General features: G+C 40.1%; 38 protein-coding genes and 1 pseudogene (1 of these 39 only partly in view). 24 read left to right on the top strand and 15 right to left on the bottom strand.

The window, feature by feature from the left end:
- Nucleotides 1-49: 49 nt before the first annotated feature.
- The 3 genes from MKL35_RS02805 to MKL35_RS02795 all read right to left on the bottom strand — a co-directional run bounded on the left by MKL35_RS02805 (nt 50) and on the right by MKL35_RS02795 (nt 3,773).
- Complete coding sequence (locus MKL35_RS02805; RefSeq protein WP_016805832.1) at nt 50-1,375, bottom strand: ISNCY family transposase; 1,326 nt, start codon at nt 1,373-1,375, stop codon at nt 50-52.
- A gap of 150 nt (nt 1,376-1,525) precedes the next feature.
- The gene (locus MKL35_RS02800; protein WP_106479675.1) at nt 1,526-2,485 is read right to left on the bottom strand and encodes a hypothetical protein; all 960 of its coding nucleotides are present in this window, start codon (nt 2,483-2,485) and stop codon (nt 1,526-1,528) included.
- Nucleotides 2,486-2,909: 424 nt separating this feature from the next.
- Entirely contained in the window at nt 2,910-3,773 is an 864-nt protein-coding gene (locus MKL35_RS02795; RefSeq protein ID WP_106479676.1) for a LysR family transcriptional regulator, read from the bottom strand.
- A 221-nt stretch (nt 3,774-3,994) separates the two neighbouring features.
- On the opposite strand from MKL35_RS02795, the gene MKL35_RS02790 reads away from it, so the two are divergent.
- Nucleotides 3,995-4,888 carry a PhzF family isomerase gene (locus MKL35_RS02790; protein ID WP_106479677.1) on the top strand — a complete coding sequence of 298 codons (894 nt, stop codon included), beginning with the start codon at nt 3,995-3,997 and terminating at the stop codon, nt 4,886-4,888.
- Nucleotides 4,889-5,096: 208 nt separating this feature from the next.
- Here MKL35_RS02790 and MKL35_RS02785 read toward each other — a convergent pair whose 3' ends face one another.
- The 4 genes from MKL35_RS02785 to MKL35_RS02770 all read right to left on the bottom strand — a co-directional run bounded on the left by MKL35_RS02785 (nt 5,097) and on the right by MKL35_RS02770 (nt 13,223).
- Nucleotides 5,097-7,928, bottom strand: a complete 2,832-nt coding sequence (locus MKL35_RS02785) for a beta strand repeat-containing protein (protein ID WP_106479678.1) — start codon at nt 7,926-7,928, stop codon at nt 5,097-5,099.
- Nucleotides 7,929-8,776: 848 nt separating this feature from the next.
- The gene (locus MKL35_RS02780) at nt 8,777-10,060 is read right to left on the bottom strand and encodes a ribonucleotide-diphosphate reductase subunit beta (RefSeq protein WP_004710391.1); all 1,284 of its coding nucleotides are present in this window, start codon (nt 10,058-10,060) and stop codon (nt 8,777-8,779) included.
- A gap of 137 nt (nt 10,061-10,197) precedes the next feature.
- Complete coding sequence (locus tag MKL35_RS02775) at nt 10,198-10,332, bottom strand: hypothetical protein (RefSeq protein ID WP_002050433.1); 135 nt, start codon at nt 10,330-10,332, stop codon at nt 10,198-10,200.
- 56 nt (nt 10,333-10,388) lie between these two features.
- A complete protein-coding gene (locus tag MKL35_RS02770; RefSeq protein WP_106479679.1) occupies nt 10,389-13,223 on the bottom strand; it encodes a ribonucleoside-diphosphate reductase subunit alpha in 2,835 nt (944 codons plus the stop codon).
- 329 nt (nt 13,224-13,552) lie between these two features.
- Here MKL35_RS02770 and MKL35_RS02765 point away from each other — a divergent pair, with 329 nt between their 5' ends.
- Genes MKL35_RS02765 through bfmS form a run of 3 tightly spaced genes read left to right on the top strand, consistent with a single transcriptional unit; the run spans nt 13,553 to nt 16,154 of the window.
- Nucleotides 13,553-13,759 carry a hypothetical protein gene (locus MKL35_RS02765; RefSeq protein WP_270912785.1) on the top strand — a complete coding sequence of 69 codons (207 nt, stop codon included), beginning with the start codon at nt 13,553-13,555 and terminating at the stop codon, nt 13,757-13,759.
- Nucleotides 13,756-14,472, top strand: coding sequence for a response regulator transcription factor BfmR (gene bfmR / locus MKL35_RS02760; protein WP_000076440.1), 717 nt, complete (start codon nt 13,756-13,758; stop codon nt 14,470-14,472). Before MKL35_RS02765 ends, bfmR begins: the two co-directional genes overlap by 4 nt.
- Before the next feature lie 32 nt (nt 14,473-14,504).
- The gene (bfmS, locus tag MKL35_RS02755) at nt 14,505-16,154 is read left to right on the top strand and encodes a sensor histidine kinase BfmS (protein ID WP_004710386.1); all 1,650 of its coding nucleotides are present in this window, start codon (nt 14,505-14,507) and stop codon (nt 16,152-16,154) included.
- 21 nt (nt 16,155-16,175) lie between these two features.
- Here bfmS and MKL35_RS02750 read toward each other — a convergent pair whose 3' ends face one another.
- Both MKL35_RS02750 and MKL35_RS02745 read right to left on the bottom strand, forming a co-directional pair.
- The gene (locus MKL35_RS02750) at nt 16,176-16,529 is read right to left on the bottom strand and encodes a hypothetical protein (RefSeq protein WP_002050462.1); all 354 of its coding nucleotides are present in this window, start codon (nt 16,527-16,529) and stop codon (nt 16,176-16,178) included.
- Nucleotides 16,530-16,621: 92 nt separating this feature from the next.
- On the bottom strand, nt 16,622-18,043 hold the full coding sequence (locus MKL35_RS02745) for a sensor domain-containing diguanylate cyclase (RefSeq protein ID WP_033846719.1): 1,422 nt from the start codon (nt 18,041-18,043) through the stop codon (nt 16,622-16,624).
- A gap of 427 nt (nt 18,044-18,470) precedes the next feature.
- Between MKL35_RS02745 and ndhC the strand changes: the two genes are divergently transcribed.
- The 16 genes and pseudogenes from ndhC to MKL35_RS02665 form a co-directional block, all read left to right on the top strand.
- Nucleotides 18,471-19,022, top strand: a complete 552-nt coding sequence (gene ndhC / locus MKL35_RS02740; protein ID WP_002050273.1) for an NADH-quinone oxidoreductase subunit A — start codon at nt 18,471-18,473, stop codon at nt 19,020-19,022.
- A gap of 6 nt (nt 19,023-19,028) precedes the next feature.
- Complete coding sequence (locus tag MKL35_RS02735) at nt 19,029-19,706, top strand: NuoB/complex I 20 kDa subunit family protein (protein WP_002050353.1); 678 nt, start codon at nt 19,029-19,031, stop codon at nt 19,704-19,706.
- A gap of 84 nt (nt 19,707-19,790) precedes the next feature.
- Nucleotides 19,791-21,578, top strand: coding sequence for an NADH-quinone oxidoreductase subunit C/D (gene nuoC, locus MKL35_RS02730; protein ID WP_002050296.1), 1,788 nt, complete (start codon nt 19,791-19,793; stop codon nt 21,576-21,578).
- 13 nt (nt 21,579-21,591) lie between these two features.
- Entirely contained in the window at nt 21,592-22,101 is a 510-nt protein-coding gene (nuoE, locus tag MKL35_RS02725) for an NADH-quinone oxidoreductase subunit NuoE (protein ID WP_002050341.1), read from the top strand.
- Nucleotides 22,098-23,429 carry an NADH-quinone oxidoreductase subunit NuoF gene (gene nuoF / locus MKL35_RS02720; RefSeq protein WP_017394179.1) on the top strand — a complete coding sequence of 444 codons (1,332 nt, stop codon included), beginning with the start codon at nt 22,098-22,100 and terminating at the stop codon, nt 23,427-23,429. The genes nuoE and nuoF overlap by 4 nt, the downstream gene beginning before the upstream one ends.
- A gap of 11 nt (nt 23,430-23,440) precedes the next feature.
- Nucleotides 23,441-26,125 (top strand): NADH-quinone oxidoreductase subunit NuoG, encoded by a 2,685-nt coding sequence (gene nuoG / locus MKL35_RS02715; protein WP_004710381.1) that lies wholly within the window; start codon nt 23,441-23,443, stop codon nt 26,123-26,125.
- Between the two features lie 3 nt (nt 26,126-26,128).
- A complete protein-coding gene (gene nuoH, locus MKL35_RS02710) occupies nt 26,129-27,145 on the top strand; it encodes an NADH-quinone oxidoreductase subunit NuoH (RefSeq protein ID WP_002050372.1) in 1,017 nt (338 codons plus the stop codon).
- A gap of 18 nt (nt 27,146-27,163) precedes the next feature.
- Entirely contained in the window at nt 27,164-27,706 is a 543-nt protein-coding gene (nuoI, locus tag MKL35_RS02705; RefSeq protein WP_000276693.1) for an NADH-quinone oxidoreductase subunit NuoI, read from the top strand.
- Nucleotides 27,706-28,224, top strand: coding sequence for an NADH-quinone oxidoreductase subunit J (gene nuoJ / locus MKL35_RS02700; protein ID WP_014205902.1), 519 nt, complete (start codon nt 27,706-27,708; stop codon nt 28,222-28,224). Before nuoI ends, nuoJ begins: the two co-directional genes overlap by 1 nt.
- Nucleotides 28,224-28,532 (top strand): NADH-quinone oxidoreductase subunit NuoK, encoded by a 309-nt coding sequence (nuoK, locus tag MKL35_RS02695; RefSeq protein ID WP_000529822.1) that lies wholly within the window; start codon nt 28,224-28,226, stop codon nt 28,530-28,532. Before nuoJ ends, nuoK begins: the two co-directional genes overlap by 1 nt.
- Entirely contained in the window at nt 28,529-30,418 is a 1,890-nt protein-coding gene (gene nuoL, locus MKL35_RS02690) for an NADH-quinone oxidoreductase subunit L (protein WP_004888613.1), read from the top strand. Before nuoK ends, nuoL begins: the two co-directional genes overlap by 4 nt.
- 1 nt (nt 30,419) lies before the next feature.
- The gene (nuoM, locus tag MKL35_RS02685; protein WP_002050326.1) at nt 30,420-32,018 is read left to right on the top strand and encodes an NADH-quinone oxidoreductase subunit M; all 1,599 of its coding nucleotides are present in this window, start codon (nt 30,420-30,422) and stop codon (nt 32,016-32,018) included.
- 2 nt (nt 32,019-32,020) lie between these two features.
- Nucleotides 32,021-33,517, top strand: a complete 1,497-nt coding sequence (gene nuoN, locus MKL35_RS02680; RefSeq protein WP_002050422.1) for an NADH-quinone oxidoreductase subunit NuoN — start codon at nt 32,021-32,023, stop codon at nt 33,515-33,517.
- 100 nt (nt 33,518-33,617) lie between these two features.
- Complete coding sequence (gene upp, locus MKL35_RS02675; RefSeq protein WP_002050313.1) at nt 33,618-34,253, top strand: uracil phosphoribosyltransferase; 636 nt, start codon at nt 33,618-33,620, stop codon at nt 34,251-34,253.
- Nucleotides 34,254-34,370: 117 nt separating this feature from the next.
- Nucleotides 34,371-34,664, top strand: a complete 294-nt coding sequence (locus tag MKL35_RS02670; RefSeq protein WP_002050402.1) for a cold shock domain-containing protein — start codon at nt 34,371-34,373, stop codon at nt 34,662-34,664.
- 155 nt (nt 34,665-34,819) lie between these two features.
- Nucleotides 34,820-35,074, top strand: a pseudogene (locus MKL35_RS02665) (excalibur calcium-binding domain-containing protein); the annotation flags it as partial.
- Nucleotides 35,075-35,106: 32 nt separating this feature from the next.
- On the opposite strand, the gene gigC reads toward MKL35_RS02665, so the two are convergent.
- Nucleotides 35,107-35,994: a LysR family transcriptional regulator GigC gene (gene gigC, locus MKL35_RS02660; protein ID WP_002050411.1), complete on the bottom strand. Its 888-nt coding sequence runs from the start codon at nt 35,992-35,994 to the stop codon at nt 35,107-35,109.
- 85 nt (nt 35,995-36,079) lie between these two features.
- Between gigC and MKL35_RS02655 the strand changes: the two genes are divergently transcribed.
- Nucleotides 36,080-36,841 carry a ferredoxin--NADP reductase gene (locus tag MKL35_RS02655; RefSeq protein WP_002050307.1) on the top strand — a complete coding sequence of 254 codons (762 nt, stop codon included), beginning with the start codon at nt 36,080-36,082 and terminating at the stop codon, nt 36,839-36,841.
- A gap of 47 nt (nt 36,842-36,888) precedes the next feature.
- On the opposite strand, the gene MKL35_RS02650 is transcribed toward MKL35_RS02655, so the two are convergent.
- Nucleotides 36,889-37,308 carry a hypothetical protein gene (locus MKL35_RS02650; protein WP_170318166.1) on the bottom strand — a complete coding sequence of 140 codons (420 nt, stop codon included), beginning with the start codon at nt 37,306-37,308 and terminating at the stop codon, nt 36,889-36,891.
- A gap of 292 nt (nt 37,309-37,600) precedes the next feature.
- On the opposite strand from MKL35_RS02650, the gene MKL35_RS02645 reads away from it, so the two are divergent.
- The 3 genes from MKL35_RS02645 (at nt 37,601) to MKL35_RS02635 (ending at nt 40,025) form a co-directional block, all read left to right on the top strand.
- On the top strand, nt 37,601-37,828 hold the full coding sequence (locus tag MKL35_RS02645; RefSeq protein WP_002050410.1) for a hypothetical protein: 228 nt from the start codon (nt 37,601-37,603) through the stop codon (nt 37,826-37,828).
- Between the two features lie 227 nt (nt 37,829-38,055).
- Nucleotides 38,056-39,726 carry a mechanosensitive ion channel gene (locus MKL35_RS02640; protein WP_002050337.1) on the top strand — a complete coding sequence of 557 codons (1,671 nt, stop codon included), beginning with the start codon at nt 38,056-38,058 and terminating at the stop codon, nt 39,724-39,726.
- Between the two features lie 128 nt (nt 39,727-39,854).
- A complete protein-coding gene (locus MKL35_RS02635; protein WP_000742881.1) occupies nt 39,855-40,025 on the top strand; it encodes a hypothetical protein in 171 nt (56 codons plus the stop codon).
- 12 nt (nt 40,026-40,037) lie between these two features.
- Here MKL35_RS02635 and MKL35_RS02630 read toward each other — a convergent pair whose 3' ends face one another.
- The 4 genes from MKL35_RS02630 to MKL35_RS02615 form a co-directional block, all read right to left on the bottom strand.
- A complete protein-coding gene (locus MKL35_RS02630) occupies nt 40,038-41,237 on the bottom strand; it encodes an NAD(P)/FAD-dependent oxidoreductase (protein ID WP_032011314.1) in 1,200 nt (399 codons plus the stop codon).
- 116 nt (nt 41,238-41,353) lie between these two features.
- Nucleotides 41,354-42,235 (bottom strand): 1-aminocyclopropane-1-carboxylate deaminase/D-cysteine desulfhydrase, encoded by an 882-nt coding sequence (locus tag MKL35_RS02625; RefSeq protein WP_017394182.1) that lies wholly within the window; start codon nt 42,233-42,235, stop codon nt 41,354-41,356.
- Nucleotides 42,236-42,300: 65 nt separating this feature from the next.
- Nucleotides 42,301-43,452, bottom strand: a complete 1,152-nt coding sequence (locus MKL35_RS02620) for an HlyD family secretion protein (RefSeq protein WP_106465724.1) — start codon at nt 43,450-43,452, stop codon at nt 42,301-42,303.
- A 40-nt stretch (nt 43,453-43,492) separates the two neighbouring features.
- On the bottom strand, nt 43,493-44,066 hold the 3' portion of the coding sequence (locus MKL35_RS02615) for an MFS transporter (protein ID WP_002050275.1). The gene runs 1,070 nt beyond the window's last position; 574 of the gene's 1,644 nt are visible here — the last part of the coding sequence; its start codon lies off the right edge, out of view; its stop codon occupies nt 43,493-43,495.

The following is a 44,066-nucleotide window of genomic DNA, read 5'->3' as shown; positions in this document are numbered from 1 at the left end:
TGTTATTCCTAAGTAGAAATGTCCTACCTTAAAACCAAATAGAAATGTCCTATACCGACATTTCCAAGTCAAGCACAGGATTCAGATTTCGTTCTTTGATTACTGTTTTCTGTGCACGTCTGCTTGGCATCTTTTGAGAACGATTGCGTTTATTTTGTTGTTCTAGTTCTTCATGCTGCTGTTGAATATGGGCTAATACAGAACCCAAACGTTTATTTTCAACAATCTCTCGCTGGTTGAGCTGACTTAATTTATCGAAGATGCTGTAATTGATTTTTCTTCCCTGATATTCAATCGCGACTGTACTATTCGGGTATTCCAGAAACTCAAGATACTTGCCAATCAATCTTTGGTTTTCTTCCGTGTTTTCCAAGAGATATACGCACTTATCATAAGTGATCGTCAGGCTATTCGTGACTCTGCGGGGTTCACGCCAGGTAAAAATATCATCTAATTCTTCGGCTGTTTCAGTGACAGTCCGGTGTAGATCCTTGGGATTAAAGGCCATCTTGGCAAACTTCTGATTGAACTGCTCAATGAAGCAGGGTAGCCAGGCATTGGCTTCGGCAATCGAACTGATGCCTTCCAGACGCATTTCTTTGATCAGACGGTCCTGAAGCGTTCTATTGGCTCGTTCTACACGGCCTTTGGCCTGTGGTGAATTAGCGAAGATAATATCGATATTCAGGGTGCTGAGTACGCGCCCAAACTGGGTAATCTTGGTGTCTTTCTTACTGCTTTGATTCACCCTGAAGACTGAATGTTTATCGCTGTAGAAGGCTAAAGGCTTACCATGCTGCTCAACATACAAACGTGTTGAAATCATATAGTCAAAGGTTGATTCTGACTTACAGAAGCGTAAATGCTGTAATTTGCCTGTGGCATCATCGATAAATACCAGCAGACAGCATTTAGGGGCTCGACCTTCAAACCAGTCATGGTGTGAGCCATCGATTTGGATCAGTTCACCATAACAGTCCCGGTTATAACGAGGCTGATACGGGCGTTTCAGACGCTTGGCACGAGGAGTCCATAAATCGGCTGCAATCATCCAGGAACGCAGTGTTTCCACTGAAATATCAAAGCCATGAACGGTGGTGAGCTTTTCATGCGCTAAAGTGGGTCCGAAACCATGCAGTTGATCAGAAACAATATTGAGGCACTTGAGTCTGAGCTCTTCAGGAAGCCTGGAATTGCTGATTTGACCACGACCGGCATGGGCTAATGCAGCTGGGCCTTGAGCTTTGTATTTTTGCAATAAACGCCTGATCTGACGCTCTGAAATATGAAGTAGCTGAGCAGCTTGGGACTGGGTTATGCGTTGATCACAGATTTCCTGCAAGACCGACAATCGTTTAAGTTCTTTATCCGACATAGACACCAACATATCAAACCGTCCGCTAAGGAAATTGCAAAAGTGCATATTCTAAAAGCGGACATTTTTACTTTGGAGAAACCGGACATTTCTATTTTGGGCTTACAATTACATTTCGCATAAGCCGTATTATGTTAATTTTAAAATAAATTAATGCTGTCTAATTTTATTTTCTCGAAAAAAGTTTTCCATATCCATAACAGCTTCTCTGTACTGTGCATTCGATACATGATTAGCCCCCCCACATATTTCAGCATCGACATCAATTGTTATTGACCTCGATTGTCTGTAATTTAGAATAAAATCTAAAATTAGATAGCTTGGAAGATATCGAGCTTTAGTATCTGAGCCAGAAATATACATTCCTGCCCATTTAATACCAGATTCTTCTATTTTAAATACAGTGCCGCCACACATTCCTTCATAATCGAACTCTCGAGATTTAAATAATTCTATACAATTACTATCGGCAAGGTTCATCCCGAAATCAAACCAACGATAGAACACTGTACTATGTGTAGCATCACCTTTGATTGGAACTATTTCATTATCTTCCCAAAAGTATGGGTTCTTTTCTGCAGGGTAACCACTAAATCCCATAAAACTATTATTTAACTCAGACTTTGATCGAACCACATTATCTAAATTATTTAAATCTACATAATTTTTTACTGGTATTCCAGGATAGTAGATTTCCAATAAACAAAGATCCTCTAAATCAACACCTTCACAACTTTCTAATACTTTTAATTTAAAATTTTCACCAATAAACCATATTTTTCTAACATATAGAAAATCTACAACTTGTCCATAATCATTAAAACTATCAGATAAGTTAATCCAATAAGGAGAATGATTATAAAATTTCTCTAACGGAATTTCATTCCCAGATTCATCTCTAAATTTTTGTAAACAATGTCTTGCTGTAAGAAAAAAATATTTGCAGTTGAACCATAACAAAACTCCTGATACGTGCCCCCCAGTTGAAGATGGTGTATATCGACCATGCATTCCACCATCAGAGTGAACTTTAAGTAAGCGTCTACTTGATTGGGGAATAGGTTCGTATGAAGCCCCTAATATTAACTTTAATTTCTTTAAATCAATCATAATTAAAAGAATTATAACTATATAAAATAATTATTAATTTTATAGGTTTTAATCAAAATAATATAGCTATTCAACAATAATATATGTATTCCAAAAATACGTATAATTCGTGTTCTAGAACATCTACTTTAAAGGCATCCCGAAGGGTTTCATTTTAGATATGAATTAGATCTATTTAACACAATGGGCGTTATCTGAAAACTATATTTAAAAAACTTATTTAAATCAAATTCTTAAAATTTTTATTTACCATAAAAAAGAAAAATTCCGTTTTTGACATGAGTCGGCTTTTTTATGAGTAGATTTCATAGTTATCGCCAATCATTTTAACTAAGAATCACTCTGTACAACTTGAGTGAGACATAACTCGGTTTAACTTAAAATTTCTTTTTGAATTCAAAATTAGAATCAAAGCTAATTTTTATTACAACAGATATTCTTGTAGTTCTTTTTCAATTGTTTCACTAATCAACGTTGAATAGTCACTATCCTTAGTATCTAAATGACGCATTAACCACACATCTTGTTTTAAAGTTTGCATAGGTAGTATAGGTACTAAACCCGAAGCCTTTGCAACAAAACAAGGCAGGGCCGTAATTCCTTGTCCTTCAATGACTGCTCGTAGTTGCGAATGCATGTTATCAAAACACAAAGCAGGGGCTGCATCTTGGGTGAGTTCACGCATCCATTGTGCCAAAAACGTATATTGAAGGCTTCTGTCCCAACCGATTATACGATGATTCAGTAAATCATCAGACGTTTCAGCATGCTCTTTGAAACTGGCGAGATAATCTTTACTGCAATAAAGTCCATATTCTAGTTGGCCAAGGCGTCGAATAATGTAACGGCCACTTTCTGGTCGGACAAGTCGAAGAATAATGTCAGCTTCCCGTCGGGAAAAATCAACAGGAACGACACTTGTTGAGATTTCTAATTGTAAATCTGGGTGCTTTAGTTGCAATACTGTTAGCTTTGACAGAAGCAACTGCTGCCCAATTAATTCAGGTAAAGCAATACGGAACAATGATTGTTGTCCTTGATCATTGTAACGTTCCATCGCTATCAAATGCTCTTCTGCTTTTTCAGCCAAAGTAAAAAAATGTTTTCCAACGTGGGTGAGTGTATAGCCATCACTGTCTCGGGAAAAAAGAACCGCATTGAGGCTTTTCTCCAGTTCAACGGCTCTGCGATGTACGGTAGAAACACTAATACCAAGCAATTTTGCACTGCGGCTCAACCCGCCAGTTCGCCCAATAGCTAACAAAATTTTAGTATCGTCCCAGTTCATACCTTTCCATATTTAGAAAATGCGTTTGCAATAAAAACTATAGTATCGCCGATGTTTAGATTTATACAATTCAAACAACCATTAGAAAGACTCAAAACTCATTATTTGAGACGACTAACCTTTTAGAGCTAAGGCATGTGTCTTTGCAATTAAATAAGATTTTCTGGTTATGGTGGGCGCTATTTTTGAGGTCACAATTTTAATAACAGAGGAGTTGTGCCATGACGACCATTTATGTAGTTGATGCATTTACCACTAAACCAAATACAGGAAATCGAGCAGGGGTTGTGCTAGATGCTGACCAACTTACAACGCAAGAAATGCAAGATATTGCTGCATTCGCAGGGTATTCAGAAACTGCCTTTGTTTTGTCACCTAAAGATCCAAGCCATGACATACATGTTCGATATTTTACCCCTACAGATGAAGTCCCAATCTGTGGACATGCGACGATCGCTACTCATTTTTTACGTGCAATTACAGGCCACCAATCAGACTATCCATTAATCGCAAAAACAGGAGCTGGTCATTTACCCGTTTCAATATTCGGAAGTCCAGAAGAGTTATTGGTGAAAATGACTCAAGGTCGCGTAGAGTTTTTATCACCTTTTAATGCGAATCAAAGGGCTGAACTCGCAAGCGCATTGGGTGTGAGTGTGAATGATTTTGCTGACTTACCAATACAAATTGTCACGACGGGGCATTCCAAGGTGATGGTGCCAATGCTGAGCAGAAATAAGCTCGATGAATTAATTCCAAACAATGAAAAATTGAAAGCTATTAGTGCTGAAATAGGTTGCAATGGTTTTTTCCCCTTTGTTTTGGAAGGGAGTAGGCAAGAACCTATTACTTATGGTCGAATGTTTGCACCTGCAATCGGTATTAATGAAGATCCTGTAACTGGTAATGCAAATGGTCCAGCAGGAGCGTACCTTGTTCACCACGATTTAATTGAATGTGACCAGAAAGTAAGTTATTGGGGATATCAAGGTGTAGCCATACAAAGACCGGGACGAGTTCTAGTGACAGTTGAGAAAATAGATTCAATATTACACGTCAGTATTGCAGGTCAAGCCGTTTTAGTTGGCTCAGTACTTTACTCAGAAAAAGATTGATGATCTTTGAGAAATTATGATTTCTTGCATGTTCTAAAGAACTTCTTCTCTTTACAACAGCGAGTTGAAAAGGCTGTATTGGGTTATTTAGATCTGGATTAATGGTCTATACGCATGAGCGTATCTGTCAAAAGCTCTTTAATGAAAAACACCTTCCAAACTCAAGATTTGAAAGGTGCTTTATAGGTTTTATATCTTTACCAATAAATTAGACAGTCGGTAAAGCATGTAAAAGTTGGTCAGTTAACTGATTTAGTGTGGTAAGTGAAATCGTATGAATCAAACTACCACCCGTTGGGTCAGGTTCACCCACCGCAATACCTTGATTTGAACCGACCGAGCCGAGGATATTCCCTAAAATACCGCTTACATCAACTTGCTGACTATTGTCCGCACCACCATAGCTAATATTAATTAAATCATTAAGGCCACCTAGGAAACCGCCATTTCCATTATCAATACCGCCGATAATATTGGTAATCGGACCGAACAGATCGCCATGCTGAGCCACAAAATCATCACTTATAATATGCTGAATAATATTTGAAGCTGAAGAACCGTTGGCAATTAGGGTATTAAGTACACCACTGATTGAGTTCTGCGCACCATTTAGATCGGCTCCAGCAAGGTCTGAAATCGCTTCAAGCGTACCGTTGACGCTATCATGAGAAGTTTCAAAAAGTAGTTTGCCTAGGTCGGCAAAATCACCGACAGGGTGTTCTGCCTGAGGGAATGCGCCAATAATCGTTCCTGCAATGGTATCAATACCACCATTGATCAGGCTGGTTTTTAAGCTTTCAGCACCTTGTAAAACATCTATGCCGCTTTGAATAATTCCTGTCAGCGGATTATCGCCCAGATCGCCACCGATGCCGCCAATACCTCCAATGACATTGGTAATAGGGCTTAAAATATCGCCTGTACCTTCACCACCAACCAATGAAGAGGAATTTCCTAATATATTTATTGGTGTGGTAATAGGTGCAGTAATATCAGCACCATCGCCATTACCGTTACCAATGCCATAATTGTGTTCACCGTTGCCAGATGAAATGCCATTTAATAGGCCATCACCAGAGCCGTTGCCTGAACCACCAGAGCCAATCACACCACCTGATGCATTACCGTTATGGGTCGTGTCGTTATCATTGACTGTATTTGAAGCGTTGGTTGGTGAGATATTTATAGACTGAGCTGAAGTCCCACCTATACCAGACCAAGCATTACCCAAAATATTTAAACCACCAGTAAATGGAAGTGTGAAGTTTGTACCTTCGCCATTACCGTTACCAATGCCGTAGTTGTGTTCGCCATTGCCCGACGCTGCGCCATTTAATAGACCATCGCCAGAGCCATTACCAGAACTACCCAGCCCACCAGAGTTACTATTAACAATGGTGTCATTATCATTCACTGTATTGGTTGTGGTGGTTGGAGCAATATTTAACGAGTGGCTTGTTGAACTACCGAAACCTGAAAGCGCATTTCCAGAAAAGTTAAGTACGCCGGTGAAGGGAAACGTAAAGTTGGTATCGTTACCGTTTCCGTTACCAATGCCGTAATTGTGCTCACCATTACCAGATGCTGCACCGTTGAGTAAGCCATCACCAGTTCCGTTTCCAGAACTTCCAACAGTACCTAATGTGCTTCCAGTATTACCATTATTCTTCACGTCATTGTCATTAACTGTGTTAGTCGTTGTGGTTGGAGCAATGTTAATTGAACTAGAAGAAGAGTTGCCAATCAGTGAAAAAGCATTACCTGAAAAGTTTAGGGCACCTGTCAGTGGGGCAGTAATATTTACATCGTTACCATTCCCGTTGCCAATACCATAGTTATGTTCACCATTGCCAGAAGCTAAGCCGTTGCCGATGCCATCACCTGAACCATTGCCAGAGCCACCAAGTGCATTTACACCACTTGCACCATTTCCATTATTCTTCACGTCATTGTCGTTTACAGTATTTGAAGTTGTTGTTGGTGCAGTATTGATTGAGCTAGAAGAAGAGTTACCAATTAAAGTAAAAGAGTTTCCAGAGAGGTTTAAAACTCCGGTAATTGGGGAGGTAATGTTAGCGCCATTACCAATACCATTTCCGATACCGTAATTTTGCTCGCCATTTCCAGAACCAATTCCATTTAACAAGCCGTCACCTGAGCCATTGCCAGAACTGCCAAGCGTGCCTACACCACTTGTACCCGTGCCATTGCCATTATTGGTTGTGTCATTGTCGTGAACGGTATTAGAAGTAGTTGTTGGTGATGTGTTAACTGAACTAGCAGATGAGTTACCAATTAATGTAATTGAATTGCCAGACAGGTTCAGGGGAAGAGTGATTGGGGCTGTAACATGTGAACCTTGGGCAATACCATTTCCGATACCGTAATTTTGCTCACCATTTCCAGAGCCAATTCCATTTAACAAGCCATCGCCTGAACCATTACCTGCACCCGAGCCATTACCGTTATATGTGGTGTCGTTACTATTAACAGTATTTGAGGTATTGGTTGAAGAGTTGTTGACTGAGTTAGAGGATGAATTACCGATTAAGGTAATGGAATTACCCGCTAGGTTAAGAGGAATGGAGAGTGGCGCAGTAATACTTGCACCGTTGGCAATGCCATTACCAATACCATAATTATGTTCACCATTTCCTGAAGCTGCACCGTTTAAAAGCCCATCGCCAGAGCCGTTTCCTGTACCGGCACCTAAAGTAGAACCATTACCATTATTTGTTACGTCGTTGTCATGAACCGTATTCGAAGTGGTCGTTGGTGACGTGTTAACTGAACTTGAAGATGAATTACCTATGAGTGTAATTGAATTGCCTGAGAGGTTAAGAGGTATGGTAATTGGGGCAGTAATACTGGCGTCATGAGCAATACCATTTCCTATACCATAGTTGTGTTCACCATTTCCCGAAGATATTCCGTTCAGTAGGCCGTCACCAGAGCCGTTACCTAAACTACTGCTTGTGTTAGTATTTTCAGGAAGTGGGATAATCTTAGTAATCGAAGATAAAATACTTTTAACTAACATAATCTATTTCCATGTGATTTGTTTGAGATATTTTTATTACTATTTGTTGATTATGTGCTTCTGTGCACATAATTGGTAAAGAGTATTTAATTTTTTACTATTTGGTGTCAAGATGTGTAATCTGTCACTGGTCATGTGAAGCATATCTAAATATATTTAAAATCAATAAAATAAAAAATAGAGTTATTTTTAATAACATTTTTAAACACAAAATATGAGGTAGCCTAATAAGGTTTTATAAATTTTAAATAATATATTTTTATTTAAATTATAAAATAAAGCATAATCTATATTATTGAAATAAAAATAATTTTACTTCTTTATGGTGGTTTTAATTTGATAACTCTTTGTTTTTATTTTAATTATTTAATTTAATTTTTAATGGTTTGTTATTCTTTAAATAAAATAAATATTTAAATTATATATTTGTTTTATGCATTTTTTAATTAATATTCTATTTTTATTTGTAAAATAATAGTGTTGATATTGGTTTTTATTGGAATAATTTGGTATATCTAGCTCGTCGGCTGAGTTTATATTCGTTTAAAAGCAAAAGCGGGTCAGCCGACGCCTAGTTTTAATTATAAAAGCTTTTTAAAAACAAGAGTTTTTTGTATATTTATATTATTGGTTTTTATCTATAAAATATTTTGGTATTAGTATTATTGTTTTTAAATTAAAAGGCCATTATTTATTTGTTCCTAATGTGAAGAAAGTTCTATTTAAGTGAAAATAACATATTTATATAGTGAATAATTTAATATTGTTTAAAATCAAATCTAAAAATACTCGCGATAAGAAAGCCACTCAAGAGGAGTGGCTTTCTTATTGCAAATGCTAAATTAAACTTACCAGCTTAACGCACCACCAGTTTGGTAGTCAGTTACGCGAGTTTCAAAGAAGTTCTTCTCTTTACGTAAGTCCATCATCTCAGACATCCACGCAAATGGGTTGGTTACACCAGCAAATTGCTCTGGTAAACCTAACTGAGATAAACGGCGGTTACAGATGAATTTCAAATATTCTTCCATCATGCTTGCGTTCATACCCAATACACCACGTGGCATTGTGTCACGAGCATATTCGATTTCAAGCATCGTACCTTCAAGAATCATTTGAATGACTTCTTGTTGGAACTCGGCAGTCCATAGGTGAGGGTTCTCAATCTTGATTTGGTTAATCATGTCGATACCAAAGTTCAAGTGCATAGACTCATCACGCAAGATGTATTGGAACTGCTCAGCAACACCGTTCATCTTGTTACGACGACCCATACTCAAAATTTGAGTAAAGCCACAGTAGAAGAAGATCCCTTCAAGTACACAGTAGAACGCGATCAAGTTACGAAGTAAACGTTGGTCATTTTCAGGCGTACCTGTGTGGAAAGTAGGGTCACTTAATGATTGAGTATATTTCAAGCCCCAAGCTGCTTTACGTGCAACTGATGGAATCTCGCGATACATGTTGAAGACTTCGCCTTCATCCATACCTAAAGATTCGATACAGTATTGGTAAGCGTGAGTGTGAATTGCTTCTTCAAACGCTTGACGCAAAATATACTGACGGCATTCAGGGTTAGTAATGTGACGGTAAATTGCCAATACCAAGTTGTTCGCAACCAAAGAGTCTGCAGTCGAGAAGAAACCTAAAGAACGCATAACAATAGTACGCTCATCTTCAGTTAAGCCATTTTCAGACTTCCAAAGTGCGATGTCATGGTTCATGTTCACTTCTTGCGGCATCCAGTGGTTTGCACACCCGTCAAGATACTTCTGCCAAGCCCATTCATATTTAAACGGCACAAGCTGGTTCAAGTCAGCGCGACAGTTAATCATGGCTTTGTCGTCAACTTGAACACGTTGCGCGCCCATTTCTAACTCTTCAAGGCCAGGAGCAACATCCAAATGTTCTAAGGCTTCAGATGCTCGAGCCATTGAATCGGTTGGATTTGTTGATCGCACGGAATGGGTTCCAGCGGATTGTGGAGCTGCCACGCTCTGCGATGATGGCTGCGCAGCAGATACATTCTGCGAATCAGACGTTTTTTCCGGTTGGATGGGCGCAGACTTGTGTTCAGGTGCAGCCGGTTTTTGCGAATCATCTTCAAAATCGTCCCAACTAAGGATAGACATTGTTGTTCTCTCTTCGTTGTATATATCTATGTTCGACATCTCTAAACGAAGATGTCACTACTATACGCTTATAATGTGTAAACAAAATTAAGTTTTATCGATGTATGACCAAATTTTGGGCCTTTGGTCCATCATCCCTACAACTTATTTTGCTTACGCTGTTGTTTACGGATTTTAAAAAAGGCGTAAACCATAGGCGTATAAAAGAAAATAAAGGCAAAGATTAAGATTCCAACACCAAGCATATAGTTATGGCTGAGATGAGAAAACATAATCTTTACCTCGTTTAAAGTTGCTCTTTTTGTTTAAAGAGCAACTTTATTGAATATTATTGGCAAGCTTCGCAATCTGGGTTGTCGATTGAACAAGCCATAGGAACCGGAGCTGCTTGAGTAAAGCCGTCTTCTTCAACTGCTTCAGGCTTTTTCGCTTCTACTGCTGGCGCTGCTGCAGGTGCTGCCGCTTCTACAGTTGCAGGTTTAACCGCGTTTAACGCACCTGTGTTAATTGTAGATTTTTCAGCAGAAGTTGCACCTAAAGCTCGGAGGTAATAAGTCGTCTTAAGACCACGTAACCATGCCATCTTATAAGTGATGTCAAGCTTCTTACCGTTTGCACCAGAGATGTAAAGGTTAAGAGATTGTGCTTGATCAATCCATTTTTGACGGCGTGATGCAGCATCAACAATCCAGCGTGGCTCAACTTCAAACGCAGTAGCAAAGATTGCTTTTAATTCTTCAGGAATACGAGCAATTTTTTGTACTGAACCTTCAAAGTGTTTAAGGTCGTTAACCATTACTGTGTCCCAAAGACCACGGTCTTTTAATGCACGAACAAGGTAAGGGTTAATAACAGTGAACTCACCAGACAAGTTAGATTTCACATATAAGTTTTGGAATGTTGGCTCAATAGACTGAGAAACACCACAAATGTTTGAAATGGTTGCAGTTGGAGCAATCGCCATTACGTTTGAGTTACGCATACCGTCTTTTTGAACTTTGGCACGTAAAGTGTCCCAGTCTAAACGTTGAGTACGGTCAACTTCGAACATACGTTCTGGACGAGATTTAGCAACAATTTCTAAAGAGTCGATTGGAAGGATACCTTGATCCCACAATGAACCTTTGAATGTTGAGTAAGCACCACGTTCAACAGCCAAGTCACTTGAAGTTTGGATTGCATAGTAGCTAATCACTTCCATTGACTCGTCAGCAAAGTTCACAGCTTCATCAGAACCGTAAGCCATACCCATTTCGTAAAGCGCATCTTGGAAGCCCATGATACCCATACCAACAGGACGGTGTTTCAAGTTAGAGTTTTTCGCTTGTGGTACAGCGTAGTAGTTAATGTCGATAACGTTATCGAGCATACGAACTGCTGTTTTAACCGTACGCGCTAACTTTTCACGGTCTAATACGCCGCCTTTAACGTGTTGAACAAGGTTGATCGAACCTAAGTTACATACTGCAATTTCGTCTTGGTTTGTGTTTAACGTAATTTCAGTACATAGGTTAGATGAGTGAACTACGCCAACGTGTTGTTGTGGTGAACGTAAGTTACATACATCTTTAAACGTGATCCATGGGTGACCAGTTTCGAACAACATAGAAAGCATTTTGCGCCATAAGTCTTTCGCACGTACTTTCTTGTGCAACATGTTCTGTTCTTTCGCAACAGACTCATAGTATGCATAGCGTTCAGCAAACTCAGCACCAGTTAAATCGTGGAGGTCTGGAGTTTCAGATGGAGTAAATAGTGTCCATTCGCCATCTTCAAACACACGTTGCATAAATAGGTCAGGAACCCAGTTTGCAGTGTTCATGTCATGAGTACGACGACGGTCATCACCTGTGTTTTTACGAAGTTCTAAGAATTCTTCGATGTCTAAGTGCCAAGTTTCTAAGTACGCACATACCGCACCTTTACGCTTACCACCTTGGTTTACCGCAACAGCAGTATCGTTCGCAACTTTAAGGAATGGAACAACACCCTGAGATTTACCGTTTGTACCTTTAATATAAGAGTTCAAGGCACGTACAGGTGTCCAGTCATTACCTAAACCACCCGCCCATTTAGAGAGCATCGCGTTGTCACGCATTGCACCATAAATGTCATAAAGGTCGTCACCAATCGTTGTTAAGTAACAACTTGAAAGCTGTGGACGTAATGTACCTGAGTTAAACAGGGTAGGCGTAGAAGCCATATAGTCAAAGCTAGACAACAAATTATAGAACTCGATTGCACGCTCTTCTTTATCTTGCTCATTCAGTGCAAGACCCATTGACACACGCATGAAGAATAATTGTGGTAATTCGAAGCGAACGCCGTTTGAGTGAATGAAGTAACGGTCAAATAGAGTCTGTAAACCTAAGTAGGTAAACTGGTTAGAACGTTCAGGCTGAATCGCTGCTGCTAGTTTTTCTAAATCGAACTTAAGCAAGTCTGGTGAAAGCAAATCAAGCTCTACACCTTTTTTCAAGAATGCTTCAAGTGCATTATTTTCAGCTGTATCTGCCGGTAAACCTAAGAATGCTAAACCAGTGCTGACCAACTCATCACGAAGTAAACGCGCAGTTACGTATGTATAGTTAGGTTCTTGTTCGATACGTGTACGTGTTGCCATCATCATGGTTGTTGCAATATCGCTTTCTTTTACGCCGTTATATAAGTTTTTAACGGTTTCATCGATAATTGCTTCAACCTCAATACCTTCTAAGCCTTCAGCAGCTCTATTTACAGTTGCTTTCAGTGCACTTAAATCAAGTGGTTGAAGCTGACCGTTTGCATCAGTAACTTGCAAGGTAGGGTGGTGGTTTGAATTTGTTTGCTGACGAGCGCTAGCACGTTGTTCGCGGTAAATTACATAAGCGCGGGCAACTTTTTGTTCCCCAGTACGCATTAAAGCAAGTTCTACTTGATCTTGAATTTCTTCAATATGGATCGTACCGCCCGATGGTAAACGGCGTTTAAAAGTATTTAATACCATTTCCGTCAACTGGGTAATACGGTCATGAATACGGCTTGAATCCGAACTCTGTTGACCTTCCACAGCAAGAAAAGCTTTACCAATCGCAACAGAAATTTTCTCTGCATCAAATGCAGCAACATCTCCAGTACGCTTAATCACCTGAATTTGACCAGGAGTCGAAGTAATTACGCTCATGCCAGCATAGCTCCATTGTCACTTTTGTTATGTTCATAGACCGTTTGAACCGAGCAAAAAACATGCCACGATATTTGAGGGATAAACACAAGACTTAGTAGTTAAAGTTTATTTTCAACACAAGATACGGGATTTTTTAAGCTAGATCAATCTTGACTTTTTAGTAATTTTTTATCTGTATGATTTGTCGGGAGATAGCATACCAAAGCTATGAAAAAACACTTATAGATAACTTTGTGGATAACTCAAAAAACAAACACTTGAGTGAATTTAAATTCATCTAAGAAATAATTTGTTTAATATTCATACATAGGAAATATGAATAGATTATGACATATAAGAATAATAAACAGATATCAAAAATACTTGAAAATTCAAAGGTTAATGAAATGCAACAAAACATGGTTGTCATGTATCAGTTTGGTGAACGCCTACTTGTTTACAATGTAAACGTGTGTATATTGCAAATGATAAACGAATGTATCTGCAAGATTTTTAAGATGCATGTAATGAGATTTATAGGGGCAATGATATGAGCCAAGAAGAAAAGTTACCAAAGATTCTGATCGTTGAAGACGACGAGCGTTTAGCGCGATTAACTCAAGAATATTTAATCCGCAACGGTTTGGAAGTTGGTGTAGAAACTGACGGTAACCGTGCAATTCGTCGTATTATTAGTGAACAACCAGATCTTGTGGTCTTGGATGTCATGTTGCCGGGTGCAGATGGTTTAACCGTTTGTCGTGAAGTTCGTCCACACTACCATCAACCAATTTTGATGTTGACTGCACGTACTGAAGACATGGACCAAGTACTTGGTCTAGAAATGGGTGCAGACGATTATGTCGCTAAACCAGTTCAACCACGTGTATTATTAGCGCGTATTCGTGCACTATTACGTCGCACAGATAAAACTGTTGAAGATGAAGTTGCTCAACGTATCGAGTTTGACGATCTAGTCATCGACAATGGCGGCCGCTCTGTAACGTTAAACGGTGAACTTGTTGACTTTACAAGTGCTGAATATGACTTGTTATGGTTGCTTGCATCAAACGCTGGTCGTATTTTATCGCGTGAAGATATCTTCGAACGTTTACGTGGTATCGAATACGATGGTCAAGACCGTTCAATTGACGTACGTATTTCACGTATTCGTCCAAAAATTGGCGATGATCCTGAAAATCCAAAACGTATTAAAACTGTACGTAGTAAAGGTTACTTGTTTGTTAAAGAAACCAATGGATTGTAAAATCTGATTAAACTTCCTATAAGGTTGGTCGAGTGTTTAAACACAGTATATTCCTGCGAATATATGCGGGGCTGGTAATTCTTGTTGTTTTGGTGGCTGTTTTTGGGTATTTACTGGTACAAATTATCAACTACCAACGCGCACAAGAATACCGAGAATCTTTAACTGATGGTATTTCTTATGTCATTAGTGAAGGGGTCGCTCGACAACCTGGGAAGCAGCAAAAGATAGATTGGATTTCTGATGCATCTGATTTGCTCGAACTTCCAATTTACTATACTGATGCAAGTAAGGTTGAATTGTCTCGAACCGAGAAAAAGCGGATTGAAGCACAAAAATCTGTTGTTCGTTACGATGCCAGTAATAGCATTGCGTATGTCATTATTGGTTTGCGTGACGACCCACAACATTACTTATCTATAAAAGTCGACAAAATTAGTGAACGCCAAATGAAGGCTCTTCCTATTTTTGTACTCGACTACTTAATGTTTTATCCGGGGCAGGAACAAGAGTACCTTGCCAAGATTCAAAAGCACTTTTCATATCCAATCAATATTCAAAACATTCAAGATGTAAATCTGGACTCTGAACAGATTGGGCGTTTACGCCAAGACCAAAGTGTCATGTTGTATAAAGATAGTGCAACAGTACGTGGTACGACCATTTCGATTGTCTCTCCAATCCCGAATCATCCTGCACAAGTGTTAGTGTTGGGTCCTGTTCCAATGTTTAACTGGATGCCTTTACAGCTTTCTGCGGGTATTACCTTATTTAGCTTATTCTTATTAAGTTTGGGTGTTTACGGTTTGATTTTGCCGCTAGAGCGCAAAATTCGACAAGTGCGTTATGCATTAAACCGTATGAAATCGGGTGATTTGTCATTGCGTGTTCCGATTGAAGGAAGTGACGAAATGGCTAACTTGGCTTCAAGTTATAACAATATGTCTGATCATATTCAGCGTTTGATCGAAGCTCAACGTGAGTTAATGAGAGCGGTATCTCATGAACTCAGAACGCCTGTGGCACGTATTCGCTTTGGTACAGAAATGTTAGCCGAAGAAGATGACTACAATCACCGTATGCATCAGGTCGACATGATTGATAAAGATATTGAAGCACTCAATACCTTAATTGATGAAATCATGACTTACGCAAAACTAGAGCAGGGTACACCTTCACTAGATTTTGCAGAAATTGTACTCTTTGAAGTGTTAGATCAGGTTGCAGTTGAAACCGAAGCGTTAAAAACACAGAAAGAAATTGAACTCATTCCACCACCTTTATATGTGAAAGTAGATGCAGAGCGCCGTTACCTTCACCGTGTTGTACAAAACCTAGTAGGTAATGCTGTTCGTTATTGTGATAACAAAGTGCGTATTACTGGTGGTATTCACAGCGATGGCATGGCTTTTGTCTGTGTTGAAGATGATGGTCCCGGTATTCCTGAACAAGATCGTAAACGTGTATTTGAAGCCTTTGCACGTTTAGATGATAGCCGTACACGTGCATCTGGTGGGTATGGTTTAGGACTTTCGATTGTAAGCCGTATTGCTTATTGGTTTGGTGGTGAAATTAAAGTAGATGAAAGCCCAAGCTTGGGAGGCGCACGTTTTATCATGACGTGGCCAGCACATCGCTTTAAACAGCCGCCATTAAAGGCAAATAAAAAAGCACCTGCATAAGGTGCTTTTTTATTGGTTTATTTATAATTGAGTGGCATCAGGTTCTAAAATTGGTTTCCCGCTTCTTAAACTGTTTAGCGCATCTGTATTAAAGTCAATTAACAGCGAATTGTTTTTAGCATCGATTTGATATTTTTGAATAAGAGGCTGGTCTCCATTCAAAGTTTCAACTCTATATGAATCCGCAATATGTAAAATGCCTTCTAGATTTGTTGTGGTTGACGCGAAATCTTGTCTAAAAATTTCATAGACATCTCGCAAGTCAAAAATGGCATTATCTGCATCTGGGTGTTTTTGAATATAGCTTTCTATATGTCGCACGAGTAATTGTGCAAACAAGTAATAGTCTGGTTTATGCGTATATTCTAGATTCATACATTTTTCTCCTTATTATCTGTTATTAGCATACATGGCAAAACAGAAGTTATTGTATAAAATTCATTACACTAGATGATGACTTTAAAATATTACAAAGAAATAAAAACTCGGTTACGTCCTTGGCGCTTTGCTTGATAGAGTGCGTCATCTGCTTCTTTAAACAAGCTTTCAATAGATCGGTGGTAGTTTGGAGAATATAAGCTAATACCAATACTGACCTGTACAAAAATAGGTAATTTGCCATAAACATATATTGGTTGCTGACTAATTTTAATGCGTATTCTTTCTGCAAGTTCAAAAGCAGCTTCTTTAGTCGTGTCAGGAATAAAAATTGCGAATTCCTCACCTCCAAAACGACCCAGTAAATCATGAGGGTGCAGAATATTTTGTATGGTGGTTACACAGGTTTGTAAGGCTCTATCACCAATCAAGTGACCATAACTGTCATTCACCTTTTTAAAATGGTCGACATCCAACATAAAAAATGCAGAGGTTTTATGTTCTTTTTGTACTTTTTCTTGGAGTAAACGAACCGATTGTAAAAACTGACGTCGAGTTAAACTCGATGTGAGTTCATCATGGGCAATAGCATGTTGTAATTTTTGAATTAATTCAGAATGAAGTGCACTAATACTGGAAACAGTAAGTGGTGCAATGGTCATCATGATTAGCCCTATACGGATAGAAATAGTATTGCTTAAATAATCTTGTGGATACAGTAATAAATAATGACCAGAGACATGATAAATAATATACGCACTCGTAAAAGAGGTAATGAGAGCCACAATGATGGGTTTATAGCGTATAGCGCACCAGATTAATGCGGCAATTGGATAGAGTAGGGAACCTGGACCTGAGTCATAATAACTGACAGCTATTGAAATGAGGACAGCCAATAAAGGCAGAAAATCAACAGCCTTTACATATACTTGATTACCTTTAATGTAGTTTTTTATTTTAAGGTAAGGAGGGAAATTTAAAATGATTGGCAATAACAGTAAGGCATTTTGAAGTTCTGATGTGACCCAATAACCAAATTCAGCCCAAAAACTGCCAATCATAAATTTGGTATTAAACATCGGTACAAAAGTTGCTGCAAAAAAAGCACCGGTTATGCTACCAATACCGCACAGAGCAAATAAAACCAAGTAAGAATAGCCTCGATAGGCAGCTTTTATATAACGGCCAAATAACATTGCAAGTGCTAATGTCATGACGACATATAGGTAATTTGAGGCAGTTAAAATAAGGGTGAGAAAAAGAGGAGTGCCCTTAACTAAATCGGCAATCATGTAACCGATAAAAGCTCCTGCAAAACTACCGACTTGTCGTGTTTGCGGAAATCGAATGAGTAGACCTAAAAATACGGAGTTAGCAGGCCAGAAAAATGCAAGAAAACTAAGGGGGCGAGATGCAATTCCAATAAAGCAGCATATTGAAATAATGAGAGTAAATAGGAAAAAAAACTTCAGGGAAGAAGAAAATGAAAATTCACGAAGTGAGTATGGCATCAGCTGCCCTTAATGATAAACACTCTTATCCAAGAGTAATAAAATATTAATGCATGATTAAACATTCATCATAATTCAGAGGGGAAGATGAATACAATAAAAAACCGTCTAATATTATAAAAAAGTAAGGTGTTTATTTTGACCGATTGAGCAATTGTGCAAATAATATTAAAAATCAAAAAATGAAAAAAATCATTACAACTAAGAAAACTATCAAATAAACCGATTATAAGCGGTGAAACCCCCTCTACAAGACATAGAACAATACTTTTGATTGGAAAATCATCCAAAAGACTAAGACGCTTCAACTAGCATGCGAAATTAGAAATCAGGTACAATTGGCGGGATTAATTTTGTGTTTGGTGTATTCAAAGGCCAATACATACATTCTTTGTTAAATAATAGGCCTGCCAGGAGTTATCCCCGCATGAGTGCCATTACTCCATACGACTGGGCGATTATCGCCTTCGTGATCGGCGTTACATTTCTTTGCGTCTTTATGCTCACAGTTCCCTTACTCCTCGGGGGAAAATCGTGGGGACGTGCTAAGCAAGAGCAGTTTGAATCAGGTGTCGTGAGTGCTGGTGGCGCTCGCATTCGCCTGTCTGCAAAGTTCTATCTAGTTGCAATTTTCTTCGTGGTTTTCGACTTAGAGGCCCTTTACCTCTATGCATGGTCTACTTCTGTGCGTGAAGTAGGGTGGTTGGGATATACCACTGTTGTAATCTTTGTCGTTGATCTATTAATTGCGCTTGTTTATGCCTTCTCTGTAGGTGCTTTAAGTTGGGCACCGGCAGATCGCCGTAAATTAGCTGGTGAGAAGATTAAAGTCGGTTCACCAACAATGGACATTGCTGAAATTACACGCTTTAACTCTATTGAAGAGCTCGTAACTGACCCTACTGGCCAGATTCCAGCCCAATCATCAGGTCGTGTTAAGTCAAAAACTACACCTGCATTGTCATCTGAAAAGGAGTAAGTCGGGATGAAATATACTCTGACCCGCGCGAATCCGGATGCTGATCAATACCCATTGCAAGAACGCCAAATTGTGACTGATCCGCTTGAAGAGGAAGTGAATAAAAACGTATTCATGACTCGTTTAGAGGATGTCTTGCATACAGCAGTAAACTGGGGACGTAAAAACTCTTTGTGGCCATTTAACTTTGGTACCTCATGTTGTTACGTTGAATATGCAACGACTTTAACAGGCGTGCATGACTTGTCCCGTTTCGGTGCAGAGGTTATTCGTGCTTCACCTCGTCAGGCTGACTTGATGATTGTTGCAGGTACCTGCTTTGTAAAAATGGCTCCGGTTATTCAACGTTTGTATGAACAAATGTTAGAACCTAAATGGGTTATTTCAATGGGTGCTTGTGCAAACTCTGGAGGTATGTACGACATCTATTCAGTAGTACAAGGTGTAGACAAAATTATTCCTGTTGACGTGTACGTCCCAGGTTGTCCGCCTCGTCCTGAAGCATTAATTCAAGCGTTAATGCTTTTGCAAGACCAGATTCAATTAGAGCGACGCCCGCTTTCTGCCGTGATTGGTGATGATCTTCAGCCAGTGTATAAGCCAAAGATGATGCCAGAACGTGATCGTAAGAATGCGCAGCGTATTGCCGTTAAAAACTTACGCTCTATGGATGAGATTAAATAATTTTTTGACGGTGTTTTGACATATCTGACCGATATGTTCATCGAGAAAATTGACAGAATTTGTATTAAATAGGAAGCCAAGCCAATGGCTGAAACTGACATTGCTATGCCAGAATCAACACCAGTTGATTCACGCCCAGCATTTGCAATCGTAGAAGAGCTCAAAACCAAGTTTGGTGAGAACTTCTATGTGCAGGCGACTTTTGAAGAGTTTCCAACAGTCTGGGTTGAGCGCGCACGCGTGCAAGAAGTCCTCATGTTCCTGCGTAAAGTGGAACGTCCTTATGTAATGCTGTTTGACTTATCAGCGATGGATGAGCGTTTACGTCAACATCGTGATGGTTTACCAGCATCTGACTTCACTGTGTTCTATCATTTATTATCGCTTGAGCGTAATAGTGACATTCGTATCAAGGTTGCCTTGAACGAAAATGATCTTAGCCTCCCGACAGCGACAAATATCTGGCCAAATGCCAACTGGTATGAACGTGAAGCTTACGATATGTTCGGTATCAATTTCGAAGGGCATCCAATGCTCCGTCGTATCTTGTTGCCAACTTATTGGGAAGGTCACCCGCTTCGTAAAGAATATTCAGCACGTGCGACAGAATATACGCCGTATATGCAAGACAAAGCGAAGCAAGATTTCGAACAGGAACATTTACGCTTTGTACCTGAAGACTGGGGTCTTAAGCGTGGTAACGCTGATGAAGACTTCATGTTCTTGAACTTGGGTCCTAACCATCCATCTGCACACGGTGCGTTCCGTATTGTATTGCAGTTAGATGGCGAAGAAGTGAAAGACTGTGTTCCTGATATCGGTTATCACCACCGCGGTGTGGAAAAGATGGCTGAGCGTCAAACATGGCACTCTTTCATTCCTTATACTGACCGTGTTGACTACTTGGGTGGTTGTGCGCAAAACATGCCATATGTAATGGCAGTTGAACAGCTTGCAGGAATTAAAGTTCCTGAGCGTGCACAAGTGATTCGTGTCATGTTGAATGAGTTGTTCCGTATTAATAACCACTTACTTTACTGTGGTACGGCAATTCAGGATGCTGGTGGTATGACACCAGTATTCTATATGTTCGCAGACCGTCAAAAAGTATACGACATTGTTGAAGCAATTACGGGTTACCGTATGCACCCAGCATGGTTCCGTATTGGTGGTACAGCACACGACCTTCCAAATAACTGGCAAAAACTTGTTAAAGAATTGCTAGAGTGGATGCCAAAACGTCTCAACGAATACTACACAGCTGCGCTTAAAAACTCTGTGTTTATTGGTCGTACACGTAATGTTGCTCAATACGATGCAAAATCTGCACTTGCATGGGGTGTAACTGGTACTGGTTTACGTGCAACAGGTATTGATTTCGACGTTCGTAAATATCGTCCATACAGTGGCTATGAAAACTTTGATTTTGATGTGCCAGTTGAGTATGAAGGCGATGCCTACGCTCGTGTTCTTGTTCACTTCCGTGAAATTACTGAGTCACTCAAAATTATCAAACAGTGTTTGGATAACATGCCTTCGGGTCCATATAAAGCGGATCACCCATTGGCTGTTCCACCACCAAAAGATAAGACGTTACAAGATATTGAAACTTTGATTACGCACTTCTTGAGCGTGTCATGGGGTCCTGTCATGCCTGCTGGTGAAGCGTCATTCATGACTGAAGTTGTGAAAGGTGCAAGTACTTATTACTTGACTTCGGATAAGGCAACGATGAGTTATCGTACTCGTATCCGTACACCGACGTTTACTCACTTACAGCAAATTCCTTCAGTGATTAACGGCAGTTTAGTGTCTGACTTAATCATTTATCTGGCGACCATTGACGTGGTTATGGCTGACGTGGATCGCTAAGAGGTAACGCAAAATGATGATTCTGACTGATAAAAAACCACGTGTGAATGTTGAAGGGATTTTGACTGCTGAAGAAATCCATGAAATTGAACATCACATTGGTCACTATCCATACCCACGTGCAGCTTCTTTAGATGCATTAAAGTGCGTACAGCGCCGTAACGGTTGGGTAGATGATGCTCAAATGAACGCCATCGCACAATTATTGACGATTAGTGTGGCAGATTTAGAAGGTGTAGCAACGTTCTACAACCGTATCTATCGCCAGCCTGTAGGTCGTCACGTAATTTTGCTTTGTGACTCGATTGCTTGCTTCTTAATGGGTGCTGAAACATTAGCTGAAGCATTCCAGCGTGAATTAGGTATTCAGTTTGGTCAAACGACACAAGATGGTCGTTTTACACTGCTCCCAATTTGCTGCCTAGGCAACTGTGACAAAGGCCCAACGTTAATGATTGATGAAGATACTCACGGTTTAGTTGAAGTGACATCAGTCAAACAGTTATTGGAGAAGTATGTATGAATACTGAACCAAAACCAATTTATGGCGACGGTAATCCGGAAACTCATCCACTGACTTGGCGTTTAAGCAAACAAGATGCCGTACATAGCGCTGACGACTATGAAGCACTTGAAGGTTATGCTGGCTTTAAAAAAGCATTAGGCATGAAACCTGCTGAAGTGCTTGAAGTCATTAAAGCTGCAACTGTAAAAGGTCGTGGTGGTGCAGGCTTCCCAGCAGGGATCAAATGGTCTCTTATGGCGCCAAACGATGGTGGCCCACGTTACTTGATCTGTAACGCTGATGAGATGGAACCAGGTACCTTTAAAGACCGTTTGTTGATGGAAAAACTTCCTCACCAATTGATCGAAGGTATGTTAATTGCAGGTTATACCTTAGAAGCAACTCAAGGCTATATCTTCATCCGTGGCGAATACATCGAAGCTGCTCAATACCTAAATGAAGCGCTTGAGCAAATTCGCGCTAAAGGTTACTTAGGTGACAACATTTTAGGTTCTGGCTGGAACTTCGAGTTACACGTACATACTGGTGCAGGTCGTTATATCTGCGGTGAAGAAACTGCATTGATTAACTCACTTGAAGGTCGTCGTGCTAACCCACGTACTAAACCGCCATTCCCGCAAGTTGCTGGTGCATGGGGTCGTCCTACGATTGTGAACAACGTTGAAACTTATAACAACTTGCCAGCAATCATGCTTCGTGGTCCAGAGTGGTATATCGGTTTATCAGCTGGTAAATCAAAAGACCCAGGCACTAAGATTTATGGTGCGTCAGGTAAAGTTAAATTCCCTGGTCTTTGGGAACTACCATTTGGTACGACTGCACGTGAAGTAATCGAAGATCATGCCGGTGGTATGCGTGAAGGCTTAAAGCTTAAAGCATGGTTACCAGGTGGTGCGTCAACTGACTTTTTACCTGCAGATACCATTGATTTACCAATGGATGCTGAAACCATTATGAAAGCAGGTTCTCGTTTAGGAACATGTTTATTGATGGTGGTAGACGAGACTCAATGTATGGTGTCGTTGACCCGTAATCTTGAAGAATTCTTTGCGCGTGAATCATGCGGTTTCTGTACACCGTGCCGTGATGGTTTGCCATGGGCTGTTAAAGCGCTTAAAGCACTTGAAACAGGTGAAGGTAAGAAAGAAGATATCGATCATTTACAAGAACTTACTCGTAAGTTATGGATTGGTAAAACTTTCTGTGCCCACGCACCAGGTGCGATGGAGCCGCTTATGGGCGCACTCAAACATTTCCGTAGCGAGTTTGAAGCGAAAGTGACGAATCGTCCTGTCGTGCAAACTAGCAACGTAGAACAAGCTTAAGGGATTCGACTATGGCTACAATTCATGTCGATGGAAAATCGTACGAAGTCAATGGATCAGAAAACTTGCTACAAGCATGTTTATCCCTTGGCATTGATATTCCGTATTTTTGTTGGCACCCATCCTTAGGTTCTGTTGGTTCATGTCGTCAATGTGCCGTAACTCAGTATGCAAATCCTGAAGATACGCGCGGACGTCTTGTGATGTCATGTATGACACCAGCATCTGACAATACCTATATCTCGATTGAAGACAAAGAAGCAACGGATTTTCGTGAATCTATCGTTGAGTTCTTAATGACCAACCACCCACATGACTGTCCGGTGTGTGAAGAGGGTGGTCACTGTCATTTACAAGATATGACTGTAATGACTGGTCATGACCGTCGTCGCTATCGTTTTACTAAGCGTACACATTACAACCAAGAACTAGGCTCATTCATTGCGCATGAAATGAACCGTTGTATTGCTTGTTACCGTTGTGTTCGTTACTACAAAGACTATGCGGGCGGTACAGACTTTGGTGTGTTTGCCAATGCATCGCGTGTTTACTTTGGTCGTCCAGAATCAGGCACTTTAGAGTCTGAATTCTCTGGTAACTTGACTGAAGTATGTCCAACAGGTGTATTTACCGATAAGACTCATTCAGAGCGCTATAACCGTAAATGGGATATGCAATATGCACCAAGCGTGTGTCATGGCTGTTCTTCAGGTTGTAACATCTCTCCGGGTGAGCGTTATGGCGAAATCCGTCGTGTAGAAAACCGTTTCAATGGTTCGGTTAACCAATACTTCCTTTGTGACAAAGGCCGTTTTGGCACAGGTTATGTAAACCGTGCAGATCGTCCACGTCAACCTCAGTTCCGTAATGGCGAAACAGTAGCAACCGTTTCTGTTGACCAAGCTCTAGATCAAGCAATTGCGAAACTTGAAGGTAAAAAAGTTTTAGGTATCGGTTCACCACGTGCAAGCTTAGAATCAAACTATGCATTACGTGAACTTGTAGGCCAAGCAAACTATTCAACAGGTGTTGCACAAAAAGAGCAAAAACTTGTTGAACTTGCTGCTTCAATCATGCAAACAGAGGGTATTTACAACCCGAACATGCGTGAAATTGAAAGCTATGATGCAGTATTAATTTTGGGTGAAGATTTAACCCAAACTGCACCACGTATGGCTTTGTCAGTTCGTCAAGCTGCGAAAAACAAAGCTCGCGAAATGGCTGCAAAAACACGTACGCCAGACTGGTTGGCTGAACCAGTACAACGTATTGGTCAGGAAGCGAAATCTCCGATCTATATTTTGGCTGCAACTCAAACTCGTCTTGCCGATGTTGCAACTGGTGAAGTTGTTGCCTCTCCAAATGACATTGCGCGTTTAGGTTTTGCAGTTGCTGCGGCAGTTAAAGGTGAAACAGTTAATGGTTTAGATGACGATGCAAAAGCATTTGCTCAAACTATTGCAGACACTTTAAAAGCAGCAAACAAACCGTTAATTATTGCGGGTACGAGCTTGCAAGATGCTTCAATTATGGAAGCTGCAGCAGAGTTAACGCAAAACCTTGGCTCAAAAGCTGGTTTAAGCCTTGTAGTTCCTGAAGTGAACTCTATGGGCTTGGCATTGTTTGGTGGCTTAAGCCTTGAACAAGCATTTGCTCAAGACTACGACACACTTGTTATTGTTGAAAATGACTTGTTCCGTCGTTTACCAGCTGCTCAAGTTAAAGCAGCACTTGATAAAGCTGAAACAGTAATCGTGCTTGATCACAGCGAAACAGAAACTGTGAAACAGGCGGATATTGTGCTTTCAGCAGCAAGCTTTGCCGAAGGTGATGGTACTGTTGTAAGCCAAGAAGGTCGTGCTCAGCGCTTCTATCAAGTTTACGATCCAAGCTACTACAAACCTGAATACGCGATTAAAGAATCTTGGCGTTGGTTGCATGCCATTGAAACTGGTCTTAAAGGTAAGCCAGTTGATTGGACATTGCTTGATGACGTGATTGAAAGTATCGTTAAAAATGTTCCGGTACTTGAAGCAATTCAAGATGTTGCACCAGATGCAGGCTACCGTGTACATGGTTTGAAAATTGCTCGTGAACCACGTCGCTATTCTGGTCGTACAGCAATTCGTGCACCTTTATCTGTTCATGAACCTAAGCAACCGACAGACCCAGACTCAGCATTAACATTCTCTATGGAAGGTTATGTAGGTCCGCAAAAAGCTTCTTCGCTTGTACCATTTGCGTGGGCGCCAGGTTGGAACTCTCCACAATCTTGGAACAAATACCAAGATGAAGTGGGTGGTCACTTAAAAGGTGGTGATTCAGGCGTTCGTTTATTTGACCGTTTAGCAAAACGTCCAGCACGTAGCTATGTTGCTCCAACTGCAGTAGTTGCAAACCCTGAAAGCTTCCGTCTTGTACCAATGCACCATATTTTTGGTTCTGGTGAATTCACCATTAAAACACCTGCAATGGAAACTCGTATTCCTGAAGCTGTATTTGCTGTAGGCGAACAAGACGCAACGCGTTTGAACCTACAAGAAGGTCAACGTATTACAGTTAAAGCAGGCGAAACTACAGTGAGCTTACCTGTACAAGTAATTGAATATTTACCTACAGGTTATATCGGTTACCCAGTTGGTTTAGCACCGACAGTATCCTTAGCTGAGCCTGTTTCAGTGGCATTAGGAGTGTAATTCATGAATCAAGAAATTATACGTCAAACGCCACTTTGGGCTGAGAACTGGCCAATTGCTTATGCAGTGGTTCAAGCAGTTGTGATTTTGCTTGTCGTTGTACTTGTTGCTGCATTGATGTCTTTTATTGAGCGTCGTTTACTTGCTTGGTGGCAAGACCGTTATGGTCCAAACCGTGTTGGTCCTGGTGGTATGTTCCAGATCGTTGCCGACATGCTTAAGATCATGTTCAAAGAAGACTGGACACCAAAATTTGCCGATAAATTAACTTTCCGTTTAGCTCCGGCAGTTGCGATGGCAACTGCGGTGCTTTCGTTCATGGTTATTCCTGTAAGCCCTGCATTGGGTGTTGCAGACATGAGCATCGGTCTGTTGTTCTTTATGGCTATGGCTGGTATTGCGGTTTATGCAGTGTTATTCGGTGGTTGGTCATCAAATAACAAATATTCATTACTCGGTGGTTTGCGTTCAGCTGCTCAAACAATTTCTTATGAAGTGTTCTTGGGCATCTCGTTAATGGGCGTAGTTGCAATCGCTGGTTCATTTAACCTTCGTGAAATTGTTGAAGCTCAACGTGACGTTTGGTTCATCATTCCACAATTCTTAGGTTTCTTGATTTTCGTGGTTGCTGGTGTTGCGGTAACTCACCGTCACCCATTTGACCAACCTGAAGCAGAACAAGAATTGGCTGAAGGTTACCATGTTGAATATGGCGGTATGAAATGGGGTATGTTCTTCGTTGCTGAATATGTAAACGTTGTACTTATCTCTGCATTGATCGTGACTTTATTCTTTGGTGGCTGGTTAGCGCCATTCAATTTAGAAATTCCATTTATTCCACCAGTGTTCTGGTTTGTGATTAAAACAGCATTCTTCGTAATGATGTTTGTATTGGCACGTGGTTCTTTAATGCGTCCACGTTACGACCAAGTCATGAACTTCGGTTGGAAAATTTGTTTGCCGCTGGCGTTGGTTAACCTATTGGTAACTGGTGCTGTGATTCTGATGAATCAGGCCTAAGACAGCAGGGAGTACAAAATGTATAAAATTCTAGCTGGAGTTGGGTCAATCGTTCGGACGTTATTCATGGTATTTACCCATGGTTTCCGTAAACGTGACACAATTCTTTATCCAGAAGTACCAGCAGAGGAAATTGTACCACCTCGCTATCGTGGTCGTATTATCTTGACACGTGACCCAGATGGGGAAGAGCGTTGTGTGGCATGTAACCTTTGTGCGGTTGCATGTCCAGTTGGCTGTATTTCACTGCAAAAAGCTGAAAAAGAAGACGGTCGTTGGTATCCGGAGTTTTTCCGTATCAACTTCTCTCGTTGTATCTTCTGCGGTATGTGTGAAGAAGCATGTCCAACGACAGCGATTCAGTTAACTCCAGATTTCGAGTTGGGCGAATACGTACGTCAAGACCTCGTATATGAGAAAGAAAACTTACTCATTTCAGGTCCAGGTAAATACCCAGACTACAACTTCTACCGTGTAACTGGTATGGCAATTAACGGTAAAGAGAAAGGTCAAGCACAAAAAGAAAGTGCACCAATCGATGTACGGAGTCTATTACCATGATGTGGCCGTTTTATTTGATGGCGCTCGTGGCCATCGTTTCTACGGTTCGTGTAGTGACTAACACGAACCCTGTACATGCATTGCTTAGTCTGATTGTTTCATTACTAGCTGTTGCTGGTATTTTCATGATCGTAGGTGCGCCGTTTGCTGGCGCCCTCGAAATCATTGTTTATGCTGGTGCGATTATGGTCTTGTTCGTATTCGTTGTGATGATGCTTAACTTAGGGCAACACACAGTTGAACAAGAGCGTAAATGGCTTTCTTCAGATGCTTGGGCATATCCAGCACTCATGAGCTTTTTACTTGGCTTGCTTTTAGTTTGGATGCTTGGTGGTGAATATACAACCATCTCTGCTCCACTTGGAGCACAAGTAATTGGACCAAAAGTTGTTGGTCAAGCGCTCTTTACTCACTACTTATTATTGGTTGAAGTTGCCGCGATGTTATTGCTAGCAGCCCTTGTTGCAGCATACCACTTAGGTAAACGTGAACCAGGTGCAGAAGAGGAAAAAGAATAATGGGCCAGATCCCTTTAGAACATGGTTTGATTGTTGCAACCATTCTTTTTGCACTCGGTTTTTACGGTGTAATGGTGCGACGCAACCTACTATTTATGTTAATGAGCCTTGAAATCATGATGAATGCTGCTGCGTTAGCATTCGTTCTTGCGGGTAGCGTATGGGCACAACCAGATGGACAAGTCATGTTCATTCTGATTTTAACCCTTGCTGCGGCAGAGGCGTGTATCGGTCTTGCGATTGTCCTTCAGTTCTATCATCGCTTCCATCATTTGGATGTGGATGCTGCTAGTGAGATGCGCGGATGAGTTATTTATATCTAACAGTATTATTTCCGCTAATCGGTTTTATTTTATTGGCGGCAGGGCGTGATAAGCTCTCTGAAAATGTTGCAGCAATTATTGGTGTGGGTTCTGTAGGTTTATCTGCATTATTTGCATTGATTGCTGGTATGGCATTTACCAACAGCGGCCAACAGGTTTTTGTTCAAAACCTTTGGACATGGTTCAATGTTGGTGGTTTCGCTCCTGGCATTAGCTTACATTTAGATGGCTTATCTTTACTCATGATGGGCATGATCACAGGTGTTGGTTTTCTAATCCACATCTTTGCATCATGGTACATGCGTGGTGAAGAAGGTTATGCGCGCTTCTTCTCTTATTTCAACCTATTCGTTGCAAGCATGCTTGTGCTTGTATTGGGTGACAACTTAGCGTTGTTATTCTTAGGTTGGGAAGGCGTAGGTCTATGCTCTTACTTGCTGATTGGTTTCTATTATGCAAACCCTGCAAATGGTTGGGCAGCGATCAAAGCATTTACAGTTACCCGTGTAGGTGATGTATTCCTACTTATCGCTTTATTCTTGCTTTACCAACAATTTGGTACGCTTAATACTCAGTACATCGTTGAACACGCAGCAGAAGTCATGACGAAGAGTTCGTCACTTACTATCTGGACTGCATTAATGTTGTTCTTAGGTGCTGCTGGTAAATCTGCTCAAATTCCATTGCAAACATGGTTGGCAGATGCGATGGCAGGTCCAACACCTGTTTCTGCATTAATCCACGCAGCAACAATGGTAACGGCTGGTGTGTACTTATGCTGCCGTCTATTTAGCGTATTTGAGCTTGCACCTGAAGTGATGCAGTTCATTTCGGTAACAGGCGCTGTAACTTTATTAGTTGCAGGTTTTGCTGCTCTCGTGCAAACAGATATCAAACGTATTTTGGCTTACTCAACAATGAGTCAGCTTGGTTATATGTTTATGGCTGTAGGTGCAGAAGCGTATCAAGCTGGCCTGTTCCACATGTTAGCTCACGCATTCTTCAAAGCATTATTATTCTTGTCTTCTGGTGCAGTTATTCTTGCTTACCATCACGAACAGAACATTTTCAAAATGGGCGGTTTGTTCTACAAAAACAAATTCCTATTTGCATGTTTCGCGATTGGTGGCGGTGCATTAGCAGCGATTCCATTCTTAACAATCGGCTTCTTCTCAAAAGATGCGATTCTTGGTGAAGTTTGGGTACAAGGTCAATCAATTGCTCTATACCACACTTTATATTGGGCTGGTGTAGCAGGTGCATTCCTGACTTCAATTTATACCTTCCGTTTAATCTGGGTTGTATTCTTCGGTAAAGAAAATACGCATTACCATGAGATTAAAGGTGCAACTTACTGGGCGCCATTAGGTATCTTGGCAGTATTGTCTACTTTTGTGGGTGCTGCATTAAAAGGTCCAGTAGCTGGTATTTTAAATACAGCAAAAATTCCTGAATTCCATGTTGCTGAACAATTTGTAGAAGGTATGCATGGGGCAGAGCATTTAGCTGTAGGCATTGCGCTTGTTGGTTTAGCTGTGGGTATTGGTCTATTTGCATTTGCTTACGGTGCAGTGAAATCGTTTGCTCAAACAAGTCTTGGTGCTGGCTTAGCTCATATTTGTCGTACTGCATTTGGTTTCGATGCGTTGTATGACATCGTTTTTGTTAAACCTTATTTATTCTTCGCCAAACTATTTGGTCGTGATCCGATTGACAGCTTATGGCTTGTTCTTCCTGCGCTTGTTAAAGGCGGAAACAGTTTCACAAGCTCACGTCAAACAGGTTCATTGCGTGAATACGCATCAAGCATGTCACTCGGTGTAGTGGTGTTATTGATGATCTTGATCGTTATTCAGGTAGTGGGGAAATAAAATGGAAAACAATTTAATTTTACCCGCGCTGATCCTTGTTCCGTTCATTGCAGGTTTTACTTGTTGGTTAGTCGATAAACTCGACAAAACTTTGCCACGCTGGATTGCCTTAATTGGTATGCTCATTACCTTGGGCTTAGGTCTTGCACTTTGGCAAAATGGTACTTATAGCTACGAGTTGGGCTCAAAAGTCCCAACTTGGTCAGCTGAGTTCTATTTACCTTGGATTAAGTCTCTCGGTATTGGCATTCACTTAGCAGTGGATGGTTTGTCTTTACTCATGGTGTTGTTAACAGCTTTACTGGGTGTACTTGCTGTTGGTTGTTCATGGGGTGAGATTCAAAAGAATGTTGGTTTCTTCCACTTAAACTTATTATGGAGTTTAGGTGGCGTTATTGGCGTGTTCTTGGCAATTGATTTGTTCCTATTCTTCTTCTTCTGGGAGATGATGCTTGTACCAATCTACTTCTTAATTGCGTTATGGGGTCATAAGGGTTCAAACGGCCGTTCACGTGTTTACGCTGCAACTAAGTTCTTCTTATATACACAAATCGCTGGTTTAGTGATGTTAATCGGTATCCTTGGCCTTGTGGTCTATGGTTACATGATGACTGGTATGATCGGTTTTGATTACAACTATTTATTAGCTGTAGCGAATCGTTTACCTGCTGGCTTCGCGTATGGTTTCATGATCTGCTTCTTTATCGGTTTTGCAGTGAAGTTACCAGTTTTCCCATTGCATGGCTGGTTACCAGATGCGCATGCTCAAGCTCCTACAGCGGGTTCTGTAGACTTGGCTGGTATCTTGATTAAGACTGCAGCGTACGGTTTGCTCCGTTTTGTAATTCCATTCTTCCCGGCAGCTTCTGCACAGTTTGCAGATATCGCGATTATTTTCGGTTTGATTGGTATTTTCTACGGTGCTTGGTGTGCTTACCAGCAAACTGACATGAAGCGTTTACTTGCGTATACGTCGATTTCACACATGGGTTTCATTTTACTTGCAATCTATGCAGGTAATATTTTGACCTTCCAAGGTTTAATGATCATGATGTTGGCACATGGTTTGTCATCTGCTGCATTGTTCATTATGTCTGGTCAAATCTACGAGCGCTTGCATACACGTGATTTGCGTTTGATGGGTGGTCTTCGTGGTCAACTCCAATACTTACCATTCTTCTTAATGTTCTTCGTAGCTGCTCTTGTTGGTGTGCCAGGTTTAGGTAACTTTATTGGTGAATTCCTGATTTTGATGGGTTCATTTAATAAATATCCTGCCTTCACGATTCTTGCTTCTATCAGCCTTGTATTTGCAGGTTTATATGGCTTGATCTTGATTCACCGTGCTTTATTTGGTGAGCCAAACCCTGAACAAAAGCAACACTACACTAGTCCATTAAAAGACTTATCTGCTCGTGAAGTTGTTATTTTGATGATTTGTGCGATTGGTCTCGTTTGGCTTGGTATCTTCCCGCAAACATTCTTGGATGTATCTCATTCAAGTATGCAGTGGTTGGTCAATAGTTATGTGCCAGTACAAGAAGTCGTTGAAACTGTTCAGCAAACAGCTACTCAACTTGACCATGTGGAGATCCAATAATCATGAACTTCACAGTATCATTCTCTACGCTTATGCCTTTAGCACCGGTGATGATTGTTGCTTTGACAACAGTCGTCGTCATGTTGTTAATTTCAATTAAACGTAACCATAATTTAATCGCAACAACTTCTGTTGTCGGTTTAAACCTTGCTGCACTTTATATCTTGCTAGAACTATTTGGCGGTAAATTTGTACCGGCAAATGTGATGGGCATGTTTATGGTTGATCCATTTACTTTGTTCTATCAGTTCATGATTCTAGTTGCATCATTGGCTTGTTGTACTTTGTCTCATGCTTATATCGAGACTTATAAAGACAACCGCGAAGAACTCTATCTTCTGTTACTTGCTTCTGTAGCTGGTGCAATGTTGATGGTTGCAAGTTCTCATTATGCATCTTTCTTCATTAGTCTTGAGTTAATGTCGATTCCTGTATATGGCTTACTTGCTTATACATATCAACGTAGTCAATCGCTTGAAGCGGGCATTAAGTACCTTGTGCTTTCTGCAACAGCTTCTGCAATGTTGTTGATGGGTATGGCGTATATCTACGCTTACACTGGTTCGCTTTCATTCTATGATTCTGTTCAAGCTTTATTTGGCGCAATCAAACAGCCAATGGTGTTATTAGGTTTAGCACTTATTATCTTTGCTGTTGCATTCAAATTATCGCTTGCACCGTTCCACAAATGGACACCAGATGTATATGCAGGTGCACCGGCTCCAATGGCAACTTTCTTAGCGACTGCTGCTAAGGTTGCGACTATTGGTTTGTTCGTACGTTATTTGCTTGCTTCTGGCGCAATCATGGTGAACTCGCTAGTGACTGTTTTGACAATTATTGCTGTATTGTCAATTTTAGTCGGTAACTTGCTCGCTGTTCGTCAAGTGAACTTAAAACGTATTTTAGGTTATTCATCTATTGCTCACTTTGGTTATTTATTAATTGCTTTAATTAGCATGACATATGCGAGCTTAGGTAGTGTAACTGTGTATGTGGTGACTTATGTATTAACCACTATTGGTGCCTTTGGTGCAGTAGCGTTAATGTCTAGCCCATATAACAACGTAGATGAAGCTCAAAGCCTTGCAGACTACCGTGGTTTGTTCTGGCGCCGTCCAGTACTTACAGCAACATTAACAGTCATGATGTTATCTTTGGCTGGTATTCCATTAACAGCGGGCTTCATTGGTAAGTTCTTGGTTGTTATGGCTGCTGTAACGACTCAACACTGGTTCTTAGCTGCAATGATTATTGTAGGTAGTGGTATTGGTTTGTATTACTACTTACGTGTGATGGTTGTTATGTATATGACTCCACCTGAAACTCCTCGTATTGATGCTGATGCACATTGGGGACAAAAAGTGGGTGGTTTAATGGTGTTGGCTGCTGCTGCATTAGTGATTATTTTGGGTGTATATCCAGATCCAATGATTAATTTGGCATTAAAAGCAGAAATTTTATCTCCATTACATTTCATGCTTTCACAACAGCAATAATTCTTGTGTACAAAAAAGCCTCCAAATATGGAGGCTTTTTTTTATTGATAGTTAAAAAAAGATTATAATAAATACGTTTTTATATTTTTAGGTAACATCTGTGGCCATTCAAGAAATTCGTCACCCACTTATTCGTCATAAATTAGGTTTATTACGTCGTGCTGACATCAGTACTAAGAATTTCCGTGAGCTTGCTCAAGAAGTGACTATGTTATTGACATATGAAGCAACCAAAGATTTACCAGTTGTGGATTGTGAGATTGAAGGTTGGGCTGGCAATGTTACTACTCAGCGTATTGCTGGTAAAAAAATAACGATTGTACCAATTCTACGTGCAGGTATTGGTATGCTTGATGGCGTACTTAACCTGATTCCAAGTGCCAAAGTCAGTGTGTTAGGTCTTGAACGTGATGAGGCTACGTTAGAAGTACGTACTTACTATAAAAAGTTAGTTCCAGATGTGGCGAACCGTATTGCGATGATTATTGACCCAATGTTAGCAACGGGTAATTCTTTAGTTGCTGCCATTGATGTGCTAAAGGCAAGTGGTTGTAAAGATATTCGTGTTATGGTGTTAGTTGCAGCTCCTGAAGGAATTGCAAAAGTAGAAGCAGCACATCCCGATATTCAGCTTTATACTGCATCTATTGATGATGGCTTAAATGAACATGGTTATATTGTTCCTGGTTTAGGCGATGCTGGCGACAAGATTTTTGGTAGTGTTCAAAAAGATTAATTTTTGACATAGCAATAAAAAGAGACTTCATCAAACCGTATATTTTTTTAAGAGCGGAATTGAAAGTCTCTTTTTATTTACCGCAACGATTGGATGGGAAAAAATAGGGGAAAGATCATGAAGCAAGAGTTTTATGTTGGAAGAGTAAAACAATATAACGCCGATAAAGGATTTGGTTTTATTTCAACCACTGAAGGAGATATTTTCTTTCATATTTCTGATTTCCCTGCATCAGAAGGTGAGCCAAAAAGAAATGAAAAAGTAAGATTTCTTGCAGCGGATAATCAGGGGAAATTTAAAGCGATCAAAATTGAGCGTGTGGACCCAAACCCTGCAAAAACTAAAAAAAATAAAATTTCGGAACACAATAAAGCGATTACCAGTGAGTTATTGTCAAATTTCCGACGCTAGGTGAACTAAGTCTTATGCATTAAAATTACTTAAATAATGTATTAAGCAATTACTTTGGTTGGTGTTTAAAAAAATTAAGAGATTTAGCATTAAGGGAGATATAAGTTTCCCTTAATTTTCTTAAAACGAATAATAAAATTAAAAAAAGGGGAAATATGAATCAACGGGGAAAAATCAAACGCAGCAAATTCAAGCTGAGTTCAAGTGAATACATCAGTATATTTACCGTTATGGTCTTAGTCATTGTTGCGTGTGTGAGTTTTATGGTATTGCACTATCGTCAGGAGGCTCAACAACGTGCATCACATGAAAAAGTGCAATTATTAATACAGCAGCAGAAGCAGATTATTAAGGAACAGCGCGCAGCTTTGGGTAAATTGCCGGATATTCAACTATCTGAGAAAACGAAAAATGACTCACGATGGCATTAGAAAATCAGGCTTTAAGCCTGATCTTCATCGCAGAATTTTAAAAATGCTTTAAGGCCCGGACCTTGATATTTTTGGCGATGCACCAGCATATAAAGCGGACGGGTCAGTTGCCAAAATGGTGTATCTAAAATGACGAGCTGACCTTTTTCACTTAAAGGTTCAATTGCTAATCTAGAAATACAAGACATTCCTAAACCACCTGCCACTATTTTTAAGATTGCTTCATTGTGACCAAGCGTTAAGCGAATGTTGGCATCGGGTAGATCTTGCAAAATAGCATTATCAAAGACTTCTCGAGTACCAGAACCTTCCTCACGTAATATCCATTCTATGTCATGAAAATCTTGAGGCGTAAGTGGGCGATTTAAACGTGTTAAAGGATGATCTGGTGAACAGCACACTGCTAATTCATCATCGCGCCAATGAATACATTGGAGTTGAGGTAAGTGACAAGAACCTTCAATTAAAGCTAAATCTAATTGGAACTGATTCACAGCTTCAATCATTTGGCGTGTGTTACCTACTTGAAGTTGTAAATGTGCTTGCGGATGACGCTGTAAAAAGTTAGCCATTAAATCAGGCATTAAATAGTCACTGATAGTTAAGGTCGCCCCAATACGAAGGTCAATGCTTTGTAACTCACCTTTTGCAGCTTGTTCAAAAGCTTCACAGCGCCCTAATATCTCTAATGCTTGTGGAAGTAAAAAACGTCCAAGATCATTTAGTTGTAAGCGCTTCCCTAAACGATCAAACAAAGGAGCACCTAAGCCGTCTTCTAAATCAGCTAAAGCCATACTTGCTGCACTTTGCGTCAGTCTGACCGCATCACTGGCTTTAGTAACGGTTCCTTCTTGGGCGACTGCTACAAAAACAGCCAACTGGCGTAATGTCATCCGCATGTTTAAAAGCCTTAACGTTTAAAAGTATTCATTATTTCGGCTGTCATGCTAACATGAGCGCACTATTTCATGCCACGTTGAAATCATGTCAATTGAAAAATTTAGCGTAGAAAAAGTTTTATCTGTTCATCGTTGGACCCCAACACTTTTCAGCTTTACCATGACTCGCCCTTCACATTTTAAATTTACCGCAGGTCAGTTTGCGCGTATAGGTTTAAAGGTGGGGGAGGAACTGGTTGTTCGTGCTTATTCTGTGGTGTCTTCTCCATTTGATGAAACGCTAGAGTTCTTCTCAATTGTGGTACCAGACGGTGCCTTCACCTCGAATCTACAGCATTTGAAAGTCGGTGATGAGTTATATTTAGAAAAAATTCCATATGGCTATCTGACTTTGGCGCGTTATCAGCAACCTTTACCCCATGATTTATGGTTATTGGCAACAGGTACTGGTTTGGCTCCATTTTTGTCGATGCTACAAGACTTTGAAACTTGGTCTAATTATCAAAAGATCAATTTGGTCTACAGTGTACGTACAGCAGATGAATTGGCTTATGTTGACCGTATTCAAGAGATTGCCGAAACTTTTGGCGAAGGGCATGTAGGTTTTAAATTTATTCCAATTATTACCCGAGATCCATCTGCGCCGTTGCATGAACGTTTACCGATATTAATTGAAAATGGTGAGTTAGAAAAAGCAGCAAGTCTGGAACTTAATTCAGCAACCAGTCATGTCATGCTATGTGGAAACCCACAAATGGTTGACGATACCAAAGAGGCTTTAAAACGCCGCGGTTTGACGATGAATCGTCGTGGTGAGGGAAATATTGCAGTAGAGAATTATTGGTAAAAACCGAAAGTAAAAATATTTTAAGAGAATTTTTATGGATATGTTTATTAATGGACAAACATATCCATAAATTCACGAATTTCTGAAATTGCACTGTCTACATCTGTTGAAAGCCAAGTTGGCTCAAAAAGTCCCGCATAATATTCAAGACGATCTTGAGGAACAACCAAACGAACAGGGCAGTCTTCTTCAAGTAAACGCCATGGTAAAATAGGCACTTCGTTGTCCAGAAATACATTGATATTACGAATATCAACAATCATCGCATTAACACATTCAGGGAATGGCATGACCGAGAACTCTTCGGTACGGCGACGGAAATACTCAAGATCACCCCATTTGAGCTCATAGCTTGGCTTATTAAATTCAATAATACCAATGAGATGGTCATCTCTTGTCTGATGCAAATAACATTGATGTGTGACGTCAGTGTCGAGATCAAGAGTTACGCTTTGCTGACGATACATCATAAAATTGAGTAGCTTTAAAACAAGGGGGCTTATTATAGCCTATTTTATAAAAAGTAAGCGCTAAAACATATTGTATTACAAATCCAACTTCGCAAAAGAATTCGAATAAAGTCAGAATATTTTTTATATAGTCAAAAATAAAGTGGCTAAATTTTATACTAAAAATATTTTTTTTAAAGTAGAGTTTTGCAAACCTAGTCACCTTCGCATAATGCTTTTTCACACAATGCAACAAATCAAATTGTTATGATGAATATAAAGTTAATGATAATAGAAGAGGGGAAAGAAGATGCATGATTTTTCAAAACCACCTCATGTGACGAGTCCTGAAGAGACTGCAAAAAAAAGAAGATTGCCAGTTTATATTTTAATTATTGTAGGGCTTTTTCTTCTTGCGCTTATTGTTTATATGGTTGCTGAACATAACCAATCACCAAAACAAGAAGCGGCTTTTCAACATGAGACTACACCACATGTCATGATGGGTAATTCTGATTTGAAAACTTACAAAGGATAGTAAGCTCACCAGTATATATCTATAAAAAGCCTTTAGGATGTGCTCTGAAGGCTTTTTTTGCAATCTTTTGCATCAATTTGTTGTATTTATGCAGAAGGATGTTGATTGAAAAATATTCAAAACATAAGGTGACATAGACCGCATTTATCGTCATTTTTTACAACGAACTGGTGTTTTTCATTTATTGATAACACTGAAAAGAACATAACAATTGAGGACATAACAATATGAATGAATTTTTTAATGGGCCTCGCGGCGCTCAGTTTGATGCGATGTATTACTGGGATCAGTTTCATCCTATTTTAGCTGCAATTGTCATCTTACTGGTTGGCTGGATAATCGCTTTATTAGTTGCGGCAGGGGTAAAAAAACTTCTGCAAAAATTAAATACAAATGCCAAATTATCTTCAGCTACAGGACGTACTCCCAACATAGAAGGCCTCGTCTCCAAAGTCATATTCTGGTTTATTCTGATTCTTGCTGTTGTTGCCGCTTTAAATGTGCTCAACATTAGTGGAGTGAGTGGGCCATTTAGCAATATGGTGAATCAGGTACTCGTCTATATTCCAAATATCATTGCTGCCGTGGTAGTGGGTTTCATTGGCTGGATCGTTGCTCGACTGGTGCGGGCAGGAATTACCAATGTGCTATCCAGAACGCAACTTGATGACAAGTTAAGTAGTGAAGTAGGGGTAGGGGGAATTAGCCAGAATATTGGTGAAATTCTTTACTGGCTTGTATTATTACTTTTCCTTCCTATTGTTCTCTCAATCTTAGGATTAACAGGTTTACTTATTCCTGTTCAAAATATGGTGAATGAGGCAATCGCCTTCCTACCAAATATCTTTATTGCTGGCGTTATCGTTTTTGTTGGTTATATCTTGGCAAAAATTGTACGCGGTATTGTTGAGGGCCTAATCAATAGCTTAGGCGTTCAAGCACAAGCTGAAAAAATCGGTCTTTTCAAAAACTCAAATGTAGGCAAATTCTTAGGTTCTTTTGTTTTTGCCATTATTATCATTACGACATTAATTGTGGCATTTGAAGCTTTAGGTATTGAGACTATTTCTCAGCCAGCGACAGCAATGCTCAATGAAATCTTGCAAGCGATTCCAAATATTATTGCTGCCGGATTAATTTTACTGGTTGCTTATATTGTTTCTCGTTTTGTTGGACGCTTGGTTGCCGAACTGATTGCGGGAACAGGTGTTGATGAAATCCCTGCAAAATTAGATGTACAACGCTTTTTAGGTCAAACTAAAGTTTCTGGCGCTGTGGGTTGGTTAATCGTGTTCTTTACGATGCTGTTTGCAGTTTCAGAAGCTGCTGACCGTCTTGGTTTTGAACAGATTAGTGGTCTAATTGCAATGTTTATCCATTTCGGTGCAAACATTCTATTGGGCGCTGTAATTTTGGTTATTGGTTTCTGGCTTGCCAATGTTGTGGCAAATGTGGTGCAACGCGGTGAATATAATAGTTCACGTTGGTTAGGTAGTTTGGTTCGTGTCTTAATTATTGGTTTAGTCCTTGCGCTTGGTTTAAAAGCGATGGGTATTGCTGATTCGATTGTGAACCTTGCATTTGGCTTAACTCTAGGTGCAGTTGCAGTGGCTTTCGCACTTGCATTTGGTTTAGGTGGTCGTCAACCAGCTGAAAGATTGCTGTCTGACTTGCTTGATAAAGCGAAAAAAGAAGCTAATCAACCAAATCCTTTATATCAACCAGCTTCTACTACAACAGCAAGTACGTCTTCGGCTTCAACTCCGTCAACGACTACAACAGCACCATCAACAACAGTTTCATCTGATGCAAAACCAGCTGATTCTGCACAAGTAAATCCATCACAACCACCAGTAAATAAACCGTTTGGTTCTACTGGCGAAAATGATGAAATTTAGTAGGTGTAACTAATTTTCAGATAAACAGTACAAAAAATCTTTGATTTTTGTGATAAGTTCGACCACTCTATATTGAGTGGTCGTTCTGTCTTTGACAGCTATAAAAACAAATAAGTGAGGAAAATACGATGAAGAAGCCTGGTCGTTTTTTAGCACCTGTTGTAATTGCTGGGATTACCGTAGGTTTTTTAGCAAGTGCTTATAAATTTGTATTTAGCAAATCTGATTCATCAAAACAGGCAACAACACATACACGTGATGCTGACAAATCATCAAGTGATGCGAAAGCAGCAAATTAGCGTATTCAACAGTTAAACATATTGTGCTGCTGCATAAGCAGAAGACCAAGCCCATTGGAAGTTATAGCCTCCTAAGTGGCCAGTCACATCAAGTACTTCTCCAATAAAGAACAGTCCTTTCTGCTTTTTGCTTTCGAGTGTTTTAGATGAAACTTCGGTTGTATCAACTCCACCTAAGGTAACTTCGGCAGTACGATATCCTTCAGTGCCTGATGGTTTAACTGAAAAACCATGTAACTGCTCGGCAATATGTTCTAGCTGTGCATCACTCATATTACCAATTGCCATTTCGCTATGCTCGGGCCATATGAGTTGTTGTAGCTCTTGTACAATACTTTTTGCAGTAAACTCATTAAGAAGGGTACGTAATAAAACTTTAGGCTGTGCTTTCTTTTTATCTTTTAAATAAGTCGTTAAATCTTGGCTTGGGAAAAAGTCAATTTTAAAACTTTCACCGGTATTCCAGTAGTTAGAAAGCTGTAAAGAACTTGGCCCACTTAATCCACGATGGGTAAATAATAACGCTTCAGTAAAGCTATTTTTTGAATTGCTTAACGTGACATCTAAAGCGTTACCACTTAAGCGCGTGGTGACTTCTTTGATATGATCCGAAAAAGTAAATGGAACTAAACCAGCGCGGGTTGGGAAAACTGTATGTCCAAACTTTTGTGCTAGTTCATAGCCAAATCCAGAACCGCCCAAAGTCGGAATAGATAAACCGCCTGTAGCAACGACTAATGACTCACAGCTAAATCGACCTTGGTTGGTGTGTACAGAAAAACCGCCTTGTTCTAATGGATCAATCTGCCCAACTTCACAATCGGTCTGGATTTCAACATTGTTGGTTTTATTACACTCACTCACCAACATCTCTAAAATTTCTTTAGCGCCGTTTAGGGTAAATAATTGGCCGTGTTTACGTTCTTCATAGGCAATTCCATAATCACACACCAGACCAATAAAGTCCCAGTTGCTATAGCGTGACAGGGCAGAAATGACAAAGTGTGGATTATGAGAAATATAGTTGTCAGGCTCTACATACAGGTTGGTAAAGTTACATTTACCTCCACCCGACATTAAAATCTTTTTACCAATTTTATTGGCTTTTTCTAAAATTAAAACCGAGCGTCCTCGTTTAGCAGCATGTGCAGCCAACATGAGTCCAGAAGCGCCTGCACCTAAGACAATGACATCGACATGACTGTTAGACATAAGAGATTCTCGATTAATCGTGAAAATTAAAAAGGGGCATATACTACCATGTCAGCCCTTACTCGTGCTAAAGACATTTATGATGGTAGAGAAAACGTTAACTAAAAAAGAGTGAATTATTGGTCCGTTTTATTTCTTATATCTGCCTGTAAACCACCAGAATGAATAGCGAGAATACGAGTTCCTTCGGAAAAGTAATTATTTTTTATAAGGTCGGATAAACCGAACATCATTTTTCCCGTATAGATTGGTTCAAGAGGCACAGCGTATTGCGCTTCAAAACCTTTAATAAATGCAAATAGTTCAGGTGACGTTTTGGCATAACCACCGCAGCAATAAGCATCTGTTAGCGACCAATTTTGTTTTTTAGTCCACCGACGAATCTCTTGTTGTAAAAAGTCGCCTTTTAAAGCTGAAAATCCTAAGACTTTTTGATGTGTTGAACTTTTTTCAATAAGACCTGAAATTGTTCCGCCAGTTCCTACCGCACAGCAAATCACATCATATTTCTCTAAATCACTCTGACTAAGAATTTCCTGACAACCTTGAACTGCTAACTTATTGGTGCCGCCTTCAGGGATTATGTATGTTTCAGGAAACTGTTGAATTAACTGTTGAAGAAAGTTTTCATCATCTCTCAAACGATATTCATTGCGTGAGACAAAATGTAGCTGCATTCCTAAACTTTGTGCTTTTTCCAAAGTGGGGTTAAGCGGCTTATTCGCTAACTCTTCACCACGAATAATTCCAATGCTGTTTAAGCCAAAAATATGAGCTGCATAGGCCGTTGCGGCAATATGATTTGAATAAGCGCCACCAAAAGTCAAAATATTTAATAGTCCTTGTTGTTTTGCGGCAAGTAAATTGTATTTTAATTTGAAAAACTTATTGCCCGAAATTTGAGGATGGACGAGATCTAAACGTTTAATGTCGAGATGAACAGATGATGGGAGTTCAATGTGCTGGTAAGAAATAGGTTGGGCAATGTGATCAAACATTAGAAATTGAGAAAAATAATGAATGATCACATTGTAACTTTTTAAAGAGAACTTTAAAAAGCTGATTAAGAGCTTGTGTCGACAGAAGTAATCACTGACATACCAGGGCGTAAGTGTTCCATTCCTTCCTGATTTGGGTCGATAGTGATACGTACAGCTATGCGTTGCACAACTTTAGTAAAGTTACCTGTCGCATTGTCTGGCTTTAACACACTGAACTCGGAACCTGCAGCAGGCGAAATTTGCTCAACATGTCCTGTAAATTTTTTGTGGTTCATCGCATCCACTGTAAACCATGCTTTTTGTCCAATTCGCATATTGGCAATTTGGGTTTCTTTAAAGTTAGCAATCACCCAAGTTTGTTGTGGAATTAAGTACAGCAACTGTGAACCTGCTGCGACATATTGCCCAACACGAGGATTTACTTCCCCAAGTTGACCATCCATAGGGGCAACAATAACGCTATAGTCTTTGGTGGTTTGTGCTTGATCTAATTGTGCTTTAGCGCTAGAAACTTGTGCTTCTAAACCTGCTTCTGCGACCTGTGCGGTTTTTAAAGCCTCTTTTGCAACTAATACATTAGCTTCTGCTTGCTTAAGGGCTGCGAGATTATTTTCGGCATCTGCTGCGGCTTTATCTTGCTCAGATTTAGAGGCTGCACCACTATTTCCTAACTGCTGATAGCGTCTAAGCTGTGCTAAAGAGAGTTCGTATTGAGCCTTCACCTGATCTACTTTGGCTTGCGCCGCAACAATATCAGCTTGTTTTTGTGCGATGGATTGGGTTTGATTAGCTAAAGTATTTTTAGCCTGTTCAACGCCTGAAGCCGCTTGTGCTACTTTTTGATCGTAAGTAGTGGCATCAATATGCATTAATACTTGACCCTTTTTAACATGGTCAAAGTCTTTCACTAATACATCTTTAACATAGCCATTAATTTGTGAAGATAAAACAGTGGTTTTACCTTTGACATAACTATTGTCCGTTTGCTGTACACTCGTTGCAAAAGGCCCAATTCTCCATGCCCATAAAATTACTAAAATACCAATAATAAGAACACCTAACATCCATAAGAGGGTTGAGCGTTTTGTTGGAATCAGTTTACTTGCAGGTGCAGGTGCAGGTGCAGGTGCAGGTGCAGGTGCAGGTGCAGGCGTTGGCTCATTATTAGATGTTTGAGCAGGGCTTTGTTCCGGTTTATTTTGATCATCTGACATATATCAATCTCAATTTCTGTTTCATCAATAACGAAAGCCATTAAGGACGGCTAATTCCTCTGCGTTGTAGATATTTACTACGGGCAATATTAAATCCACCCCATAAGAGCAATGCGATAGCAAAAATACCGTTTAACGCAATAACATCATTGTAGGCACGCACTTGTGCTTCACGGGTGACCACTTGATTGAGTGTGCGCATGGCCTGAGCCGTTTGTAATGCCGGGTCATTTGTTGTGATGGCTGCACTACGCTGATAAGTGGAGAGCCTTTGAGAAACTAACGGGTCGGATTGTTCTAAATCTTTAATAATCTCGACTTGATAGTTTTGCGTGCGGTGTTGTTGATAGGTCGAGAAGAAAGAAGACCCGACCAGACCACCAAAGGTTTGAGTTGCAGAGAACAGCACAATAAAAGTCACTACATATGAAGGACCTTTTGCTAAAGTTTGAGCAAAGCCAATAAGCAGTAATGGCCCAATAAATAAACCACCTGCAAAACCCACTAAGAATTGACTTGCAAAAAAGTTCACAGGTCGAACATCACTGGTTAAGTGATAATCTAGTCCACAGGCAACCAGAATCAAGAACTCTGCAAAAAGTAAGTGGAAGATA

It is taken from the genome of Acinetobacter sp. AOR41_HL (assembly GCF_027854645.1).
Taxonomy (GTDB): Bacteria; Pseudomonadota; Gammaproteobacteria; order Pseudomonadales; family Moraxellaceae; genus Acinetobacter; species Acinetobacter nosocomialis.
Note: the sequence above shows the minus strand (reverse complement) of the source record. Positions and strands in the feature narration are given on the sequence as shown.

Excerpts from the sequence above, each read along its gene's own strand:
- MKL35_RS02780 (WP_004710391.1), bottom strand. The coding sequence starts at position 10,060 with ATGTCTATCCTTAGTTGGGACGATTTTGAAGATGATTCGCAAAAACCG.
- nuoF (WP_017394179.1), top strand. The coding sequence starts at position 22,098 with ATGAATACTGAACCAAAACCAATTTATGGCGACGGTAATCCGGAAACT.
- MKL35_RS02635 (WP_000742881.1), top strand. The coding sequence starts at position 39,855 with ATGAAGAAGCCTGGTCGTTTTTTAGCACCTGTTGTAATTGCTGGGATT.
- nuoE (WP_002050341.1), top strand. The coding sequence starts at position 21,592 with ATGATGATTCTGACTGATAAAAAACCACGTGTGAATGTTGAAGGGATT.
- nuoN (WP_002050422.1), top strand. The coding sequence starts at position 32,021 with ATGAACTTCACAGTATCATTCTCTACGCTTATGCCTTTAGCACCGGTG.
- MKL35_RS02640 (WP_002050337.1), top strand. The coding sequence starts at position 38,056 with ATGAATGAATTTTTTAATGGGCCTCGCGGCGCTCAGTTTGATGCGATG.
- nuoH (WP_002050372.1), top strand. The coding sequence starts at position 26,129 with ATGAATCAAGAAATTATACGTCAAACGCCACTTTGGGCTGAGAACTGG.
- MKL35_RS02745 (WP_033846719.1), bottom strand. The coding sequence starts at position 18,043 with ATGCCATACTCACTTCGTGAATTTTCATTTTCTTCTTCCCTGAAGTTT.
- MKL35_RS02735 (WP_002050353.1), top strand. The coding sequence starts at position 19,029 with ATGAAATATACTCTGACCCGCGCGAATCCGGATGCTGATCAATACCCA.
- MKL35_RS02785 (WP_106479678.1), bottom strand. The coding sequence starts at position 7,928 with ATGTTAGTTAAAAGTATTTTATCTTCGATTACTAAGATTATCCCACTT.
- MKL35_RS02625 (WP_017394182.1), bottom strand. The coding sequence starts at position 42,235 with ATGTTTGATCACATTGCCCAACCTATTTCTTACCAGCACATTGAACTC.
- nuoK (WP_000529822.1), top strand. The coding sequence starts at position 28,224 with ATGGGCCAGATCCCTTTAGAACATGGTTTGATTGTTGCAACCATTCTT.
- MKL35_RS02655 (WP_002050307.1), top strand. The coding sequence starts at position 36,080 with ATGTCAATTGAAAAATTTAGCGTAGAAAAAGTTTTATCTGTTCATCGT.
- nuoG (WP_004710381.1), top strand. The coding sequence starts at position 23,441 with ATGGCTACAATTCATGTCGATGGAAAATCGTACGAAGTCAATGGATCA.
- MKL35_RS02630 (WP_032011314.1), bottom strand. The coding sequence starts at position 41,237 with ATGTCTAACAGTCATGTCGATGTCATTGTCTTAGGTGCAGGCGCTTCT.
- MKL35_RS02750 (WP_002050462.1), bottom strand. The coding sequence starts at position 16,529 with ATGAATCTAGAATATACGCATAAACCAGACTATTACTTGTTTGCACAA.
- MKL35_RS02795 (WP_106479676.1), bottom strand. The coding sequence starts at position 3,773 with ATGAACTGGGACGATACTAAAATTTTGTTAGCTATTGGGCGAACTGGC.
- nuoL (WP_004888613.1), top strand. The coding sequence starts at position 28,529 with ATGAGTTATTTATATCTAACAGTATTATTTCCGCTAATCGGTTTTATT.
- nuoI (WP_000276693.1), top strand. The coding sequence starts at position 27,164 with ATGTATAAAATTCTAGCTGGAGTTGGGTCAATCGTTCGGACGTTATTC.
- MKL35_RS02790 (WP_106479677.1), top strand. The coding sequence starts at position 3,995 with ATGACGACCATTTATGTAGTTGATGCATTTACCACTAAACCAAATACA.
- nuoC (WP_002050296.1), top strand. The coding sequence starts at position 19,791 with ATGGCTGAAACTGACATTGCTATGCCAGAATCAACACCAGTTGATTCA.
- MKL35_RS02765 (WP_270912785.1), top strand. The coding sequence starts at position 13,553 with ATGACATATAAGAATAATAAACAGATATCAAAAATACTTGAAAATTCA.
- MKL35_RS02645 (WP_002050410.1), top strand. The coding sequence starts at position 37,601 with ATGCATGATTTTTCAAAACCACCTCATGTGACGAGTCCTGAAGAGACT.
- MKL35_RS02650 (WP_170318166.1), bottom strand. The coding sequence starts at position 37,308 with ATGTATCGTCAGCAAAGCGTAACTCTTGATCTCGACACTGACGTCACA.
- MKL35_RS02805 (WP_016805832.1), bottom strand. The coding sequence starts at position 1,375 with ATGTCGGATAAAGAACTTAAACGATTGTCGGTCTTGCAGGAAATCTGT.
- MKL35_RS02620 (WP_106465724.1), bottom strand. The coding sequence starts at position 43,452 with ATGTCAGATGATCAAAATAAACCGGAACAAAGCCCTGCTCAAACATCT.
- nuoM (WP_002050326.1), top strand. The coding sequence starts at position 30,420 with ATGGAAAACAATTTAATTTTACCCGCGCTGATCCTTGTTCCGTTCATT.
- MKL35_RS02770 (WP_106479679.1), bottom strand. The coding sequence starts at position 13,223 with ATGAGCGTAATTACTTCGACTCCTGGTCAAATTCAGGTGATTAAGCGT.
- MKL35_RS02670 (WP_002050402.1), top strand. The coding sequence starts at position 34,371 with ATGAAGCAAGAGTTTTATGTTGGAAGAGTAAAACAATATAACGCCGAT.
- MKL35_RS02800 (WP_106479675.1), bottom strand. The coding sequence starts at position 2,485 with ATGATTGATTTAAAGAAATTAAAGTTAATATTAGGGGCTTCATACGAA.
- ndhC (WP_002050273.1), top strand. The coding sequence starts at position 18,471 with ATGAGTGCCATTACTCCATACGACTGGGCGATTATCGCCTTCGTGATC.
- MKL35_RS02775 (WP_002050433.1), bottom strand. The coding sequence starts at position 10,332 with ATGTTTTCTCATCTCAGCCATAACTATATGCTTGGTGTTGGAATCTTA.
- gigC (WP_002050411.1), bottom strand. The coding sequence starts at position 35,994 with ATGCGGATGACATTACGCCAGTTGGCTGTTTTTGTAGCAGTCGCCCAA.
- nuoJ (WP_014205902.1), top strand. The coding sequence starts at position 27,706 with ATGTGGCCGTTTTATTTGATGGCGCTCGTGGCCATCGTTTCTACGGTT.
- bfmR (WP_000076440.1), top strand. The coding sequence starts at position 13,756 with ATGAGCCAAGAAGAAAAGTTACCAAAGATTCTGATCGTTGAAGACGAC.